Origin of the sequence: Psychrobacillus sp. AK 1817 (assembly GCF_008807035.1) — a bacterium.
Taxonomy (GTDB): Bacteria; Bacillota; Bacilli; order Bacillales_A; family Planococcaceae; genus Psychrobacillus; species Psychrobacillus faecigallinarum.
On the sequence record NZ_CP031739.1, the window covers coordinates 230,686 to 288,356 of the forward strand.

56 protein-coding genes, 3 pseudogenes and 1 other annotated feature (2 of these 60 only partly in view) are annotated in these 57,671 nt (G+C 35.3%); of the genes and pseudogenes, 47 read left to right on the forward strand and 12 right to left on the reverse strand.

Annotated elements, in window-relative coordinates:
• From accC to D0S48_RS01230, 15 genes are all read left to right on the forward strand, one after another.
• On the forward strand, positions 1-978 hold the 3' portion of the coding sequence (gene accC / locus D0S48_RS01160; RefSeq protein WP_191696879.1) for an acetyl-CoA carboxylase biotin carboxylase subunit. Its footprint begins 372 nt before the window's first position; only the last 978 of its 1,350 coding nucleotides appear in the window; the start codon falls outside the window, past its left edge; its stop codon occupies positions 976-978.
• 15 nt (positions 979-993) lie between these two features.
• On the forward strand, positions 994-1,386 hold the full coding sequence (locus D0S48_RS01165; protein WP_144536016.1) for an Asp23/Gls24 family envelope stress response protein: 393 nt from the start codon (positions 994-996) through the stop codon (positions 1,384-1,386).
• A gap of 112 nt (positions 1,387-1,498) precedes the next feature.
• Positions 1,499-1,876: a transcription antitermination factor NusB gene (nusB, locus tag D0S48_RS01170; RefSeq protein ID WP_144536018.1), complete on the forward strand. Its 378-nt coding sequence runs from the start codon at positions 1,499-1,501 to the stop codon at positions 1,874-1,876.
• A 25-nt stretch (positions 1,877-1,901) separates the two neighbouring features.
• Positions 1,902-2,756 carry a bifunctional methylenetetrahydrofolate dehydrogenase/methenyltetrahydrofolate cyclohydrolase FolD gene (folD, locus tag D0S48_RS01175; protein WP_151109499.1) on the forward strand — a complete coding sequence of 285 codons (855 nt, stop codon included), beginning with the start codon at positions 1,902-1,904 and terminating at the stop codon, positions 2,754-2,756.
• 60 nt (positions 2,757-2,816) lie between these two features.
• Positions 2,817-4,169 carry an exodeoxyribonuclease VII large subunit gene (xseA, locus tag D0S48_RS01180; RefSeq protein WP_151109501.1) on the forward strand — a complete coding sequence of 451 codons (1,353 nt, stop codon included), beginning with the start codon at positions 2,817-2,819 and terminating at the stop codon, positions 4,167-4,169.
• 1 nt (position 4,170) lies between these two features.
• The gene (gene xseB / locus D0S48_RS01185; protein WP_151109503.1) at positions 4,171-4,392 is read left to right on the forward strand and encodes an exodeoxyribonuclease VII small subunit; all 222 of its coding nucleotides are present in this window, start codon (positions 4,171-4,173) and stop codon (positions 4,390-4,392) included.
• Positions 4,385-5,266 (forward strand): polyprenyl synthetase family protein, encoded by an 882-nt coding sequence (locus D0S48_RS01190; protein ID WP_151109505.1) that lies wholly within the window; start codon positions 4,385-4,387, stop codon positions 5,264-5,266. The genes xseB and D0S48_RS01190 overlap by 8 nt, the downstream gene beginning before the upstream one ends.
• Before the next feature lie 89 nt (positions 5,267-5,355).
• Complete coding sequence (gene dxs / locus D0S48_RS01195; RefSeq protein ID WP_151109507.1) at positions 5,356-7,251, forward strand: 1-deoxy-D-xylulose-5-phosphate synthase; 1,896 nt, start codon at positions 5,356-5,358, stop codon at positions 7,249-7,251.
• The gene (locus D0S48_RS01200) at positions 7,248-8,066 is read left to right on the forward strand and encodes a TlyA family RNA methyltransferase (protein ID WP_144536040.1); all 819 of its coding nucleotides are present in this window, start codon (positions 7,248-7,250) and stop codon (positions 8,064-8,066) included. The genes dxs and D0S48_RS01200 overlap by 4 nt, the downstream gene beginning before the upstream one ends.
• Before the next feature lie 98 nt (positions 8,067-8,164).
• Positions 8,165-8,614: a transcriptional regulator AhrC/ArgR gene (gene ahrC / locus D0S48_RS01205; protein ID WP_144536042.1), complete on the forward strand. Its 450-nt coding sequence runs from the start codon at positions 8,165-8,167 to the stop codon at positions 8,612-8,614.
• A gap of 80 nt (positions 8,615-8,694) precedes the next feature.
• Positions 8,695-10,398 carry a DNA repair protein RecN gene (gene recN, locus D0S48_RS01210; protein ID WP_151109509.1) on the forward strand — a complete coding sequence of 568 codons (1,704 nt, stop codon included), beginning with the start codon at positions 8,695-8,697 and terminating at the stop codon, positions 10,396-10,398.
• A 95-nt stretch (positions 10,399-10,493) separates the two neighbouring features.
• Positions 10,494-11,450 carry a SpoIVB peptidase S55 domain-containing protein gene (locus tag D0S48_RS01215; RefSeq protein ID WP_151109511.1) on the forward strand — a complete coding sequence of 319 codons (957 nt, stop codon included), beginning with the start codon at positions 10,494-10,496 and terminating at the stop codon, positions 11,448-11,450.
• 263 nt (positions 11,451-11,713) lie between these two features.
• On the forward strand, positions 11,714-12,505 hold the full coding sequence (spo0A, locus tag D0S48_RS01220) for a sporulation transcription factor Spo0A (RefSeq protein ID WP_144536046.1): 792 nt from the start codon (positions 11,714-11,716) through the stop codon (positions 12,503-12,505).
• 520 nt (positions 12,506-13,025) lie between these two features.
• Complete coding sequence (locus D0S48_RS01225) at positions 13,026-14,597, forward strand: flagellar assembly protein A (protein WP_151109513.1); 1,572 nt, start codon at positions 13,026-13,028, stop codon at positions 14,595-14,597.
• Positions 14,590-15,309 (forward strand): glycerophosphodiester phosphodiesterase, encoded by a 720-nt coding sequence (locus tag D0S48_RS01230; RefSeq protein ID WP_151109515.1) that lies wholly within the window; start codon positions 14,590-14,592, stop codon positions 15,307-15,309. Before D0S48_RS01225 ends, D0S48_RS01230 begins: the two co-directional genes overlap by 8 nt.
• A gap of 132 nt (positions 15,310-15,441) precedes the next feature.
• Here the strand turns inward: D0S48_RS01230 and D0S48_RS01235 are convergent, their stop codons facing one another.
• On the reverse strand, positions 15,442-15,690 hold the full coding sequence (locus D0S48_RS01235; protein ID WP_144536052.1) for a DUF2627 domain-containing protein: 249 nt from the start codon (positions 15,688-15,690) through the stop codon (positions 15,442-15,444).
• 128 nt (positions 15,691-15,818) lie between these two features.
• Here D0S48_RS01235 and D0S48_RS01240 point away from each other — a divergent pair, with 128 nt between their 5' ends.
• The 9 genes from D0S48_RS01240 to D0S48_RS01280 all read left to right on the forward strand — a co-directional run bounded on the left by D0S48_RS01240 (position 15,819) and on the right by D0S48_RS01280 (position 26,614).
• A complete protein-coding gene (locus D0S48_RS01240; RefSeq protein ID WP_151109517.1) occupies positions 15,819-17,837 on the forward strand; it encodes a sigma 54-interacting transcriptional regulator in 2,019 nt (672 codons plus the stop codon).
• 85 nt (positions 17,838-17,922) lie between these two features.
• Complete coding sequence (gene bcd, locus D0S48_RS01245; RefSeq protein WP_151109519.1) at positions 17,923-19,017, forward strand: branched-chain amino acid dehydrogenase; 1,095 nt, start codon at positions 17,923-17,925, stop codon at positions 19,015-19,017.
• A gap of 85 nt (positions 19,018-19,102) precedes the next feature.
• Entirely contained in the window at positions 19,103-20,533 is a 1,431-nt protein-coding gene (gene lpdA / locus D0S48_RS01250) for a dihydrolipoyl dehydrogenase (protein ID WP_144536058.1), read from the forward strand.
• Between the two features lie 18 nt (positions 20,534-20,551).
• Entirely contained in the window at positions 20,552-21,562 is a 1,011-nt protein-coding gene (locus D0S48_RS01255) for a thiamine pyrophosphate-dependent dehydrogenase E1 component subunit alpha (RefSeq protein WP_144536060.1), read from the forward strand.
• Positions 21,562-22,545, forward strand: coding sequence for an alpha-ketoacid dehydrogenase subunit beta (locus tag D0S48_RS01260; RefSeq protein WP_144536062.1), 984 nt, complete (start codon positions 21,562-21,564; stop codon positions 22,543-22,545). Before D0S48_RS01255 ends, D0S48_RS01260 begins: the two co-directional genes overlap by 1 nt.
• A 51-nt stretch (positions 22,546-22,596) precedes the next feature.
• Complete coding sequence (locus D0S48_RS01265; protein WP_151109521.1) at positions 22,597-23,916, forward strand: dihydrolipoamide acetyltransferase family protein; 1,320 nt, start codon at positions 22,597-22,599, stop codon at positions 23,914-23,916.
• A 150-nt stretch (positions 23,917-24,066) separates the two neighbouring features.
• A complete protein-coding gene (locus D0S48_RS01270; RefSeq protein ID WP_151109523.1) occupies positions 24,067-25,059 on the forward strand; it encodes an LLM class flavin-dependent oxidoreductase in 993 nt (330 codons plus the stop codon).
• A 283-nt stretch (positions 25,060-25,342) separates the two neighbouring features.
• Positions 25,343-25,714, forward strand: a complete 372-nt coding sequence (locus D0S48_RS01275; RefSeq protein WP_186318055.1) for a YolD-like family protein — start codon at positions 25,343-25,345, stop codon at positions 25,712-25,714.
• A gap of 216 nt (positions 25,715-25,930) precedes the next feature.
• Positions 25,931-26,614 carry a VC0807 family protein gene (locus tag D0S48_RS01280; RefSeq protein ID WP_225215955.1) on the forward strand — a complete coding sequence of 228 codons (684 nt, stop codon included), beginning with the start codon at positions 25,931-25,933 and terminating at the stop codon, positions 26,612-26,614.
• Between the two features lie 46 nt (positions 26,615-26,660).
• Here the strand turns inward: D0S48_RS01280 and D0S48_RS01285 are convergent.
• Positions 26,661-27,541 (reverse strand): annotated as a pseudogene (locus D0S48_RS01285) (LysR family transcriptional regulator).
• Between the two features lie 104 nt (positions 27,542-27,645).
• Here D0S48_RS01285 and D0S48_RS01290 point away from each other — a divergent pair.
• Positions 27,646-28,716: a citrate/2-methylcitrate synthase gene (locus D0S48_RS01290; protein WP_151109525.1), complete on the forward strand. Its 1,071-nt coding sequence runs from the start codon at positions 27,646-27,648 to the stop codon at positions 28,714-28,716.
• Positions 28,717-29,019: 303 nt separating this feature from the next.
• Here D0S48_RS01290 and D0S48_RS01295 read toward each other — a convergent pair whose 3' ends face one another.
• Positions 29,020-29,349 (reverse strand): hypothetical protein, encoded by a 330-nt coding sequence (locus D0S48_RS01295; protein ID WP_151109526.1) that lies wholly within the window; start codon positions 29,347-29,349, stop codon positions 29,020-29,022.
• Between the two features lie 531 nt (positions 29,350-29,880).
• On the opposite strand from D0S48_RS01295, the gene D0S48_RS01300 reads away from it, so the two are divergent.
• The 6 genes and pseudogenes from D0S48_RS01300 (at position 29,881) to D0S48_RS01325 (ending at position 37,528) form a co-directional block, all read left to right on the forward strand.
• Positions 29,881-30,621 (forward strand): SDR family oxidoreductase, encoded by a 741-nt coding sequence (locus D0S48_RS01300; protein WP_151109528.1) that lies wholly within the window; start codon positions 29,881-29,883, stop codon positions 30,619-30,621.
• Between the two features lie 754 nt (positions 30,622-31,375).
• Positions 31,376-32,236 (forward strand): annotated as a pseudogene (locus D0S48_RS01305) (serine/threonine protein kinase).
• 420 nt (positions 32,237-32,656) lie between these two features.
• Positions 32,657-34,009 (forward strand): amidohydrolase family protein, encoded by a 1,353-nt coding sequence (locus tag D0S48_RS01310; protein ID WP_144536078.1) that lies wholly within the window; start codon positions 32,657-32,659, stop codon positions 34,007-34,009.
• A gap of 145 nt (positions 34,010-34,154) precedes the next feature.
• Positions 34,155-34,417, forward strand: a binding site (T-box leader).
• A gap of 88 nt (positions 34,418-34,505) precedes the next feature.
• Positions 34,506-36,146, forward strand: coding sequence for a methionine--tRNA ligase (metG, locus tag D0S48_RS01315; RefSeq protein WP_151109530.1), 1,641 nt, complete (start codon positions 34,506-34,508; stop codon positions 36,144-36,146).
• Between the two features lie 91 nt (positions 36,147-36,237).
• Positions 36,238-36,711 carry a DinB family protein gene (locus D0S48_RS01320; RefSeq protein ID WP_151109532.1) on the forward strand — a complete coding sequence of 158 codons (474 nt, stop codon included), beginning with the start codon at positions 36,238-36,240 and terminating at the stop codon, positions 36,709-36,711.
• Between the two features lie 370 nt (positions 36,712-37,081).
• Entirely contained in the window at positions 37,082-37,528 is a 447-nt protein-coding gene (locus D0S48_RS01325; protein ID WP_151109534.1) for a GNAT family N-acetyltransferase, read from the forward strand.
• A gap of 65 nt (positions 37,529-37,593) precedes the next feature.
• Here D0S48_RS01325 and D0S48_RS01330 read toward each other — a convergent pair whose 3' ends face one another.
• Both D0S48_RS01330 and D0S48_RS01335 read right to left on the reverse strand, forming a co-directional pair.
• Positions 37,594-38,796, reverse strand: a complete 1,203-nt coding sequence (locus D0S48_RS01330) for a hypothetical protein (protein ID WP_151109536.1) — start codon at positions 38,794-38,796, stop codon at positions 37,594-37,596.
• Positions 38,797-38,865: 69 nt separating this feature from the next.
• Positions 38,866-39,588, reverse strand: a complete 723-nt coding sequence (locus tag D0S48_RS01335) for a YiiX/YebB-like N1pC/P60 family cysteine hydrolase (protein WP_151109538.1) — start codon at positions 39,586-39,588, stop codon at positions 38,866-38,868.
• Between the two features lie 253 nt (positions 39,589-39,841).
• Between D0S48_RS01335 and D0S48_RS01340 the strand changes: the two genes are divergently transcribed.
• Together D0S48_RS01340 and D0S48_RS01345 are read left to right on the forward strand one after the other, a co-directional pair.
• On the forward strand, positions 39,842-40,675 hold the full coding sequence (locus D0S48_RS01340; protein ID WP_191696895.1) for a DUF2785 domain-containing protein: 834 nt from the start codon (positions 39,842-39,844) through the stop codon (positions 40,673-40,675).
• A gap of 163 nt (positions 40,676-40,838) precedes the next feature.
• Positions 40,839-41,333: an NUDIX domain-containing protein gene (locus D0S48_RS01345; RefSeq protein WP_151109542.1), complete on the forward strand. Its 495-nt coding sequence runs from the start codon at positions 40,839-40,841 to the stop codon at positions 41,331-41,333.
• A 105-nt stretch (positions 41,334-41,438) separates the two neighbouring features.
• Here the strand turns inward: D0S48_RS01345 and D0S48_RS01350 are convergent, their stop codons facing one another.
• Positions 41,439-41,738 (reverse strand): hypothetical protein, encoded by a 300-nt coding sequence (locus D0S48_RS01350; RefSeq protein WP_144536092.1) that lies wholly within the window; start codon positions 41,736-41,738, stop codon positions 41,439-41,441.
• A gap of 198 nt (positions 41,739-41,936) precedes the next feature.
• Between D0S48_RS01350 and D0S48_RS01355 the strand changes: the two genes are divergently transcribed.
• The gene (locus D0S48_RS01355; RefSeq protein ID WP_151109543.1) at positions 41,937-43,172 is read left to right on the forward strand and encodes a sensor histidine kinase; all 1,236 of its coding nucleotides are present in this window, start codon (positions 41,937-41,939) and stop codon (positions 43,170-43,172) included.
• A gap of 275 nt (positions 43,173-43,447) precedes the next feature.
• Here the strand turns inward: D0S48_RS01355 and D0S48_RS01360 are convergent, their stop codons facing one another.
• The 3 genes from D0S48_RS01360 to D0S48_RS01370 all read right to left on the reverse strand — a co-directional run bounded on the left by D0S48_RS01360 (position 43,448) and on the right by D0S48_RS01370 (position 45,369).
• Positions 43,448-43,828 carry a VOC family protein gene (locus D0S48_RS01360; RefSeq protein ID WP_151109545.1) on the reverse strand — a complete coding sequence of 127 codons (381 nt, stop codon included), beginning with the start codon at positions 43,826-43,828 and terminating at the stop codon, positions 43,448-43,450.
• 333 nt (positions 43,829-44,161) lie between these two features.
• Positions 44,162-44,569 carry a hypothetical protein gene (locus tag D0S48_RS01365; protein ID WP_151109547.1) on the reverse strand — a complete coding sequence of 136 codons (408 nt, stop codon included), beginning with the start codon at positions 44,567-44,569 and terminating at the stop codon, positions 44,162-44,164.
• Positions 44,566-45,369, reverse strand: coding sequence for a HipA domain-containing protein (locus D0S48_RS01370; protein WP_151109549.1), 804 nt, complete (start codon positions 45,367-45,369; stop codon positions 44,566-44,568). The genes D0S48_RS01365 and D0S48_RS01370 overlap by 4 nt, the downstream gene beginning before the upstream one ends.
• 248 nt (positions 45,370-45,617) lie before the next feature.
• Here D0S48_RS01370 and D0S48_RS01375 point away from each other — a divergent pair, with 248 nt between their 5' ends.
• From D0S48_RS01375 to D0S48_RS01385, 3 genes are all read left to right on the forward strand, one after another.
• Positions 45,618-46,487 carry a GNAT family N-acetyltransferase gene (locus D0S48_RS01375; RefSeq protein WP_151109551.1) on the forward strand — a complete coding sequence of 290 codons (870 nt, stop codon included), beginning with the start codon at positions 45,618-45,620 and terminating at the stop codon, positions 46,485-46,487.
• A 70-nt stretch (positions 46,488-46,557) separates the two neighbouring features.
• Entirely contained in the window at positions 46,558-47,028 is a 471-nt protein-coding gene (locus D0S48_RS01380; RefSeq protein WP_191963850.1) for a hypothetical protein, read from the forward strand.
• 235 nt (positions 47,029-47,263) lie between these two features.
• Complete coding sequence (locus tag D0S48_RS01385) at positions 47,264-47,857, forward strand: hypothetical protein (protein ID WP_151109553.1); 594 nt, start codon at positions 47,264-47,266, stop codon at positions 47,855-47,857.
• 210 nt (positions 47,858-48,067) lie between these two features.
• Here the strand turns inward: D0S48_RS01385 and D0S48_RS01390 are convergent.
• Positions 48,068-48,463 (reverse strand): annotated as a pseudogene (locus D0S48_RS01390) (tyrosine-type recombinase/integrase); the annotation flags it as partial.
• A 541-nt stretch (positions 48,464-49,004) separates the two neighbouring features.
• Between D0S48_RS01390 and D0S48_RS01395 the strand changes: the two are divergent.
• From D0S48_RS01395 to D0S48_RS01435, 8 genes are all read left to right on the forward strand, one after another.
• Positions 49,005-49,499: a hypothetical protein gene (locus D0S48_RS01395; RefSeq protein WP_151109557.1), complete on the forward strand. Its 495-nt coding sequence runs from the start codon at positions 49,005-49,007 to the stop codon at positions 49,497-49,499.
• A gap of 486 nt (positions 49,500-49,985) precedes the next feature.
• Complete coding sequence (locus D0S48_RS01405) at positions 49,986-50,456, forward strand: hypothetical protein (protein WP_225215957.1); 471 nt, start codon at positions 49,986-49,988, stop codon at positions 50,454-50,456.
• 133 nt (positions 50,457-50,589) lie between these two features.
• Positions 50,590-50,835: a cold-shock protein gene (locus D0S48_RS01410; protein ID WP_151109561.1), complete on the forward strand. Its 246-nt coding sequence runs from the start codon at positions 50,590-50,592 to the stop codon at positions 50,833-50,835.
• 61 nt (positions 50,836-50,896) lie between these two features.
• On the forward strand, positions 50,897-51,397 hold the full coding sequence (locus tag D0S48_RS01415; protein ID WP_151109563.1) for a hypothetical protein: 501 nt from the start codon (positions 50,897-50,899) through the stop codon (positions 51,395-51,397).
• 56 nt (positions 51,398-51,453) lie between these two features.
• The gene (locus tag D0S48_RS01420; RefSeq protein WP_151109565.1) at positions 51,454-51,714 is read left to right on the forward strand and encodes a hypothetical protein; all 261 of its coding nucleotides are present in this window, start codon (positions 51,454-51,456) and stop codon (positions 51,712-51,714) included.
• Positions 51,715-52,228: 514 nt separating this feature from the next.
• Complete coding sequence (gene ltrA / locus D0S48_RS01425; RefSeq protein WP_151109567.1) at positions 52,229-53,557, forward strand: group II intron reverse transcriptase/maturase; 1,329 nt, start codon at positions 52,229-52,231, stop codon at positions 53,555-53,557.
• Between the two features lie 186 nt (positions 53,558-53,743).
• Positions 53,744-54,019, forward strand: coding sequence for a hypothetical protein (locus D0S48_RS01430; protein WP_151109569.1), 276 nt, complete (start codon positions 53,744-53,746; stop codon positions 54,017-54,019).
• Between the two features lie 276 nt (positions 54,020-54,295).
• Positions 54,296-55,498, forward strand: coding sequence for an IS110 family RNA-guided transposase (locus D0S48_RS01435; protein ID WP_151109571.1), 1,203 nt, complete (start codon positions 54,296-54,298; stop codon positions 55,496-55,498).
• A 240-nt stretch (positions 55,499-55,738) separates the two neighbouring features.
• Here the strand turns inward: D0S48_RS01435 and D0S48_RS01440 are convergent, their stop codons facing one another.
• Both D0S48_RS01440 and D0S48_RS01445 read right to left on the reverse strand, forming a co-directional pair.
• Complete coding sequence (locus tag D0S48_RS01440) at positions 55,739-56,212, reverse strand: hypothetical protein (protein WP_151109573.1); 474 nt, start codon at positions 56,210-56,212, stop codon at positions 55,739-55,741.
• A 352-nt stretch (positions 56,213-56,564) separates the two neighbouring features.
• A complete protein-coding gene (locus tag D0S48_RS01445) occupies positions 56,565-56,720 on the reverse strand; it encodes a hypothetical protein (RefSeq protein WP_191696913.1) in 156 nt (51 codons plus the stop codon).
• A gap of 28 nt (positions 56,721-56,748) precedes the next feature.
• Between D0S48_RS01445 and D0S48_RS01450 the strand changes: the two genes are divergently transcribed.
• Positions 56,749-56,916, forward strand: a complete 168-nt coding sequence (locus tag D0S48_RS01450; protein WP_255475377.1) for a histidine phosphatase family protein — start codon at positions 56,749-56,751, stop codon at positions 56,914-56,916.
• 13 nt (positions 56,917-56,929) lie between these two features.
• Positions 56,930-57,671, forward strand: the 5' portion of a protein-coding gene (locus tag D0S48_RS01455) for a class I SAM-dependent methyltransferase (RefSeq protein ID WP_151109577.1). Its footprint extends 38 nt past the window's final position; only the first 742 of its 780 coding nucleotides appear in the window; it begins with the start codon at positions 56,930-56,932; its stop codon lies off the right edge, out of view.

Below are 57,671 nucleotides of genomic sequence, written 5' to 3' on the forward strand. Positions count from 1 at the left end.
GCAGGAGTACCGACTGTTCCTGGATCTAAGGGAATCGTTGAAACCGAAGAGGACGCACTAAAAGTAGCAAATGAAATAGGTTTTCCAGTCATCATCAAAGCGACCGCTGGTGGTGGTGGTAAAGGAATACGAGTAGCAAAAGATGAAGCAGACTTGATCAAAGGGATTAAAATAACACAAAAAGAAGCGGCAGCAGCATTCGGTAACCCTGGCGTTTACTTAGAAAAATATATAGAGGTATTTCGTCATGTAGAGATTCAAGTGCTAGCAGATTCTTATGGAAATGCAGTGCATTTAGGAGAGAGAGATTGCTCCGTGCAAAGACGTATGCAAAAGCTTGTAGAGGAAGCTCCATCCCCAGCACTATCTGAGGAACTGCGCGCTGAAATGGGTAATGCAGCAGTTAAAGCTGCCCTAGCTGTTGGTTATGAAAGCGCTGGGACGGTTGAGTTTATCTTTGACCATATCAACCAAAAGTTTTACTTTATGGAGATGAATACCCGAATTCAAGTGGAGCATCCTGTTACGGAAATGATAACTGGCATAGATCTAATAAAACAAATGTTAAAAGTTGCAGCAGGAGAAAAATTGCCTTTCGCACAAAAAGATATTAAACTTAATGGATGGGCTATAGAATGTCGTATCAATGCAGAAAACCCAGATAAAAACTTCATGCCATCTCCAGGACTTGTTGAATTTTATTTACCGCCAGGTGGACTGGGGGTAAGAGTGGATTCAGCAGTATACCCAGGCTATACGATTCCACCGTTTTATGATTCTATGGTGGCTAAACTTATCACGTATGGTGAAACGAGAGAAGAGGCAATTGCTAAGATGAAGCGCGCACTTGGAGAATTTGCAATCGAAGGTGTGGAAACAACAATTGCCTTTCATGAAAAGCTCATGAATCACGAGGTATTTGTATCTGGAGATTTTGATACAAAGTTTTTAGAGAAATACGATGTGATGAATTCATAAAAAGGAGTGAGCCATATGACAGAAACAACCGAACAAAAATTTGTTCAAATGACTCCTGAAGGCAAAGAGTACTTAGGAACAATTGAAATTGCTCCTGAAGTAATCACAGTAATTGCTGGAATTGCTACAAATGAAGTAGAGGGTATCGCGGGAACGCGAGGAAACTTTGCTGCAGGAGTAGTAGAAAGATTAGGAAAAAAGGTGCATGGTAAAGGCATTAAAACAGAAATAACAAATGATGGTTTGTATATTGACGTATATTGTCTAGTAAAATACGGTGCTTCCGTACCAACTGTTGCAAGAGAAGTCCAATCCCAAATACGCCAAGCAATTGAGAATATGACTAGTTTAGTTCCAAAAGAAGTAAATGTTCATATTACTGGTGTGCAATTTGAAGCTACAGAATAATAGAAAAGGGCTCCCTAGGGGCTCTTTTTCTTATTTTCTTCTTTCTAATAAGCACTTTCTAAAAAAATATGCTATTATGGGTTAGATAGCTACATTTAAAGGAGAACAAATAATGAAACGTAGAAAAGCAAGGGAGCTAGCACTGCAGGCAATATTCCAGCTAGACAATCATGAAATTACAATAGAAGAAGCTATAGGGCATGTTACTGAAGAAAATGACCCTTTTTTAACAGATTTAGTAAAGGGTACAATTGAACATAAAGAAGAAATCGATGCCTCTTTATCAGACAAGCTAGAAAACTGGTCTTTATCCAGATTGCCAAAAATCGAAAGAACAGTTCTTCGTATAGCTGTTTATGAATTATTATATGCAAACGAAGCTCCAGCAAAAGTAGTTATAAATGAGGCATTAGAAATATGCAAAGTTTATGGAGACGAAAAATCAAGTAGATTTGTTAATGGAGTATTATCCAAATATACAGAGCAATAATCTTCAACATTAAGGAGCGTTTATAGTGGCAGATAATCTAATTAATGGAAAAGAAATAGCTGGAAAAGTTACAGAAAAAGTAAAAGAACGTGTAGATAATCTAAAAGCAAAAGGTATTACACCAGGATTAGCTGTTGTATTAGTTGGTAGTGATCCAGCTTCTCAAACCTATGTGAACAGTAAAACTAGAACATGTGAAAGACTTGGTATGTACTCGGTTATGATTGAGCTGGAAGAAACTATATCTGAAGAAGAACTTTTAAATAGTGTTGAAAAGCTAAATCAGGACGAAAAGATACATGGCATTCTAGTTCAGTTGCCCCTCCCTAAACAAATCAATGAGGATCGTGTAATTGCAGCTATATCTCCATTGAAAGATGTAGATGGATTTCATCCAGTAAGCGTAGGAAAGATGATGATTGGTCAGCCGACCTTCCTATCTTGTACACCTTTTGGGGTGATGAAGCTATTAGAATATAGCGACATTGAAATAGAAGGAAAACACGCTGTGGTTATTGGGCGAAGTAATATCGTTGGAAAACCAATGGGTCAGCTCCTTTTACAAAAGAATGCTACGGTAACTTACTGCCACTCAAAAACGAAGAACTTACATAATATTACAAAGCAAGCTGATATTTTAATAGTGGCTACAGGTCAGCCGAAAATGATTGACTCTAGCTACTTAAAAGAAGGCGTAGTTGTAATTGATGTTGGAATACATCGAAATGAAGACAACAAGTTATGCGGTGACGTAGATTTTGCTTCTGCAAAAGAAGTAGCATCTAAAATTACTCCAGTTCCTGGAGGAGTAGGACCAATGACTATTGCTATGTTAATGGAAAATACATGCTTGGCTGCTGAGAATACACTAGATAAATAAGCTAAAAGCTGTTCTACAGTAGAACAGCTTTTAGCTTGTCATCAAGTAGTAGGAGTTGATATTATGTCTCATACATATTTAACTGTAAAAGCTTTAACTAAATACATAAAAAGAAAATTTGATGCAGATACCCATTTGCGTGATGTGTACGTTAAAGGAGAACTTTCCAATGTGAAGGTACATTCTAGTGGTCACATCTATTTCACTCTAAAAGATGAGTCAGCTCGTTTAACATCTGTCATGTTTGCTATGAATGCTCGAGGTCTTAAATTTGTACCTGAGAGTGGCATGAATGTGTTGGTGCGTGGGGATATAAATGTATTTGAGGCAGCAGGTCAATATCAGCTATATGCATCTTCTATACAGCCGGACGGAATAGGTGAACTTTTTCTTGCTTTTGAGCAGTTAAAGAAAAAGCTTGAACAAGAAGGTCTTTTCCATCCTAGCAGAAAAAAACAGCTGCCAGCTTTCCCTAAAAAGATTGGTGTTGTTACTTCAAAGACAGGAGCAGCGATACGAGATATTTTGACTACTTTGGAAAGACGTTATCCAATTAGTGAGGTCCTCGTGTTCCCAAGTATCGTTCAAGGTCCACAGGCAGCGCCTTCAATAGTGGAGTCTATTAGGGAGGCAAACGCCTTAGGTGATATTGATGTGATGATAGTGGGAAGAGGAGGAGGCTCCATTGAGGATCTTTGGGCATTTAATGAGGAAATAGTTGCTCGTGCTATTGCAGAGAGCAAAATTCCCATTATTAGTGCTGTTGGCCATGAAACAGATACGACTATCGCTGACTTTGTATCTGATTTGAGGGCACCTACTCCTACGGCAGCAGCAGAAATGGCAGTACCTAGTAAAGAGAACTTAATGAAGAATATTTTGTCTTACCAATCGGCTAGTCTTCATTTTGTTACGAAAAGACTTGCCGATGAAAAAAATAGATACCGTAGGGCTATTACTTCGCCTGTAATGGCAACTCCAGAAAAACTGTATCGTCCTTTTATAGAAAGGTATATTCGGGCAGAACAACAACTTCATAAAGAAGTTAAACGGATATCACAAGAAAAAAACAGGGACTTTTTTCAGTTAGAAAATAGATTTAAACAACTTTCCCCACAAAAGCTTATAACGATACAGTCAAAAACATTACAAACAAGTACCAATCAACTCACACAAGCAATGATTGCATCTTTTGAAAAAAATCGACAACAGTTTACTGGGTCGTTAAGAACTCTGCAGGCGTTAAATCCTTTGAAAATTATGGATCGGGGATATAGTATTACTTACAAAGAAGGCATATTAGTTAAGTCTGTAGAGGATGTCCAACAGGGCGATTCTATTTTTGTAACATTATCAGATGGTCAAATAGAGGCTACAGTTCAACAAGCAGTTAGTAAAGAGGGGGTAAAATAGCATGGCAAAAAAAGAAATTCCATTCGATGAGGCAATGCTACAATTAGAACAAATTGTACGACAGCTAGAACAAGGGGATGTTCCTCTTGAAAATGCGATTGAACTTTATCAAAAAGGAATGGAACTATCTAAATTGTGCAGTGACAAATTACAAAGCGCTGAGAAACAATTAGTATCTTTCATGGGCGAAAATAAAGAAGAAGCAGGGAAAACTGATGAGTAACTTAAATGCATTTATCCAAGCCAACCAACCGCTTATTGAACAACAGCTGGAATCGATGATTAATGAAATTCAAGCACCTTCTCAACTAAAAGAAGCAATGCTATATTCCCTTAAAGCTGGTGGAAAGAGAATACGTCCCTTATATACGCTAGCGGTTTTACAGGAACTAAACGTGAAAAACGAAGATGCCATAAAAGTTGCTAGCACAATAGAGATGATTCATACTTATTCTTTAATACATGATGATTTACCTAGCATGGATAATGACGATCTTCGTAGAGGAAAGCCAACTAACCATAAAGTTTTTGGAGAGGCTTTGGCGATTCTTGCTGGAGATGCTTTAGTAACATTGGCTTTTGGAATTATTGCGAGACTAAAAAATCTGGATGCTGAACAAAAAGTCTTCTTAATCGACCGTCTTAGTTTTGCTTCAGGAGCTGAAGGGATGGTTGGTGGCCAAGTATTAGACATTCTTGGTGAGGGCAAAACTTTATCCTTAGAGGAATTAGAAGAGGTCCATATTAACAAAACCGGTGCACTCTTGTTATTCAGTATTATAGCAGGAGGAATTATTGCAAAAGCTAACGAGGAAGTCATGGATGCCTTGCGTCAATATGCTTTCCACATTGGTCTGGCATTTCAAATTCAAGATGATATTCTTGATATTGAGGGTACCTCCGAGCAATTAGGAAAAACTGCAGGAAAAGATATATTAAGTGAAAAGAATACGTATCCTTCTATACTTACAATGGCTGGTGCCAAAGAACAACTAAAAAGACAGTATGATTTAGCAACTGAGGCACTTAACCAAGTAAATCTTAACGATGGACTTTTAATAGAACTTGCTAATTACATAACAAAAAGGTCAAAATAAATAGCGTATAATTTTGTTTTATGAGTAAATATTGATATGATTATACCTAGCTGTATTTAAGGAAATCTAAAAGAAGGTGTGTGATGGCAATGGATTTAACTTCAATTTCTGGTCCATCCTTTTTAAAAAGTTTAGACAATGAACAATTAAAGGACTTAAGTGAAGATATTCGTTCGTTTTTAATAGAAAAATTATCAGTAACAGGTGGACATATTGGACCGAATCTAGGTGTAGTAGAGCTAACGGTTGCACTGCACAAGGCGTTTAATAGTCCAGATGACAAATTTCTTTGGGATGTTGGACACCAAGCTTATGTTCACAAGATTCTCACGGGTCGTGCAGATCAATTCGATACTCTTCGCCAATTCAAGGGTCTTTGTGGATTTCCAAAAATGATTGAAAGTGAGCACGATGTTTGGGAGGCAGGGCATAGTTCAACCTCGCTATCTGCAGCAATGGGAATGGCTAAGGCTAGGGATATACAGAAAAAGAAAAACTATGTTATTCCTATTATTGGAGATGGTGCTCTTACTGGTGGTATGGCATTAGAGGCATTGAACCATATTGGACACGAAAAAACCGATATGATTGTCATTTTGAATGACAACGAAATGTCTATTGCACCTAATGTGGGAGCTTTGCATAATGTCCTTGGAAAATTACGTACTCATGGCACATATAACAAAGCTAAGGATGAAATTGAGTCACTTCTGAAAAAAATTCCAGCAGTTGGCGGCAAATTAGCTGGCACAGCTGAACGTCTTAAAGACACTATGAAATACCTACTTGTATCAGGCGCATTTTTTGAAGAATTAGGTTTTACTTATCTAGGACCAATTGATGGCCACAGCTTTGAAGACTTAGAAGAAAACCTGAAGAATGCCAAAAAGATGAAAGGTCCTGTTCTTATCCATGTTATCACTAAAAAGGGTAAAGGTTTTAAACCTGCTGAACAAGACAAAATTGGAACATGGCATGGTACAGGTCCCTATAAAATGGAGACTGGAGATTTCGTTAAGTCTTCTTCAAAAGCACCTTCCTGGAGTGCGCTAGTAGCTGAGACAGCAAGGAAACTAGCTCGTGATGATCGCCGTATTGTTGCTATCACACCTGCAATGCCAGTAGGTTCGAAATTGGAAGGGTTTGCATCAGAGTTTCCAGATAGAATGTTCGATGTAGGTATTGCAGAACAACATGCCACTACAATGGCAGCAGGAATGGCAGCGGAAGGTATGAAACCTTTATTAGTTATTTATTCAACATTCCTTCAACGTGCATATGATCAGGTGCTTCATGATATTTGTCGTCAAAACTTAAATGTGGTAATCGGAATAGATCGTGCTGGATTAGTTGGGGCAGATGGAGAAACACATCAAGGAGTATTTGATATTTCCTTCCTTAGACATATGCCTAATATGGTTATCATGATGCCAAAAGATGAAAATGAAGGACAACATATGGTCAAAACAGCATTTGACTACTCTGATGGCCCAATTGCTCTTCGTTATCCGCGTGGTAATGGTCTTGGTGTTATGATGGACGAAGAATTACATCCAATTCCAATCGGCACTTGGGAAGTCTTAAAAGAAGGCAGTCAAGCAGTGATTCTTACTTTTGGTACAACTATTTCAATGGCACTACAAGCAGCGGACGAATTAAGTAAACTAAATATCTCTGTAGAAGTTGTAAATGCTCGATTTATTAAACCTTTAGACGAAGAAATGCTTAAAGATATTCAAAAACGCAACATCCCTATTATTACTGTGGAAGAAAGTGCATTACAAGGTGGATTTGGCAGTGCTGTCCTAGAGTTTTATAATGAACAAAACCTACAAGCAAATGTTAAGCGTATCGGTATTCCGGATATCTTCATTGAACATGGTGAAGTAAATCAGTTGCTGCAAGAGATTAATATTACAACTGAAAGCATTGTGGAACTTGTAAAAACTTCCGTAAATGAAAGCCCAAGGTATATCTCCTTATGAGCAAGATTCCAAAGGAGAGAGTAGACATACTCTTAGTAGAACAAGGTTTGTTTGAAACAAGAGAAAAAGCTAAACGTGCTATTATGGCAGGTCTCATCTACAAGAACGAAGAGAGAATAGACAAACCGGGAGAGAAGATTGAAACCACTTCTATTTTAACTGTTAAGGGTCAGGTGCTGAAATATGTCAGCCGTGGCGGTTTGAAACTCGAAAAAGCAATAGAGCAGTTTGACATAGAGATTGAGAATAAGATCATGCTCGATATTGGCTCTTCAACTGGGGGATTTACAGATTGTGGACTCCAAAATGGCGTTTCACATGCGTATGCACTGGATGTCGGTAGTAATCAATTGGCATGGAAAATAAGGCAGGATTCACGTGTAACTGTAATGGAAAAGACAAACTTCCGTTACTCCACACCTGCTGATTTTCAAGAAGGATTACCATCCTTTGCCTCTATAGATGTTTCTTTTATCTCGCTTAAGCTTATCTTTCCAACATTAAAAACGATCTTGCTTCCTGGTGGAGACGTTATTGCATTAGTTAAGCCGCAGTTTGAGGCTGGAAAAGATCGAGTAGGCAAAAAAGGTGTAGTTAGAGAAAAAGTTGTTCATATAGAAGTCTTGAAGGAGATAGCAGATTTTGCTGAAAGCCAAAACTTCCAATTAAAAAATGCTTCCTTTTCGCCTATAACCGGGGGAGAGGGAAATATAGAATTTCTATTTCATCTGGTTAGTGTAAACGAGGGAGAAGTTACCTCACATGACATAGACTTTGAAAAACTAGTTAATGAGGCACATAATTCGTTAAAATAACCCGCGACTCATCATGAGTCGCGTTTTTTCTTGTTACTTTTGCAATGAAATGCTAAGGTATAATTAAAATAGAATATTTATACAGCAAGGAGATAATTATGAACAAAGGACAACGGCATATTCGTATAAGAGATATTATCGCGAATTATGAAATCGAGACTCAAGACGACTTAGTAGATCATCTTAAGAACGCAGGTGTTAACGTAACTCAAGCGACTGTCTCTAGAGATATTAAGGAATTACATTTAGTGAAAGTTCCATTGCCAAATGGAAACTACAAGTATAGCCTCCCGGCAGACCAAAGATTCAATCCTATGCAAAAACTGCATAGAGCGTTAACAGATGCCTTTGTTAGCATTGATGGAGCTAGCCATTTCTTAGTGATGAAGACACTGCCAGGAAATGCTCACGCAATAGGTTCTTTAATTGATTATTTGGATTGGGAAGAAATATTGGGCACAATTTGTGGCGATGATACGTGTCTGATCCTTTGCAGAGCCGAAAGTGATTGTGAGGCAGTTAAAAGCCGATTGCTTGAAATGTTATAGGAATATCACTTAAATGTATAAGTGAAATCTACTTCACTTATACATTCAAGCTGTTCTATCTTTAAATAGAGGTGATAGGTTTGTTAAAAGAACTTTCCATTAAAAATTTTGCGATAATAGATGAACTTACTGTAAGCTTTGAAGAAGGTTTAACTGTGCTAACTGGTGAAACTGGAGCTGGAAAATCAATCATTATTGATGCGGTTCATCTGCTTTGCGGAGGTAGAGGATCACAGGAATTTATTCGACATGGCGCAAAAAAGGCAGAGCTAGAGGGACTATTTATCATTTCAGATCCAAAGCATAGCGTTTTTAAGAAAATGCTAGATGTTGGTATTGATAAAGATGAGGAAACAATCATTTTGAGAAGAGATATAAATGAGTCTGGAAAAAGTGTCTGTAGAGTAAATGGGAAACTTGTAACAATTGGTATTTTAAGAGAAATTGGTGCCAGTTTAATAGATATCCATGGTCAGCATGAAAGCCAAGAGCTAATGGATGACAAGGCACATATTCACTTGCTTGACCAATTTGCTGGAGACGACCTGAAGGCAGTAAAAGAAGCGTATAGGGAATTATTTAGTAAATACAAAAAATGGAAAAAAGAATTGGCTACATTGACGGAAAATGAGCAGCAAATTGCCCATAAAATTGACCTGTACACATTTCAAGTAGAAGAAATTGATGAAGCTCAATTAAAAAGAGGAGAAGAAGAATCTCTTCAGAATGAAAAGAAAAAGCTATTAAACTTTCATAAAATGTTTGATAAAATCAGCAGCTCATATGATGCCATTTTAGGAGAATCTAAAGGATTAGACTATATAGGTTCTGCTATGTCTGATTTACAAGATATTTCGGATGTAGACGAGAATATGAAGGATTTAAGCGAAAGCGTTTCTTCGGCATTTTATATATTGCAGGACGCAGCACATCAACTTAAAAATGATTTAGATGAAATGGAGTATGACAGCAATCAACTTCAAATTGTAGAAGATCGATTGGCTTTAATACAGACTTTAAAAAGAAAATATGGAGCCTCGATTGAAGAAATTCTTGAATACAAAGAACAGATTCAACATAGCTTGGACCAATTAGTCAATCGAGATGAACAAATTCAAAAAATGGCAGAAAAAATACGTCAAATTGAAATAGATCTTCAGCTAGAGGCTAACGAGTTAACCGATAAACGGAAGGCCGCATCTTCCTTGTTGAGTAACGCTATTATGGAGCAGCTTCAGGAGCTTTATATGGAAAAAGCAACTTTTGCTGTTATGTTCCATGATCATCCTAATCCTATCTATAATGAAGATGGTATAGACGATTTATCCTTTTATATATCTACAAACGTTGGTGAACCGTTAAAGGCTTTAACTAAAATTGCTTCAGGTGGCGAATTATCTAGAATGATGCTTGCTTTAAAAAGTATTTTTTCGAAGCATCAAGGCATTACCTCTATTATTTTTGATGAGGTAGATACTGGTGTGAGCGGCCGAGTTGCCCAAGCGATTGCTGAAAAAATTGCGGGCATTGCGACAAATTCACAAGTTTTGTGTATATCTCATCTTTCCCAAGTTGCAGCGATGGCTGACCAGCATTTATTGATTAGAAAAGAAGTTTCTGGAAATCGTACCTATACGTTGCTGGAAGAAATAACGGATGACCAACGGGCCGAGGAATTAAGCAGAATGATGTCAGGCACGGAAATCACAACTACTACTTTAAAGCACTCCAAAGAATTACTAAAAATTGCATATGAACGAAAAAAAGTGTTAAGAAACTCTTGAGGACCCATTACTTTTGGGTCTTCTTTTTTTATCAATTATTTACCTCACATAGAGTTCTTAGCGAAGGACATAGTAAAGTGTATGGGAGGTGAAATATGAAAAAAAGCTATCGAATTTGGTCGCTTTTGCCAATTATTTTCTTGACTTTATTCTTTCTAAGCACCACTGCATTTGCTTCTAAAGTTTCCGTTGTCCCACTTGGGCAATCTATTCAGATCGACCTCCAATACGGATCTGTATTTCTTAGTCATGATGTCTTGATAACAGATGATTATTGGCTAAAATCTGGTGATACAATTCATCAAATAAACGACCAAACGATATCGAGTATTGATGACTTAAAAAGACAATTGAAAGACAAGAAACAAATTATTATTCAGTATGAGCGCAACAAAACAATGTATACGAAAGATATGAGTGCTGATCAAATGATTAAACTCTTTCCTTTCTTGCGTGATGCAACTGAAGGAATTGGAACTTTAACCTATTTCGATCCTTCAACCAATGAATTTGGCGCATTAGGGCACCAAATTGTCGATCATACATCTGGTGTTACGCCAAAATTTTCAGAGGGCTCTATTTATTTGTCCTCTATTGAGCAAATTAAAAAAAGCATTCCTGGCAAACCTGGATATAAAATTACTTCACACGGAAACAATAGTCCTCCCATTGGAGGAGTAAATGAAAATAACGTTTATGGAGTTTTCGGTAAGTTAGAAAACAAAGCATTAGCCAATATTCCAATGCATCAGGTAGCAGTAGCAGAAAAAGAAGAAATTACGACTGGCAAAGCTATCATGCGTACTTCAATCGATGGTGAAAAAGTACAAGACTTTACAATTAACATCTCTTCTGTCGATGGACATTTATTTCAATTCACTGTGACCGATCATCAGCTTATCAAAAAGACAGGTGGAATTCTCCAAGGAATGAGCGGTAGCCCAATCATCCAGGCAGACAAAATTATTGGTGTCGTAACTCATATGTATGTCGACAAACCCAAAAACGGTGCAGCTTTAGCAATAACTGAGATGATGAAAAAAAATCCATGAAGTATAGATGAAAAGGCTACATCCTATTTTGGATGTAGCCTTTTTGGTGTCTTAAGGTGGATATAAGGTCTTGCGTTTATACGATACATAGGTTTAAAATGTTAATGAATAAAATTCGACAAAGCATAAGAAAAGATTTACAATTTGTCGTAATACCACGTAATCATAATAGGAAAGAATCATTTTTATTTTATAAAAAGGAAGTGGGAAAAAGATAGCGAATAATATCTATGTAAAAAATTACAAAAGGTGGATGAACTTATATGGAGAAAATAAAAATTGCAATAGTCGACGATAACAAAGATTTAATACGCACAATGGATTCTTATTTTGAGCAGCATCCTGAAATAGAGGTTATCGGTACTGCTTATAATGGAAAATTATGTTTGGAATTGTTAGAATCAATCAAACCAGACGTTTTGCTGTTGGATATTATCATGCCGCATCTTGATGGAATTGCTGTTTTAGACTCTTTACAGAAAAATAACAAGCTGAAGGACTTACAAGTCATCATGTTAACTGCATTTGGTCAGGAAGATGTGATGAAACAGGCTGTAGATCTTGGGGCCTCTTATTTCATGCTGAAGCCTTTTGAATTTGACCGTTTAGTGACACAAATTATTCAGGTTGCTGGAAGAAAGGGCTCTATTCAGGAAGCACCTGCAAAGTCCAATCCTGAAAAAGAAGCATTACAAAATAAGCGCATGATTGATAATACTATTACTAATGTTATTAAAGAAATGGGAGTACCTGCGCATATTAAAGGTTATTCTTATCTTCGTGAAGCAATTCAAATGGTATATGCTGATATTGAACTGTTAGGCTCCATTACGAAAGTATTATATCCAGAAATAGCAAAAAAATTTCAAACAACTCCTTCTCGTGTTGAGCGTGCCATTCGTCATGCAATTGAAGTAGCATGGAATCGTGGAAACTATGAAACTATCTCGAAAATGTTCGGCTACACAGTTCATCACTTAAAGTCTAAACCTACAAATAGTGAATTTATTGCGATGATCGCAGACAAAATTCGTATGGAGAATATGGCTAGTTGAAAGTGAAAGAATCAAGCTTCCAGATATAAAATAATAGTGAACGGTGCAACGAATTTTTAACACCATTCCAATGAACTTTACTTTTGACGTAGCAACTAAATATCGTTGCCCGACCTACTATTAAGAGTGGGTCTTTTTTTATTTTTAGAATGGTAAATAACTTAGTATAGTTATTCAGTAGATTTAGAAATTAAGAAAAAGTAAAATCATTATATTATTTTTTTCTTATAGATATTTGTTTGAAGTATTATGGTAAAATATATTTATACTGAAAATTGGCAGAAAATTCATGGTATTGCTCCAGGTTTTATCATACATTAGATCAGTAAAACTTTATTACTTATCTAATGGGTGAAAAGATCTGAAAAAATATTTTTTAATGTAGTATCAATGTCATGTTGGAACATGTATTGTTTAATAGATTAATAAATATCCCTCCTCAAAAATGAATTTTTAAAGTAGTTTTGCAAGTTTTCAAGGTTGAAGAAGATAATATATCTTTAGAAGGGTTGAGAAGAAATTGGTTATTGAAGATAATGATAATTTAACCATAACTGAAAAGAATGGACAGGTCTTTTTGTTTACAAAAAAAGATGGTTTTAGTTTAAAAAAGTTCGAAGAATATATTAGAAAATACCCACGCTTCAAAATCACAAGTTTTACAGCTTTAAAAAAAGCACTCTCGACTAAATCTACAGAACCTCAAGAAATAGGAAATTGGCTAGATTTAATTGAAATAGACATTAGTGCAGATTATATGGAAGTACTTTTGACTATAAACGAATCACCTACATATATTCAGGATAATATCATAGAAGTACAGACCCACATACATAAGCTACTCGAAGAACATAACATTAAATTTGGCAAAAAAACATTAGATATATTATCTTTAAAAACTGGGAAGCCTTTTATAATTGCACAAGGAAAGTCTCCTCAAAAAGGAGAAAATGCGCATGTTAGTTATTTAGAGCAAGCCGAAAAAAAGCCTGTGATAAACGAAGATGGTAAGGCAGATTATTTTGATATGAATTTTATCAAAGAGATAGAAGAGGGATCATGGCTAGGAGAAAAAGTTCCTGCTAAAGAAGGTATAGACGGTATAAATGTCTATGGGGAATATGTGCCGGCAAGTCCTGGAGATGACGTCCAACTTAAATACGATGCAAAATCTGCATATGAAATTGAAGAGGATGGTAAAATCGTACTTCGCTCTAAAACAAAGGGTGTCATTGGTGAAGTAAATGGAGTGTTATCCGTACTAAAACATTTAATTGTAGATGGGGATGTTGGAATAGAAACAGGAAATTTAAAGTTTGATGGTTCTATTCAAGTTAAAGGTACTGTGATGGCTGGGTACTCCGTTATTGCTTCAGGTGATATTTCAATCGAAGGTAAAGAAGGAGTTAATTCCGCCGAGCTAATAAAATCAGCTGAAGGAGATGTCTTTATTAAAGGAGGCATTTTTGGTCGTGGAATAACCAAGGTAGAGGCACATAATAATATATATATTAAACATGCCAACGAATGTACACTACAGGCAAAAGAACAGGTGCATATCGGCTTTTATGCACTTGGTGCAACTATTTTTGCTCATGAAATTATATTAGATGATCGAAAAGGGAAAATTATTGGAGGAAAGGCTGTAGCAGTCAATTCAATTACAACAGCATTTAGCGGAAATAGCATGGAAAGAAAAACAGAACTTGTCGTGCAAGGTATAGACCGCAAAATCTTAACCGAAAATGCTAAAACTTTGGCAGAAAAGATGGTAAAGCTACAAGAGGAAGCAACTAAATTAAACTATCAAATCTATCAGCTTGGCGAATTGAAAGACAATATGACTACTCAGCAGAACGGGATATATGAGAAAACTAAACAAAAATACAATCTTTTACAGCAGGATGTGAAAGAAACAGATAGAGAAATACAACGTATTTTAAAATTGCTAAGAAGTAACGTAGAATACTATGTTAATGTTACAAAAGAGGCAAATCCGGGTACCATTATACAAATTGGAAATAAATCTTCCTTATTAACAACTACTACAAAAGGAAAATTTAAGTTAGAAAATGGGGAGTTAAATGTCTAATCTACCGGTATACGCGCATCGTGGTGGCGCTACAAAGTATGTCGAAAATTCACTTAGGTCTTTTGAGTATGCAAAGAAAATAGGCGTGGACGGAATTGAAATGGATTTGCAACTTTCAGCGGATGGAGTGGCTTTTGTTACCCATGATTTGGACTTTTTTAGATTAGCGGGTATAAACAGAAGAATAACTGATATGGCTGCTGAGGAGATTCTTCAGCTAAAACTAGGGAAAACGTTTCTACGTAGATTTTTATATTCAAGAGTACTTAGTTTTGACGACTTTCTATCTTTTTTTGAACAAACAAATTTGAAGCTAAACGTGGAATTTAAGGAATCTTTTCTTGGAAAAACAGAAAAAATTGAAGAAGTAGTGTACAAGACAAAAAATATTAAGGATGTTCATTTCTCTTCTTTTGAAGAAAGCATTCTAGAAACTATACAAAGAATGCCTATAAAAACAAAAACTGCTTTTATCGGAAAGAAAAATTCCAGTTGGGATGAAATTTTAGCTAATCGCTCATATGATGCCATACACCTTAACAAAAAATTCTTTGGTACTGAACTAATGGATAGGATATGGGAGGCAGGATTTCCTATGCGATTTTATAATATAAAAGGAACGGAGAAATATTTGAAAAATCCGCCCAAATCGGTTATTGGGTGGATTACTGATTTTCCACTGAAAGTAATTGAGCAACAAAATCGTTTATAAAATTACATCTTTTACAAAATAAAATTTCCACCTCAATGAAAAATTTCTTACTATGTATTCTAAATAACAAAAAGACTATAGACATGTTCAAATTTCTTTGAGTTTGTCTATAGTATAAAGACACAGGCTTTTCTAGTCTGTGTCTTTTTTCTTTTGAAATCGTGGTGCAACTTTTCCGTTTTTTCTATCTCTATTTAATAAAAAACCTGCAAAGAAGCCTAGACCTAGAACTGTAAAGATTAATCCGCAAATAAACTGAACGGCTAGTCCTCCAATAGGAAGTATTTGTAATCCAAAAAATGTATCTCTCATTAATTTGATTCCAAAAGCTGCCAATATTCCCGGTATTAATAACACGATTAAAGCTAATAAACGAGCCACTTTCTTCACTCCTGTTCCTTCTATTTTAATTTTACATTCAAGTTTATGATTGTCAATGATTGAAACTTACGTTATGATATAGAAGAAATGCAATAAGTTGCAGAAAAAAAGTGGGGGTGTGCATATTTTTGCAAAACATACTCATTGTAGGTGCAGGTAACGGTGGATATGCACTTCTCAAGTTAATAGAGCAGGCGGATTACCTTCAGGTTACCGCTATTGTAGATATTAACGATGAGGCTCCTGGAATAATCTACGCTAAACAACATAACATACCAACTTATAATGAGTGGAGGAGTTTGTTAAGCAAGGATATTCAAATCATTATTGATGTGACTGGTCAGAAGGAAGTGTTCTATGAATTACTTCAGAATAGACCTGCCACCGCTGTATTGATACCTGGTGAGATAGCCAACTTAATCGTTACATTGTTGGAAGAAAAAAATAGCTATATTCAAATTATCAACCAAAGAAAGGCCTTACAGGATCTCATTTTTAACTCCATAGAAGAAGGGATGATTGGCATTAACAGCCAAGGCATCGTCAACTTTTTTAATAAGAGCGCTGAAAGAATGACCTTAATTCCTGTAGAAGAGGCCATGGGTAAACATGTGGTTGATGTTATCTCCTTAAGTGAATTACCAAGAATATACGAAACAGGTAAGGTCGAACTGAACAAAGAACTTACTCTTGAAAGCGGTACCAAAATAGTTACCTCTAGGTATCCTATGGTCAATAATGAGGGTAAACGTATCGGAGCCTTCGCAGTATTTCAGGATATTTCGGAAGTAGTTCGTCTTGCCGAAGAAATTACAAATTTAACAGAAATACAAAAAATGCTTGAAGCAATCATTTATTCAAGTGAAGATGCCATATCTGTAGTAGACGAAGATGGCAAGGGAATTCTTATTAACCCTGCCTATACCCGAATCACGGGGTTTAGTGAAGAGGAAGTTATTGGGAAACCTGCTACTGCCGATATATCTGAAGGTGAAAGTATTCATCTAAAGGTACTTCAAACTAAAAAGCCTATTAGAGGTGTAAATCTTCGAGTCGGTAAGGAAGAGAAGGACGTCATTGTTAACGTAGCACCTATTTTAGTAAACAATCAGTTAAAAGGTAGTGTCGGTGTAATTCATGACATGACTGAAATGCGAGGTCTTATGAAGGAATTGGATCGAGCCAGGACTATTATTCGAACGCTTGAATCATCTTATTCCTTTGAAGACATAGTTGGTATTTCTGATGAAATCAACTTAGCAATAGAACAAGCAAAGCTGGCAGCGAATGTTCCAATAACCGTTCTTTTAAGGGGAGAGGTCGGTGCAGGAAAGGATTTGTTTGCGCATGCTATTCACGGAGAGAGCAGTCGCTCTATGTATCCTTTTGTACGAGTTAACTGTAGCTCACTAGAAGAGCACCTTTTAGAAAGAGAATTGTTTGGTTACCAAGAAGAAGGTATTACGTATCCAGGTAAACTGGAGGAAGCATTCAAGGGAACTATTTTCTTAGACGAGGTTGGGGAACTGACTAAGAAAACTCAGGCGAAGCTCTTACAGGTATTAAGAGAAAATGTTTTTGTACCTGTCGGGGGTACCGCACCTAAGCATGTGGATGTCCGAATTATTGCAGCAAGTAGTCTTAATTTGGAAAAAGCAATGAGAGAGGGTACATTTAGAGAGGACTTCTATTTTCAACTAAATCGAATGCCTATCTATATTCCTTCTTTACGCCAAAGAAAAAAAGATATTCCGCTACTTGCGGAACGATTGTTAGTTAAACTGAACCAAGAGTTTGGTCGCAATATCGAGGGATTTACCAATCAGGCACTCGAAATCTTATGTCTTTATGATTGGCCAGGTAATGTGCGAGAATTAGAGAATATTATAAGTCGCTCTATGATCTTTCTCCAACCGAATGATCGTTTAGTAGACGAACGGCATTTACCAAAATTAATGCTTCAGTTATCAACGGAAGAAGATGAAGATTCGATTGCTCCTTTATCGGAGCAAATGGATGAAATGGAGAAAAGAGTACTTGCCCAAGCACTTAATATATGTGAGGGCAATAAATCTAAAACAGCTAAAAGACTTAATATTTCATTACGTTCTCTGTATTATAAGCTGGAAAAATATAATCTCGTTTAATGGGGAAAATGTTCAAGTAAATAGGGGTATTTACTATAAATGATCTTAAACATGCATCAATTTAACTACTAGGAGGAACTTACAAATGGAAATCTTCAAATATATGGAAACTTATGATTACGAGCAATTAGTATTTTGCCAAGACAAAACTTCAGGACTTAAGGCGATTATCGCAATTCATGACACTACATTAGGGCCAGCACTTGGTGGGACTCGTATGTGGAATTATGCTTCAGAAGAAGAAGCAATTGAAGATGCTCTTCGTCTTGCTAAAGGGATGACATACAAAAATGCTGCTGCTGGACTCAACCTTGGTGGAGGAAAAACAGTAATTATCGGTGATCCATTAAAAGATAAAAACGAAGAAATGTTCCGTGCATTTGGACGTTTTATCCAAGGATTAAATGGTCGTTACATTACAGCAGAAGATGTGGGTACAACAGTAGCGGATATGGACCTGATACATGAGGAGACAAATTATGTAACTGGTATTTCAGAAGCATTTGGTTCTTCAGGTAACCCTTCACCAGTAACAGCTTATGGTGTATACGTAGGAATGAAAGCTGCTGCTAAAGAAGCATTTGGTTCTGATTCTTTAGAGGGGAAAACAGTTGCAGTGCAAGGTGTTGGGAACGTAGCTTATACTCTATGTGAATTCCTACATAAAGAAGGAGCAAAATTAGTAGTTGCTGATATTAACCAAAAATCAGTGGATCGTGCAGTCGAAGCATTTGGAGCTGTTCAAGTAGGGGTAGATGAGATCTACTCACAAGACGTAGATATTTTTGCACCATGTGCTCTTGGAGCAATTGTAAACGATAATACTATTCCACAATTTAAAGCTAAGGTTATTGCAGGATCTGCAAACAACCAACTGAAAGATACAACACATGGTGACTTAATCCATGAAATGGGTATCGTTTATGCACCAGACTACGTGATCAATTCTGGAGGAGTTATTAACGTTGCAGACGAATTATATGGATATAACCATGATCGTGCGATGAAACGTGTGGCAGGTATCTACAATAAAATCGAACGTATCTTTGAAATTTCTAAACGTGACGGTATACCAACTTATGTAGCTGCTGATCGTTTAGCAGAAGAGCGTATTGCTCGTGTAAGTAAATCTCGCAGCCAATTTTTACAAAACGGAAAACATATTTTAAATGGCCGTTAATCGATAATTTCATCTTAGTTGTAAATAGGCCGACTTTATAGATTTTTTGTAAAGCGGTCTTCTTATTTGGAAGGAGAGGACTTACTTGGCAAAAGAATATGACGTAGTCATTATTGGAGGAGGGACTGGTGGTTATGTAGCTGCCATTCGCTCGGCACAGTTAGGGTTAAAAACAGCAATCGTTGAGAAGAGTAAATTAGGTGGTACTTGCTTACATAAAGGCTGTATACCAAGTAAAGCCTTACTTCGTAGTGCAGAAGTTTTCTCCACTACCAAAAATCACGCAGCCGATTTTGGCGTAAATACTAGTGAAGTAACACTAGATTTTAGCAGAGTGCAAGCACGTAAGGAATCCATTGTAAACCAATTGTTTCAAGGGGTTCAGGGATTGATGAAAAAAGGGAAAATTGATGTTTATGAAGGAACTGGCAGAATGCTTGGTCCATCTATATTCTCACCTTCACCTGGTGGTACAATCTCTGTGGAGATGAATAACGGTGAAGAAAATGAAATGCTTATTCCTAAAAATGTTGTAATTGCAACAGGATCTCGTCCTCGCTCCTTACCTGGTTTAGTTATAGATGGTTCCTTAGTGATGACTTCAGATGAGGCATTATCAATGACAGAGCTTCCAAAATCTATTCTTATTGTCGGCGGAGGAGTAATCGGTATTGAATGGGCTTCGATGTTAAATGATTTTGGTGTGGAAGTTACCGTGATTGAATATGCAGATAGAATTATACCTACCGAGGATAAAGATATTTCTAAAGAAATGCAAAAACTTTTAAGCAAAAAAGGAATTACATTTGCAACAAACGCAAAAGTGCTTCCTGATACTTTAAATACTGTAGACAATGTTGTCAAAATCTCAGCTGAGGTTAACGGTGAAACACAATCTTTTAGTGCTGAAAAGATGCTTGTATCAGTTGGTAGACAGGCAAATACAGAAGGTATTGGTATCGAGAATACAGATATTGTTATAGAAAATGGATTCATAAAGGTTTCTGAAACATTTCAAACGAAAGAATCACATATATATGCAATTGGTGATGTAATCGGAGGTCTACAATTAGCCCATGTAGCTAGTCATGAAGGGATAACTGCAATAGAGCACATCGCAGGAGAAGACATAATTCCTATAAATTATGATCTTGTATCTCGCTGTATTTATGCAAGTCCGGAAAGTTCGAGTGTAGGAATAACAGAGCAACAAGCAAAGGAACAAGGGTTTGATGTAAAAATAGGCAAGTTCTCTTTCAAAGCAATTGGAAAGGCTCTTGTATACGGTGAATCGGATGGCTTTGTGAAAATTGTTGCCGATAAGAAAACAAATGACATATTAGGCGTTCATATGATTGGACCTCACGTAACGGATATGATTTCAGAGGCTGGTTTGGCAATGGTTCTAGATGCTACTCCTTGGGAAATGGCACATACAATTCATCCACATCCTACCTTGAGTGAAATCATGGGAGAAGCAGCGTTAGCTGTAGATGGTAAAGCTATTCATATGTAAAAAAAGGGGGATTTCTATATGACAAACAATCGTCATGAGGAGCTTGGGTTAACAAATGAAGATGTATTAAAAATGTTTGAGACGATGCTAATGGCACGCCGTATTGATGAGCGTATGTGGTTATTGAACCGTGCGGGTAAAATTCCATTTGTTATCTCTTGTCAAGGACAAGAGGCAGCACAAGTGGGAGCGGCATTTGCTCTAGATAACACAAAGGATTATATTGCACCATATTATCGCGATATGGGAGTAGTACTGCATTTTGGTATGACACCTAAAGATTTAATGCTATCTGCATTTGCTAAAGCAGAGGATCCGAACTCTGGCGGACGTCAAATGCCGGGGCATTTTGGACAAAAGAAGAATCGTATTTTAACTGGTTCCTCTCCAGTTACAACACAGCTTCCCCATGCAGTTGGAGTCGCTCTAGCTGCTAAGATTGAAAAGAAGGACTTTATCACTTTTGTAACGCTAGGCGAAGGTTCATCTAACCAAGGTGATTTCCATGAAGGATTGAACTTTGCAGGGGTGCATCAATTACCTTGTATCACAATGGTAGAAAACAACAAATATGCAATATCTGTTCCTTTTGAGCGCCAAGTTGCTAGCAAAAATGTCGCAGATCGTGCCAGCAGCTATGGAATGCCAGGTGTTACAGTAGATGGAAAAGACCCAATCGAGGTTTATAAAGTAGTGAAAGAAGCAGCTGATCGTGCAAGAAATGGGGAAGGTCCTAGTCTTATTGAGGCAGTGACTTACCGATTAACTGCCCACTCATCAGATGACGATGATAGACAATACCGTACTGCAGAAGACATTGCAGAAGGGAAAGCATTAGATCCTATTATTACATTTGCAAAATATTTAAGAGATTTAGACATTCTGTCAACAGATCTTGAAAAAGAAATAAATGATCGCATTATGAAGGAAGTAAATGAGGCGACTGATTATGCAGAAGCTGCACCATATGCTGCTCCGGAAGATGCATTAAAACATGTCTATGCTGAAAAAGACGGGGGGAACGCATAATGGCAATCATGTCTTATATCGATGCAATAACACTTGCAATGAAGGAAGAAATGACTCGTGATGAGCGCGTTTTCGTTCTTGGTGAAGATGTTGGACGTAAGGGTGGAGTGTTCAAGGCAACCAACGGACTTTATGATGAGTTTGGAGAATACAGAGTTCTAGATACTCCTCTTGCAGAATCTGCTATTGCGGGAGTAGGGATTGGGGCTGCAATGTACGGTCTTCGTCCTATTGCTGAAATGCAGTTTGCAGACTTTATCATGCCTGCTGTTAACCAAATTATCTCAGAGGCTTCACGTATTCGTTACCGTTCTAATAATGATTGGACTTGTCCTATAGTAATTCGTGCGCCTTTTGGTGGCGGAATTCACGGTGCGCTTTATCATTCTCAATCTGTAGAGGCTATTTTTGCTAACCAACCTGGACTAAAAATCGTTATTCCTTCTACTCCATACGATGCCAAAGGATTATTAAAAGCGGCTATTCGTGATGAAGACCCGGTTATGTTCTTTGAGCACAAGCGTGCTTATCGCCTTATTAAAGGAGAGGTTCCGGACGAAGATTACACGATTGAAATTGGAAAAGCAGATGTAAAGCGTGAAGGGGAAGATATAACAGTTATTACTTATGGTCTGGCTGTTCATTTTGCTCTTCAAGCAGCAGAACGTTTAGAAAAAGATGGCATTTCTGCGCATATTTTAGATTTACGTACCATTTATCCTTTAGACAAAGATGCAATTATCGAGGCTGCTTCCAAAACCGGTAAAGTGTTACTTGTAACAGAGGATAACAAAGAAGGTAGCATAATTAGTGAGGTGGCAGCGATTATCGCCGAGAATTGCTTGTTTGATTTGGATGCTCCGATCATGCGCCTTGCTGGTCCTGATGTTCCAGCTATGCCATATGCCCCTACAATGGAAAAATTCTTTATGATTAATCCAGACAAAGTAGAAAAAGCAATGCGTGAGCTAGCTGAATATTAAGTTATTGGAAATATGCTTAGGTGAATTTGATCTATTAAAGGAGGAACCCATATGGCACTAGAACAAATTAAAATGCCTCAGCTTGGGGAAAGTGTAACCGAGGGAACAATCGAAAAATGGTTAGTTAAACCAGGCGATCATGTAAACAAATATGATGCACTTGCAGAGGTCAATACGGACAAAGTTACTGCAGAAGTACCTTCTTCCTTTACAGGAGTCATTAAAGAACTTGTTGCAAATGAAGGAGATACGCTTGCAGTTGGAGAAATCGTCTGTACAATTGAAACAGAAGGCGGCTCTTCCGAGGAAAAAATTGTAGAAGTGAAGGAAGCAGCTCCAGAAGAACCAACTGCAGAAACAGTTAAACCAGCTGAAGTGAATAAACATATCCAATCAGCACCGGCAGAACGGGATAAAGGAATAAAAGCTCGTTACTCTCCTGCAGTTCTTAAACTTTCTCAGGAGCATGACATAGACCTTTCTTTAGTAACAGGTACTGGTAATGAAGGCAGGATTACTCGTAAGGATCTACTAAAAATCATAGATAGTGGAGAGATTCCAAAGGCTGCTCCTGCTGCAAAATCTGCCGTAGAAGAAGCGCCGGCTGTATCTTCTGCTACTGCGAATTCCCAACCAAAGTCTGCTCCTGTTAATGTTCCAGTCGGAGCAGGTGATATTGAAATTCCTGTTACAGGCGTTCGAAAAGCAATTGCAGCTAATATGCTACGTAGTAAGCATGAAGCGCCTCACGCTTGGACAATGATAGAAGTGGATGTAACTAATCTTGTTCAATACCGTGACTCTATTAAAAATGAGTTTAAACAAAAAGAAGGCTTTAACGTTACATACTTTGCCTTCTTCGTTAAAGCAGTAGCACAAGCATTAAAAGAGTTCCCGATGATGAACTCTATGTGGGCTGGTGACAAAATAGTCCAAAAGAAAGACATCAATATTTCGATTGCGGTTGCAACAGATGATGCATTGTTTGTTCCAGTGATTAAACAAGCAGATGAAAAGACTATTAAAGGGATTGCACGTGAAGTGAATGAGCTTGCAGGAAAAGTTCGCTCTGGTAAGCTTAAATCAGATGAAATGCAAGGTGGTACTTTCACAGTCAACAATACTGGTTCATTTGGTTCTGTTCAATCAATGGGTATCATCAACTACCCACAAGCAGCAATTCTTCAGGTGGAATCTATTGTTAAGCGTCCAGTTATTATGGAAGGCGGCATGATTGCTGCAAGAGATATGGTGAACCTATGTCTATCTCTAGACCACCGCGTGCTAGATGGCCTTGTTTGTGGTCGCTTCTTAGCTCGTGTGAAAGAAATATTAGAGAATATTTCGAAGGAAAATACATCTGTATATTAATATTCAGGCGAGAAGTCCCTCAGTAAGGGCTCTCGCCTTTTTTTATTTATAAAACTTAAGTCCCTTTCGTTTACTTTTTTAAACTATTTCTATAGCATTTAAAAGGAAAGAGATACACATGAATTTTCTATGAAGGGACGATTATATATTATGAAATTAAGTGTTTTAGATCAAGCACCGATCACGGCTGGAAATACTGCAGCAGATGCATTAAAAAAAGCAGAAGAATTAGCCCTTTTAGCTGACGAATTAGGCTATCACCGTATGTGGATGGCTGAGCATCATGGAACCGGGGCTTTTGCGAGCTCAGCTCCTGAAGTCATTGCAGCCCATCTTGCTGCTAAAACTCAAAAGCTCCGTATTGGTACTGGCGGTGTTATGATGATGCATTATTCAGCTCTTAAGCTTGCAGAGGTCTTTAAGACGTTAAGTGCTTTTTCTCCAGGAAGAATAGACTTCGGAGTGGGGCGTGCTCCTGGCGGGGATAACTATGCGATGCATGCTCTTTCTGAGGGCCGTCCACCAATGGTGAACAATATGTATGAAAAACTAGGAACTGCATTACAGCTTTTAAATGACGAAGTTCCCGAGGACAGTGTGTACAATAAAACGATTGCTACTCCATCTAATATCGTGCTTCCCGAAGCTTGGTTGCTTGGCTCGACAGGGAACAGTGCGATTCAGGCAGGAAAGATGGGCTTGGGATATTCCTTTGCACAATTCTTTCAGGGAGGAATGACTCCTGCTATTTTAAATGCATACCGTACAAATTTTAAACCTTCAGCATTAATGGAAATGCCTGAGATTAACGTAACGTATTTAGTGACAGTTGCTGAAACAAAAGAAGAGGCAGAATTTGAAGCACTTCCACAGGATATATCTAGACTTTCTCTGATGAAGGGACAAATTCGCCAGCTTATGACACCTGAAGAAGCACAAAACTATCCTTTATCTGAAATGGATCGCATGATGATCCAGGAAAATCGTAAAATCCATTTAGTTGGTTCTGCAAAAGAAGTAGCTACTACTCTTCAAGAAGAACAGGCGCATTATGGGTTCGATGAGGCGATGATTTGTAGTATACCGCATTCTCAGCAAAAGCGTTTAGATGTATATCGATTGTTAGCAAAAGAATTGTTGTAGTGTCTTGATTCTCTTTTATATTAATACTGACTGAGCTTCTTGGTATCTTTAGCGAGTAAGTGAACGATTCGTCGTTCACTTACTCGCTTTTTGAATTGACTTCGTTCGTACTATTACAATTCTCAACTCAAAAAACATACTTTTGCCTTGCTTGCTTTCTAGTATAGATTGTTTGCTAACAGGAAAAACACAGAATAATACTTTATAACATGAATTGCTTTAAATTGGCGGTTGATAACAGAACAAACGTTCTGTATAATGATAAAAAAGAAAGGTGATGGAGATGGCTAATTTCGAGGAAGACTGGAACGCGTTGGATTTATCTAAAATCCGTGATAGAGGTTCAAAAAAGTGGGTGGCGATGATGTTGCCTGAACACGTGAAGATGTTGAGAGACTATCATGAGGAGATAAAAAAAGTTCCGCGCCCAGATCTAAATGAGTTCGACTATGAAGCAATTCAAGAACAAATTGAACTTGCGATGAAAAGAAATGTAGACATAAAAATTAAACGTTGGAAAGATGGAGAATTTTTATATCATCGAGGGACAATTCAATGGATTGATTTAACTAGGCGCATTATCGAATTAGAAGATCCATTTCAATTTTTTGAAGTGAAATTGGATGAAATTGTGGACGTGACGATATTAGAATAAAAACATTCTGAGAGACCTCCTTATAGAGGTCTTTATTGTTTGGAAGTGCTAAGTCTAAATAGATTCAAACATAAAATAATTATAGACAAGATAACTGATGAATCACTTGGGATATATTCAACGTTAGATTTGCTAAATACCTTAATGATAATGAATTCCTTTTACTATAAAAGAGGATTATAGGTATCCATAGGGAATATATTACAGAAGGGTATGATGAGTGGGATAACAGCAAAGGATGATAAAGGGGCAATGAAGAAATACTATATCTTTTTAGAAATCTTGTTTTATGTAGTAGTACCATACTTAATTTGGACTAATGGTAGAGAAGGTTTAGGTGATTATTGGGCACTTTTGTTATCCACTGCGCCTGGATTTGCCTATACTATAGTACGTTTTATTGTAGATCGAGAATTTAATGTGACTGGCATTTTTATCTTGTTCAGTTTATTGGTAGGAACTGTGATTGATATATTATCAGGATCTGCAGAAAGGATGCTATGGAACCAAGTATATTTAGGGGTTGCTTTTAGCTTCGTCTATTTGCTCTCCATGCTCATTAAAAAGCCTCTCCCATTATTTTTCTTTATAGATGTGGCATTCTTGCAGGGATATGACCGTGAAAGCAGTAGAAAGCAGTTCTATCGTAAAGAATTATTTAAATGGTTTCAGCTATTGACGCTAATGTTTGTCATAAGAGGGCTTACCCTAGCAGGCATTAAGGCATGGCTTTTGGACAGGTATGGTGTGGATAGCTATGGCACAATGTTGATTTACTTGAGAATAACTGGTTGGGTCTTTGCAGCAGTTTTCATATGGTTCTATCTAAATATTTACAAGGAAATCAAAAGATTAACGCAGCCACAGCCTCTGCAAGCGATAACAAAAGAAAATCCTTAAAACATATTAGAGAAAAAGCGTTAGCCCATTAGCTAACGCGTCTAACTTATCCAAAATAATATTTGGAAATTTGTGCGATAAATTCTTCTTCTAGCACGCTCTTTTTTTTAACAATGATAAATGTTGAGACAGTAGGCAGGTCGAACAAATCAAAATGTGGCTGCATCATCTTTCCTTCTATTAATTCTCGTCTAACAATAGAGTGAGGAAGAAAGGATACACCGAGCCCCTCCTGGATAAAGCGTTTAGTTATATGGGCTTGTGTGACTTTCATGGTTCTTAATCCAACTACATGCTTATTTAGCTTCAGTAGTAGCTCATCCCAAAAACAGGATGATGGTGAGTAAAAAGATAATTTTTCTGAAGTATCTCTTTCACATCTATTGGTGGTCCATTTTCTTCATCAAATCCATCAAAAGGCATTAAAAACAAAATTGGGTCCTCGTAAATAGAGATTGATTCTATATTTTTCTTTTGAGAATCAATCGCAGATATTCCAACGTTTACTTCCCCTGTATCAACCAATTCCTCTATAAGATAGGATTCCTCTACCCTTATATTTATTTCTAAATCCGTATGCCGCTTTAAGAATGTTTTTAAAAAGTAAGGAAGAATGGTTTCCGCCATAAGGGGAGAAATGGCAATTGTCCATTTACGCCGATACCCTTGTGCAAATGATCGTATTTTATTGACGCTTGACTCCGACTGATGAACTAGCTGCTTAGCCTCTGGAAGAAAAAATTTACCAGCCTCCGAAAGGGTTACACGATTGTTTATTCGATCGAAAAGAGGGGTACCTAAATACTCTTCCAGTAATTTAATATGGACGGTCACACTTGGCTGAGAGACCATTAATTTTTCAGATGCCTTTCGAAAGTTTAAGGTATCTGCAGCTACACAAAATGTTTTTAACCAGTGATATTCCATTATATTCACCTACTTGATTAACTTTTTTAATTAAGTTAATTATATATATTTAATTTTTATTATCAATGTTTTTAAATATAATAAAGAAAAAGGAGGCGTTTCATATGTTTCAAAAAGGATTAAAAGATGTAGTTGCTGTTCATACAAAAATCGCATCGGTGGATGGAGATATAGGAGAGCTTAGATACCGTGGGATAAAAGTAGATGAGCTAGTAAATGAAGGGTCATTTGAAGATATCGCCAATTTTTTGTGGACAGGGGAACGAACAAACACTAGTTTTCCATCTTTAAATGAATTTAGAGAACTACCAAATCACATAATTGCAATTATTGATGCTCTTCCAATGGAAGTGTCCTTGATGGATGCAATGAGAACGGCGATATCAGGCTATGCTCATGCAGAATTTAAAGAAAAATTACTAGAAGAGCAGGCGATAATTTTAACAGCAGCACTGCCGGTCATAGTTGCTAGACATTATCGAAACCAAAAAGGATTAGCAATAGTAGAGCCTAAAAAAGAACTTAGCCATACTGCCAATTATTTATGGATGCTAAATGGTGAAGTACCAACAGATGTACAAGTTGAAGCGCTTGAAACCTATTTAAAGCTAACGATGGAGCACGGTTTAAATGCCTCGACCTTTGCTGCTAGAGTAACGATTTCGACAGAGTCAGATCTTACAGCTGCAGTAACTTCAGCGTTAGGAACAATGAAGGGACCGTTGCACGGAGGAGCGCCTTCAGGGGTAATTTCACTACTCAATGAGTTTAAAAATCCTACAATGATCAGAGACATTGTAAGAGATAAAATTATAAATGGCGAAAAGATAATGGGCTTTGGTCACCGAATATATAAGACAGAGGACCCTCGTTCCATTTTACTTCGAGACAAATGCTTAAACCTCCAAGGAAAGGATCCTTGGTTAGATATCGCAACTATAGCAGAAAAAGAAATTATTGATTTACTTGCAGAGCATAAGCCTGGACGCAAGCTATACACAAATGTTGAGTATTATGCTGCTGCAATCATGCGCTCGATAGATATGCCAGCAGAACTATTCACACCTACATTTAGTGTAGCTAGAATGGTAGGCTGGACTGCACATGCTATTGAACAAATAAGAGACAACACCATTTTCCGCCCACAATCCATTTATGTAGGGGAATTAAAGTAATAGAGGTAATAATGCAGAAGCATCCGGCAAATGTTTATTTTCTATATATACTTAAATAAATTGAACTAAGTATTGTAGATTTCCGTTTTGGTGTACTCTTTGCGAGAGGAGCGATAAGCCATCTCTGCTGCTATTGTTGTTACACAAAACATGTTGTTAGCTGCCCACCCACATTGTCTGCGTGACGCATAATGGGATTGTTCTCAGGCATCTGGTATTGGTTATATCGCTATATAGTCGAAACTGTTATGTGTTTAGTTTGCTAAATATAAAAAGTCATGTGTTATAAAACACATGACTTTTTTATGATTTTTGTTTATTTTTGATGAATGTGTAAATATTTAAAACAACTCCTATGACAAACATAATAATTGCATTCAATGCAAGAACTAAAACCATAAATCCTCCTGCAAAAGCAATTCCTTCTCTTGTGTCATCTGGATCAAAGTTTTTATTAGCATAATAAATTCCGAAAGCGATAAAACAATAGACTATCACCGGAACTAAAAGGGCCATAACAATTGAAGAAACCCATAAAGGAATTTTCCTTTTTTGGTATAAATACACTGCTAAACCATCACAGATTACAAGAGACAATAATAAAACAATCCAAACAATAGCATCACCGTTCATATTAATTACACCCCTTCTATAAAAGGTTAACCTAATGTGGATATTTTTACAATTAAAGGTAATTTTCTGGCATCCGAAGAGTGCTTATACCGAAAAATTGAATAAACTGATGTGGAGAAAACCGAACTTTGGAAAGGACAGTTAGACCGTAATCTAACCTACCCCGCCAACATACCCCTAATTGGTTTCCTGCAACTTTACTAGGAAATCAGTGGATATACATTACTGTAAATACGCAAAGGGGAGTATGGCATAATACAAAGACTTCTAATCAGCAATTAAATAGAAGATAATATTTCGTGTATTTTCAAATTATTCTGTTATATAATGGTATTTATAGATGTTATTGGAGTGGTGAACTTCAATTATTTTAGATTTCAGACCAATACAATTATGCAGAGTCTAAAAAAATCTTAATACGGAATGTAGAATAACAGATTTTCATTTACATATATATTGAAATTATTACTTTTTGAATCTCCAATTATATATTTTTATCATCGAGTTTCAAAGTAGAATAGGAGAAAAACTATGAACAATAAAATAGCAATAATCACTGGAGCAAGTCATCCCAGGGATATTGGAACTGCAATTTGTAGAAAATTAGCTTCTAAAGGAATAGATATATTCTTTACTAACTGGCAGGCGGACAATGAGTGGATCAATAGGTTACAGCAAGAGATAGAAAATTTAGGGGTCCGTTGTGTAGGAATGGAAATCGATTTATCACCGAGTGATGCTTACAAAGTGGTGCTAGATTCAGTGGAACTGGAGTTGGGAACGCCTTCTATACTAGTTAACAATGCAGCGCATTCGACAAGAGATGGTTATTTGGAATTAGACGGCAATACAATGGATGCCCATTATGCAGTAAACATGAGAACAACATTTTTGCTGAGTGTCGAATTTGTCCGTCGCTTTAAGAGAGAGAGAGTGAACGGAAGAATTATAAATATGACATCAGGACAGGATTTAGGAGCAATGCCAGGAGAACTTGCTTATGCTGCCACCAAGGGTGCTATAACAGCTTTTACAAAATCATTATCTGCGGAAGTAGCACCCCTCGGAATTACAGTAAATGCAATAAACCCTGGCCCCACCGATTCAACTTGGATGACCGATGAAATAAGAGAACACCTTTTACCGAATTTTCCAATGGGACGAATAGGTCAGCCTAGCGATGTGGCAGAGGTCGTATCCTTTATTGCTAGCGATGAGGCAGCTTGGATTACTGGACAAGTTATTCATTCAGAGGGTGGTTTTAATCGTTGATGAGGAAAATTGGCAAATGAAAAAAATCAAAAGACAATTCCAAGATTGACATACTTTGTGTTTTAACCATTCTTTTAGTTTTTACAATGTTAACTTATTTCCATTGGAACGGTTATCAGTAAGTTACAATGAAGAAAATTCTACTCTGCTAATTGAAGAGAGATTAATAGGCAAGGAAACCTATAAAGTATAAAGTTGATTCTTCTACTAATTTAAAATAGATGATTTTCATCAACCAAGTAAATGGAAGTTAAACTTGTATGTTTTACCCTTTTACTGCCACGCCTATTTGGTTAAGGCGATATTCTACAAGAAACAATCCTAAATAAAATGGTTGTAAGCTTTTTTGATAGTGGTAGAAGTATTTATTGCCGAGAATATATTAGTGCATAATAATCTACTACAAAATATTTCTGCCCATTAATAGTAGTAGCATAGTTACTTATGAATCTGAGGGAAAGCTATGAATAATTTGATGAAGCTTGTTATTTTAATATGTATGTTTGTAATATTTTCTGGATGCACAGAGGAAACAGTAAAACCAATACTAGCTAAAAGTAAGTATGTAGATTAGTTTATGAAATTCCTCTGTCTAACGTACTCTAACAAACAAAAGAAAAATAAGGGTAATACTTTTTGCTAGACAATTGTTTCATAAGAGGATATTTTTTGAGCTTTTAGAAAATCGGTATTCTTCTTGTTATGCACTCGACTTTTTATAAAGATTGCTGAGAGAGGAGTTACCAAATTTAATATGAGAAATGGGCAAACGGTAATATTAGACGGAGTATCTTTTCCATTAAAAGATATCCATGATTTTCGATGGATACATGATTATGGAGAGGTTTTTTGTGTGTTTGACCGACAGGATTCAGGAAATCTCTCTTTTTTGGTGATAAAAGATGGTTTAAAGAACTTCGTTAAATATGCTGGCGCCGCTCCTGTAAATTACAAGGGAAAACCAGGGTAAGCAATTAATAAACTTAAAAATGCAAAAGTTGTGTACGAAGCATTAGATCATCCACATTTAGTTAAACTAGTAGAACACCGAGAGATGGAAGAAGGATATGCACTTGTGTATGAATGGTTTGATGGCCTAAATATACAAAAGAATATGGCTCATTGTCCAGCTTGTCAGAGGTTTAAGGTGCTGCCTTTAGAAGTACGAATAAAGTCTCTTTCTACTATTTTTGAGTTTCATGTACATGTAGAAAAAAGTAATTATGCAGCAATAGACTTTTATGATGGAAGTATTTTATACGATTTTCAACAGCATAAGACAAAAATATGTGATGTAGATTTGTACCATTCTAAACCATTCTATAATGAAAAAGGTAGGCTTTGGGGTTCGTCAAGGTTTATGTCACCAGAAGAGTTTAAGATGTGTGCAGAAATTGATGCACGTTCGAATGTTTTTAATATGGGTGCCATCGCTTTTTATATTTTAGGTGGTGCTCTTGACCGTTCATATAACCAGTGGGAAGCAGGAAAAGAATTATATAGTGTTGCTAGAAGGGCAGTAGAGATTGAAAAAGACAATCGTTATTCTTCAATTGTAGATTTCTTCACAGAATGGAAGTTAGTTTTAGATAAAGAGTTTTCTTTCAAGGATTAATTATATTTTATGTTTTTAATTTATTTAAAGGAAAATAAATATGTAAGCTAGAATAGTAATAAATAGTTAATTTCAAGCCCAAAATAATATTGTTATACAAACAAAATATGCTAAGAATATTGCTGTTTTGTTATTAAATTTATTGAAAAAGAATTGATGAATGGCCTATGATAGCCAAATTTTATAACAAGAAAAAATTCAGATATTGTTTATAAACACTCATACAAGGGGAAAAGAAATAGAAGCTTCTTTTTAGGATGTACTATCTGAGATTTTAAGAAGAAGGCATTTTATTATATAGGAACAAATATTCAAATATAATGAAATGCCCATCAATCAGTTTGCCTTTGAAACCAAAGATATAAATCTTTTAATTAGATTAGAAGCTACACATATTCTGGGAGAAAAGGAAAGTGTGCCATGGAGAATTCTGTATTGTTATTAAAAAATGCAAATGTGATCGATGTTGTAACTGGTAAAACAATTTATTCTCATCTTCTTATTCAAAATGGTTTTATTACAAAGATTGTTTCTGCACATAAGCCTATTGGCTATATTCATAAAAAAGCAGTTATTTATGATTTGAAAAGAAGATTTGTTATTCCTGGTTTGATTGATATGCATGTACATATGAAAGGGGACTATGCCCCTATTTTCACTGCCTCTGGTGTTACAACAGTTAGAAACACAGGAGGTAACATCGGAGAGTTAAAAAAAATAATTAACGCATCCAGCGGGGCACCTACCCCAAGAATTATCTCAGCAGATAGAATTATTGATGGACCACCGGGGTTATGGGGAGAGAATAGTCCTTGGAACATAAATATTAATGATGCTTGTAGTGCAAGAGCTGAGGTTAAAAGACAGGTTGAAGCGGGAGCAGATTTTATCAAAGTGTATGGTTGGTTGAAAAAAGAAATGATGAAAATAGTCGTGGAGGAAGCAAAACTTCTTCATAAGGAAGTTAGCTGTGATTTAGTACATTCAATAGAGGTTACTGCCACAGAGGCAGCAAAAATGGGTATTAAATGGAACGAGCATGCTTCAGGTATTATAAAAAATATTTTTCCTAACTGGACTATGCAAGCAGACGAAAATATATGGGAGACAATTGATTGGAAAAATCCTGACATGCAAAAAATTATAGAGGTATGTAAAATACTTGTGGAAAATAAAGTAGTGCTTTGTCCGACAATGGTTTTGTATGATCAAGTAAATTTAATGAGGAATTACTGGTATCCAGAAGAAAAAATAATGAACAAACTAAAAGAGAATGCTGTGTTGATGCAACATTGGAGAAGATTTATAGAAAATACTAGCTCATTAAATTCGTTAGGCATACAACATACTTATAACAAGGCAATTACAAAGGCTTATTTCGAATTAGGTGGGACAGTGGTTGCTGGATCTGATACCCCTGCTGGTATATTTACATTTCCTGGTATGGCATTACACCGAGAGCTAGAATTATTTGTAGAAATTGGTTTATCTGAAATAGATGCATTACGAACTGCCACGATTAAAGCAGCTGAAGCACTAGATAGGCAAGATATAGGGGTTATTCAAGAAGGCACAATCGCGGATATGGTAGTACTTGAAAAAAATCCATTAAAAGACATACGTAATACGAAAGAAATTCATTTTATTATCAAAGGTGGTACCGTATATTCACAGGACGACTTGCTTGATAAGGTTCCAACAGAGGAAAACATAAAAAAATCCGTTGAGGAATTTATGAATAGTTTTCTAGATACAAATTATAAATCTAGCTAATATTAATTAAACTAAAAAGTTTTAGGAAATTGTAAATAAAATTAGTTAGACCTTTCTACGTTTCTACATACTTTAAACTTAAAACTAGAAAAATGGAAAGTAAGTGTTGATTTTTTCAAAGAAAGTCAATATAATTCTCTTAATATGAAAAGCGTTGAAGAGGAAAAGTAAAATAATGATGTTATAAAGAGAGCTTCTGACGGTGGAAATGAGGCAAACTAATTATTTGAACATGATCTCGGAGCTTCGTACTGAACGTTTTGCGACTAGTAGGATACGACAAGAGTTGACACTTGTTATCAATGTCAAAGTATAAAGGCATTCTTGCTATGTACTTATGGAGTCAAGTAGTGTGAGCTATTTGAGCATTAAGGTGGTACCACGGGATATTTAACCCTCGTCCTTATCGATTATTCGATAGGGGGGAGGTTTTTTTTATGGAATGATTTAAACGTTAGATTTTATAAAAGAGTATCTTAAATAAGGAGAGATAAAAATGAGTATTTTAATAGGGGGAGCGTGGCCGTATGCCAATGGTTCGTTACATTTGGGGCACATAGCTGCATTGTTACCAGGCGATATATTAGCTAGGTATTTTAGGTTAAAAGGAGAAGATGTATTATACGTTTCTGGGAGTGATTGTAATGGTACGCCAATTTCCATTCGCGCTAACTCTGAAGGTAGTACAACAAAAGTAATAGCAGATCGCTACCATAATGAGTTTGTTGATACCTTTAAACGTTTGGGCTTTACGTTTGATATGTTTACCAGAACAGATAGCCCCAATCATCACGCTGTCGTACAAGATATTTTTTTAAAGCTATGGAAGAATGGTTATATTTACAAGAAAGAAATAGAACAAACGTATTGTGAAGTGGATAGGCAGTTTTTACCGGATCGATATGTAGAAGGAACTTGTCCGAACTGTGGAAGCAAGGCTAGAGGAGATCAATGTGACAGCTGTTCTTTAATTTTAGACCCTTTAGATTTAACAAACAGAAGCTGTAAACTCTGTGGTAATGAACCGAGTATACGAAAAACAGAACATTTTTATTTTGAACTAGGCAGCTTTCAGGAGCAACTGGAGAACTATGTGAAGGTTTCTAAGAAAAGCAATGCATGGCGAGACAATGCCGTTCAACTGACAGAGCGATATTTGAGTGAGGGCCTTAAAGATCGGGCGGCTTCAAGAGATCTTCCAAACGGAGTAAGTATTCCTATAAAAGGCTATGAAGAAAAGAAAATTTACGTGTGGATTGAAGCTGTTTCTGGATATTATTCAGCGAGTAAGGAGTGGGGATTACAAAATAATAAGGATGTACAAAGCTTTTGGGATGAAGCGACGATATCTTACTACGTTCATGGAAAGGATAACATACCTTTTCATACACTTATCTGGCCAGCGATACTAAAGGGAATCGGTCATAAAGCTCTTCCAACACATATCGTATCTAATGAATATCTAACATTGGAAAAGAAAAAAATATCTACTAGCCAAAACTGGGCAGTTTGGGCTCCTTATATTTTGGAAAAATATCATCCTGATTCTATAAGGTATTTCTTAACAATTAATGCTCCGGAAAATAGAGATACAGATTTTTCCTGGAGAGAATTTATTCATAGTCATAATGGGGAGCTATTAGGTGCATATGGCAACTTTATCAATCGTACATTAAAGTTTATAGAAAAATCATATGCAGGTCAGATACCCGAAGAAGAAATTAATGATTTAATCATAAAACAAACCGAAAGCTTGTATATTAGAATCGGCAAATTAATAGAAGAGGCTCATTTTAAAACAGCCTTAGAAACTATTTTTACCTATATTCGGGATGCTAACAAATACTTTGACGAGCAAAAACCTTGGCTACAAATTAAAGAAGAAAGGGATACAAGTAAAAATACTATAACAACTTGCGTTTATATAATTGGAAATGTCGCTCAATTGTTATTCCCGTTTTTGCCCTTTTCTAGTGAAGAAGTACGGAAGATATTGAGAATGGACAATTTCCAATGGGAGCCAGTTCATGTCAAAGGGAAAACGATAGAGAACATTACTCCTCTATTTGAAAGAATTGACACCTTGGTTATTCAAGATGAATTTGATCAATTGAATAAGAATGTTAACAATGCCTAACAAGCATATATGTTGTTTCAAGTCCTTTTCCTTGAATAAGCAATTATTTTATTTAAAATTAAAAAGGAAACTATGAAGGAGGCGTATATTAATGTATCGTAAAGTAGAGGATTTTATACAGGAATGGACAATGTCGGCGGAAGGAACAGCAAATGTTTTTAAGGCTATGACAGACGATAAGCTAGATCAAGCAATAGTAGAAAATCATAACACACTTGGTTGGTTAGCTTGGCATTTAACAACAGCACCGATTTTCTTAGCAAAGTTTGCTAAGCTTGAATTACCTACAGTGGGTAATCCTAAAGAAATACCAGCATCAGCAAAAGCAATTGTGACAGCTTATGATAATATGGCAAAATCACTTGTAAATGCAGCCTCTTCTTTAACAGACAAAGATTTAGTGGAGGGAGTTCCAGCTTTCGGTACAACGTTAGAGCGTGGGCAAATTTTACGTAAAATCGTTGACCACCAAACTCATCACCGTGGTCAAATGACCGTGTTACTTCGTCAAGCTGGTTTAGAAGTTCCAGGAGTAATGGGACCAACAAAAGAACAACAAATGTAATGTAGAACCACCTTTATTAAAATAAAGGTGGTTTTTTTATGAGCATGGGGTTAATAAAGCAATCTAGGTACGATTACAATAAAGAACTTCATTTTATCTTAACGGCCAGACTTTATTAGTGAAATCGACCTAACTTGTTTACGCAGACGAAAAAGCTACTAAATTTCAAGAGTCTGAAAATTTATAATGGATAGAAAAATTATAATCTAGCTTATGTTATAATCGGAAAGTATAATCAATTTAATTTTTAACAGGGGGGCGTTCAATATGATAAATAAACTAATTAGTTTGGGATTACAAAACAAAAAAGGTGAAAGTCCTATTTAAATTAGTTAAATTTAGCGTTCAACCATCAAAAAGGGGAAACTTTGTGGAAATAAGATTACAAGAATTAAGTTCAGAAAACTGGTATGAATGCTGCCAACTAGAAATTTCTGAGGAACAGAAAGAATATATAGATACAAATGCAATCTCAATCGCACAGTCCAAGTTTGAAGTTACCTTAAAGCCATATGCGATTATTTGTGATGGAGCTATAGTTGGATTTCTAATGTATAATTCGGTTAAAGAAGAGCTTGATGGCTACTGGATATATAGAATAATGATTGATAAGAAATTTCAAGGGAAGGGCATTGGAAGGATTGCTTCAGAACTGATGCTTTTCGAAATGTCTAAACTACCTGATGTGAAAAAAATGGTAGTTGGTTATCACCCGGACAATCTAGGAGCACATAATCTATATTCAAAACTTGGGTTCATCAATAATGGTGATAGGTTTGGAAAAGAGATGGCCGTTGTCAAATATATAAATGAATAAATTAGTAAAAGGAAGAACCAATTTGGTGCTTCCTTTTTGTTTTCTTTAGATGGAGCGGTCTTTAACTATTCTAAAACTTTTAGATCGTAAGAATAAATACTTTTCTTTTGAACACTTGATAATAAATCGTGGAAACCAGTAATATCTAAAGTATTTACACGGCTACCATTGTCTAAATTATATTCCTCTAAATAGTATTTTTCTTTTTTTTCATCGCTATATCTTAGCACATAAAGTGAGTTATCTTTAAAATAAGTTTCCTCGTTGTGTCTGATTTTTGATTTACTAGCATTTTCTATGGAAAATTTCTTTTGAATTTCTTCGTTTTTTGTATCGAATGTATATACATCTCCTAGACCATTGATAAAATACAAAACGTCTTGGTGAATATGAGCAGAGTTTTTAAAATTATAAGGAATAGTGGACACCAAATCCTTCATGTCTTTATATTCTATAAAATCATAAACCTCCTGCTCATAAGTATCCTTTGCAATTCGGTAAAGGGAAGTTTTTTCGTTAAAATCATCAATTACAGATGAAAGTATCAAATAATAATTTTTTTTATCTGAAAGCAAAGGAGCCAATGAATTAAAAAATTCATTCTTTGGTGTGTCTAACATAGTCAAATGATCGACCTCTAATGAACTATCAAAAGTAACTTGCCTTAAATCGAATTGGTTTTTATCAACATCCTGTGTAAGTATATTAACTTTGTCGCCTTCTATCCCAGAGGAAGCAATATAAAAGGGAATGCTATCTGTTTGAAATTTTTCTTTGTTTCCAAAACGGACATCAGAAAGATAGCCGCTTCCGTCTTGAGTGAATCCACTATTATAAATACTAAAAAATATATTTTTGTTCTCGATAAAACCAGTACGCTCACCAGTGTATTGGTCCGTTTTCATTGGAAATTCTTTATAATCCTCCCCAACTATCCGTACCTTGTTTTTTTCCTCTAGAAAAACACTGTTTTCATAAACAGCCGTGCTACCTAACTCCAAGCCTTCCATTTTTAGCGCTTGTGCCTTACCTTTCTGATCGATAAAAACCGCAAAGCTAAATCCTTCTCCGTCAATATCCTGATCAGCGGTAGTAGACAGGTAGATAATAGCTTTTTTATTATGTAAAAAATTTTCCTTCTCCAAATCAGCTATAGATAGAAGCAAATTACTATCTGCGCTTGTAGGGTTGAAAAATAAAGTGTAAGTAAAATAAAAGAAAACCCCTAGGCCAAACATTCCAATAATAGTTATAATATTTCTTTTCATTTATATAACCCTCCTAAAGGTTAAATGACAATAGGCAGCAATGCTATTTGTGCCTATTGCCATTTTGTTTTAAATATTTCTAACTAATTTTGTACTAGGAGCATCTCTAACGTCTCTTGGATATACACCAAGGCCTCCATCATCATCTAAATCTAAATTACCATTAAGTTTATAAGCCGACCAGATAAGTTTAGAGCAGTTTTTAGCTCCATTGTGACCAGTAGAACGATTGGTAGCGAAATTGTATGAATAACTCTGTCCTACCTGTGAGTATGCCCAGTTCGCTGCATTATTTCTATTAGTTGTAGTAGTACTTACTGATTTGACTAATGCGCCTGAACTATCCACTTTACGAGCTGTAGTGGAAATAGTACGTACTCCAGCTGATGGCACGGATTCTACTATAGTTGTGGAAGTGTAATATAAGCCTACGTGCCCATGATCAAGGTATGCAGTTTGTGAAGGCGTGTAGTAGAAGTTACCTTTTGTACTGTTGCCTACGCTTACAGTCCCGCCACTATCACCGCTTGTTTGATTGGATTTTGCTTCTGCCAATCCCTGAGCTTGATCGTTCTTTAACTCTTTGTAGATTTGTTCTAAAATTTGTTGCTCTGCTTCTCCAGTGTTTTTTGCAATTTCTTCTACGCTGGACATTAATTCATTGCTAGAAACGTCTGGCTGGAGTGTCAAAATTTCGTCAAGGTACGAGTAACTGTTGGCAGAGGCACCACTAAAGGAAGTTGAAGCTAATAACATTGCCGTGAATGATAAAGCTGCGAATGATTTTTTCATAATACAACTCCTTTTTCATATTTTTACTTCATCTATAATATTAATTTAATTGTATAATTTTACAATTGGGAAAAATATTAGGTAATAAAAGAGTTGTTAATAATTTTTTAAGTAATAATGATGATATTCTGATAAATGTACAGAAAAGATATATCGTTTAGTGGGAAAAATATTTTCCTCTAGAACAACAAGCAGGAAAAGTATCCCTTTGTCTTGAATTTAATAAAAGAGAATGTTATTAAGGAGAATGATAATGGAGATAAAATCTGTATTAAGAAAATGGCAAAGTAAAAAAGGAGAGATAGATAACTTAGAAGAACTAGTAACAGAAATGCTTAAAAATATAGGAACAATCGATGCTGAGCTAAGAGACAGTTTAATTTACTCTTCATTTTATCTTTTAATAAAGGACAATAAATTATCGAATGAACTCATGGAAAAAGTCCTGATTAGTTGTTTATCGAAGGAGTATTTGTTTAAAGGTATAGGTGAAGTAGAAACCGACACTGTGTTTACAAGGTCGTTTTCGTCATTAGTAATAGCTTTGATAGTAGAAAAGGATAAAACAAAAGGATTTTTGGAAAAACAGCTGTTAGAAGAAGTGTTTGAAAAAACGATTATATACTTACAATCAGAAAAAGATGTAAGAGGTTATGTAGAAGGGAAAGGATGGGCGCATAGTATTGCCCATGGAGCAGATCTGTTAGAAACTCTTATTAGCCACCCATCCTTCAATTTGTTAAATAGTGAGAAATGCCTTACAACAATAACTGCATGTATTTGGAAGGATTATGTTTTCCAGGACGATGAGGATGAGCGGCTACTCTTTGCAGTAGAGGCACTTTTAGAAAAAGGATTATCGGAGGAGATACTTATAGATTGGGTGCACAACTTTGAAAAATTATTAGACCCAACAGTAAGTCGTGAAGAGAATTCTTTAACCTTTTATAAATATAGGTCTAATGTCATGAACTTCTTAAAGTCACTGTATTTTCGTTTATCGTATCGTGGAGAAAGTATAAATACACAGCTTCAAATTAAAAAATCCTTAAAAAACTTACATAACGCTATGTATAAAAGGGAGTAATGTTTCTAATCTCAAGCGTAGGATGAAGTGGATGCTTCAGTATTTATTTTTTATGTACTAATATATTTTAGTAATTAGAACAAAAGTAATTATATACATACATTCTACATAAAAATGTCCTCAATTAAATGAAGGATTCTTTGTTAGAAAAAAGGAGCCCGTAATGACTAATGAAATAACAGTAGTGTGGGGAGGGCATCCAGTCAAGCTAATATGGCAGCCTTCAAAGGTAGTCCTGAAAGAAGATATTGTGACTAGTGTTCACGGTTGTTGTTTTCATGCAGGAAAAGTGTTATTAGTTCGAGTGAAAAATAGAGGATTTAATATGCCAGGCGGACATGTAGAAGCTAATGAAACTCCTGAAGAAACTCTCCATAGAGAAATTTACGAAGAAGGCTATGTCAAAGGAGATGCAACTTATATTGGAGCGATTGAGGTTAACCACAAAGACAATCCTTTTTATATAGTAAATGGTAAATACCCTCTCATCGGCTATCAATTATTCTATCGTTTAGATATTGAAGATTGCTTTCCCTTTTTAAGAGAGAATGAAGCAACTACACGTATTTGGGTCGAACCAGAGGAAGTACCATACGTAATTGATGATCATGAACTAATTATAACTATATTAAAAGAAGCAGAAATCATTAATAATTAATAGAACGAATGAAATGAATTTACAATAAAAATGATTTTTAATAGTAATTAGTTTATAAAGAAAAATAAAACGCTCCAAACCATTAAGGTTTGGAGCGTTTGGTTATTATTTAGCTTCAGTTGAACTATCTGGAACAGCCTCTGTTTCAGTGCCTTCTGTTTCACTATTTTCTGCGCCAGTGGTGTCGTCCGTTCCATCAGTACCTGTTGTACTATCTTGGTCGTCCTGCGTATCTACTTCTCCTTCATTTTCTGAATCCAAACCAGAATCGTTTTGTCCGTCATCTTCAAGAGTTGGGTCTTCTACTTCAATATCATTGATATCTGCATCATCATCATCTCCACAAGCTCCTAACAATAATGCTGAACTTAAAACTATTGGTAAAGCGAATATTCTTTTCTTCATCTTAAATTCCTCCATTCAAATTGTTCTTTTATTTACTTAATGTGTTAGGCCTACTTTATGTCTACCTCATTATAATAACTTTAAACTTTTTTCTTCAAGAATCTTATTATTAGAAAAAATGTAATATAAAAACATGGATAATATATATGATATAATTTAGTCTTATGAGAATTTTTGATGCTGAAAGGAGGCATTCGGTTGCTACAAACTTTTCTGATTAATATATTATTTATTACTTTACCTGTTCTACTTTTTGTCGTCTTTTTAGATAACAAAAAGAGAAAAGAATATATATACTTTTTCATACTATCTTCATCAATATCAATGATTTTATGCATGATTTATCCAATTAGATTAGAATTAGGTTTTACAGTTGATTTAAGATACATACCGTTTTTCACTTTGGCTCTTTACGGTGGCTATAAGAAATTGTTTCCACTTTATATTATTTTAAATATAGTACGTTTTTTTGTAGGGGGAGAAGGAGTTATACAATCCTTTATTTTCTCAACTGTAGCTTTTGCTATTGTTCCACTAATGCACAAAAGGTTTATTAATTATTCCCCTAAGAAGAGAATATTCACTGGTATTTTAATGGTATTAATCAACGATTTGACTTATTTAATTTCTCTTACTACTTTTTTTGACAAACTAACTACTGAATATTGGACTGTTGCTGCTTATATTATTGTTACATATGTCATAGTTATGTTGTTTAACTTGAGTATGGTCGAGAAAATTTTATCTAATATTAAACAGCGAGATAATTTTCTTCGAGCGGAGAGGTTGCATGTGATGAGCGAATTATCTGCGAGTGTCTCTCATGAAATAAGAAATCCTCTAACTGTAACAAATGGCTTTTTACAATTATTAAGCGTCTCAAAAGATATTACTCCAAATGATAAAGTTTATATTGATTATTCTTTGAAGGAGTTAAATAGAGCTGAAAACATACTAAATGATTTTTTAGCATTTGCTAAGCCTCAATCGGTTCATATGGTTCAATCTACATTAGAAGAGGAATTAGTATACGTTAAAAATGTTATGATGCCTTATGCTAAATTCCATGAAGTCGAAATCTTGCTATTATTTCAGAACACAGTGAAGATTAAATTTGATCAAAATCAAATGAAACAGTGCATAATTAATCTACTAAAAAATGGTGTAGAATCAATGAAAGGCAAGGGGGGACTTCTTCTTGTACGGGCCGAACAGCAAGGAAAAAATCTAATCATTACGATAGAGGATGAAGGAATAGGCATGACTTCCGAAGAAATAAGCCAGTTGGGGAAACCTTATTATTCTAATAAAAAAGAGGGTACAGGATTAGGTATGCTAATGGTATATGGGACAATTTCCACATTAAAAGGAAATGTAGAAGTAAAAAGTCAAAAAGGAAAAGGGACTATATTTACTATAACTATACCAGTTTAAAAAAGAGTTAAAAGTAACTGGTTCTATTAAAAATACGTTTTTGAAATTATAATAATATGTTTAATAAAAGCACCGCAATTGATACAACCTTTAATAAGGTATGTGTCAGTTGTGGTGTTTTTTTATGTAGTCAATCGACTTTAGATAGAATAATGTAACTCGTTGTTCGTAGAAAGATCGTAGCAATAGTCACAATAGACGAAAGGTAAAACTATCATCCTTAAAGAAAGGTTAAATCATTTTAAAATATAATAAAAGTAAATAAAACAGAGTGATCAGTTAGGGGGTGAAGAGATTCTTAAATAATATCCATTTGGATCGACCAAACGAAAATCTTTCAGGCCCCATTCTTGTTGTTTTAGTTGGGATTCTAATTCAATTTTCATCTCACTTACACGTTGATGAAAACTTTGAATATCAGGAACAATAATGATTATCTCTACACCAACTCCTTTTCGGGAGGTGCTAATATTACTGAAATAATGGTCCTTTGAAAGAATATTTTGTTGCGTTAAAAGTATATTGAGATTTTTGGATCTAAATCTAGCACTAGTTTCATTTTGAGAATATAAATCTAATTGAATTACGTTTTTATAAAAGTCAACAGACCTTTTCAAATTTTGTACGAACAATTCTAAACGCATATAAACATCCATTTTCAAACCTCCATAGATAAAAAATAGTTACATCAAAGTGATAACGAGTGAATATAATTCGTGTTTCCAATGTTAATAATACTAAATTTAATTGTTTTATTATTCATTCAAAGGGCTGAATATATTCTACATTTTAAATTTAGGGGGTTTTAAGTTACTTCACATTCCGTAAATAATGTGTAATAACCAAAATCGGAGTTTAGTAGAACACGAAAAAATATTAATAAGTTGGTGATTTAATGTTATTAACATATTTGTAATGATACTATATACTCGATTGTAGATGATTAGTCAACAAAAAGACCGCTGCTCATTGAAGCAGCGGCTTTTAAATTAGATAATTATTTGGGTATTTTCACCGGATGAATCAGGATAATAAAGGTCTTTACGGAGGCAAACATCCTTATGTGTTAAGGTTTCGCCTTTAAAACGAAGCCAAATCTCATCATCTGCCATTACACCATGTGTTTTCCGAACAATGCCCCAACGATTATACGCTTGCAAACCAAGACTCTTGAGTAACTCATCGGCATTGGCACGTGTTGGTGGAAACGTACGCCATTTAAGCCACTTCTCCAGTTCTTCTAGCGTAATATGACCTTCCATAATCGGTGAAAATTGTTTATTAAAGTCTACTATATAGTTCACGACATAAGGTGTGCCACCATTTGCGGGTTTTAAATCAACTGTAGCAATTACATCGTCCATCCACATGACCTCGAACTTCATATAATCAATCAATTTGATTCACTTCCTTCAATGAAAAGATGTTTGAAGATAGGGTCGTTTAACTGTGATAGTAACACTTGTTGTGCTCGACCAAAATCAATTGAATTTATTTTTAGTGTTTCTAATAATTTAGCTTTATAGATGAATGCTGAACCGGTATAGAGTGCGAGCTGTTTAGTAAAGCTTGAGTTAAATGGTTTTGCTTTCACTTTTCTTTTTAAAATTGATAATGGTTTACCTAGTGGATAGTCCTTTTCATCGGATAGCAAACTTAGTCCATTATCAAAAATCGGTGCGAGTCTCCATACTTTGGTAACAGGATTGTATAAGAATAAAATGTTATTCGTATGACGATCTTCGTTTAAAATGAGTGCATCAAACGCTACTAATTTAGCAATATCTTCTCGTACATTCAGTCCGGTAAAGTCCTGCACTTGTTGCATAATTTGCTCAAACTTTTCTTGTGTAGAAAGAGATTTATCGTTAAGGACATGGTCGGTCGTCGTAAAGTTTGCCTCAAATAAACGCTCAAGCGTGACTTCTTGTAGCTTACCTCTGAAATCCTGCGAATAACAGCCCATGGAAATTTCACCATTTGGTAAAATAATTTTACAAGGATAGTAGTTTACATAATCTTTTTCTTGTAATGTAGAGCATGCTAACACAAGTGATGCTAATACTTCGGCTTGTCCCTCGTAGCCACGAGTATTTTGTTTAACCCACTTATCTCCGACACACCATTTTGATTGGTCACCTTTACTTGAAGTACTAATAATACGAATATTATCTGCTGGTATATGAATTTCTTCCATGCATCTCACGTCCAATTTACTTGAGTTTCTTATATTATATAGTTAAAAATAAGGTTTTTCATCATTTAACCCATTTGTTTTATTTTAAAACTTCTCCACAAGTTTCTCTCTCCTCAGCCCAGTTGCAATTAGTTCTCCAATAAGTTTGATAAAACCTTTTTTCTTCTTAAACTAACGGTGCAGTTTAGTTGAATAAGGCTAGATAGGAAATTATGATAAGAATAGAAATAAAACTAGGGGGATTTCTAATGCATACAGACAATAAAACAGTATTAGAATTAGTGGAATTTGATAAATATGATGTCTTAGGTTTAATAGAACTTTCTGCCTCAGTTGGTTGGGATTATGATGAGCATGAAATTAGAACTGTTATGTCATCTGGTAAAATATACGGACATAAAAATGCTGATGGGAAAATTGTTTCGAGTGCTGCAATAATACCTTATGATACTGATTTAGCTTCAATTGGTATGGTTATTGTTAATGAAAAATATAGAGGTTTAGCCTTAGGAAAAAAGGCTACTCAAAAATGTATAGACAGTGTTTCTCAAAATACTTCAATAATGTTAATTTCAACTGAAGATGGGAAACCCTTATATGAAAAATTGGGTTTTAATACTGTCGACCATGTACATAAGTTTTTAAGTGATAACTATATTCCAACTAACTTGTTTAATAATCGAGAAATTACCTTAGAGAAATACAGTGAGAATGATATTAATGAAATTATTGAATTAGATTCGGCTGCATTTGGTGATAAGAGAAGAAAATTACTTCTTAACAGGATAAATCAATCAAAACAATGTTTAGTTGTTAGAAATCTAAAGGGGAAGATTATTGGATTCGGATTATCCATATTAGGACCAATAAATCTATTAATAGGACCTATTGTAGCACCAGATTCACAAACAGCTGCTTTAATAATCGATGGGTTAATTCTTAATCATCAAGGAAAGTTAAGGATTGACGTGCCATCCAATAATGACAAGTTAATGTTATTCTTGGAGAAAAGTGGATTTGTAAAAGTTAGTAATCCTCCGATAATGATAAAGAACTCTATTAATATGCCATATAGGAATAAAGAGTTATTTGCTATTACTGCACAAATCTTTGGTTAAGTTTGAAGGTATAGTTCAATAAGAAATGGTAAAATAGAGTTAATAAAAGCTGTTTTGATAGGGAGACAATATGGATAAAAATGAATTCTTTCAAGACCTTGAAGAAATTGTGGTTGACCCTTTGTTTATTGGAAATAGTAAAGAGGACATAGACCAAGAAATATCAAACAACACTTGGTCAATTTCTGTTAGTAACGAAATGAATATTAAGTTGAGTGTTAAGGATTTTAAAGATTTTTTTAGAGAGGTTATTTCCAACAGAAGTAAACAAATTAAAATGTCTAATAAGGGTATGCTTTTTTATGTATGGTTCGATTGGCAAGCTGCACAATTAAGATTTAATTTAATATCGGATTATGATTCTAAGCTACCGTTCAGTTGTGAAATTGAAACTATTGATAACCTCGAACCTGTCATTGAAGAATTTCTTAGTTTTCCTTATCACGATGGCTTTCCCGTTGAAGATATTCGTGAGGAAGATGAAGGGGTAGAAGAAAACAATAACCCCTTAAAAATTTTCCTATGCAAAATAAATGGATAATTCTTATTCAGCTAACGAGGTGCTTTAGCAAATCTTGGCCATCCTTTCGATGGTCTATTTTTATGTCCAAAACATTAAGTTGATCCCAGATATGCTTTGTGAAATGTTACACTGAAACTAACGAAGCAGGTTAGTTGAAGAGTGTTGTTTAACTTGTATTCAACAATCGAGCCAGATGGTTATATAACCATCTGAATAAACAAGCGGATTAGTCTGAAGATAAAGGGGGATTTATATGAATACAAAACGTAATCGGAAGGTCTGGAGGATAGGTTCAGGAGTATTTATTGTACTTGTTATAGCTTTCATATCATGGTATTATCCATTATCGCTTTTTAGCATCCATCAAAGCTTTACATATCATCCTGGTTCGGGAACTCATAATGGCAAAACCTACCAAGAAGAGATTGGCGAGTTTAAAGCTGCCTATGAGAAGGATCTAAAAAAGGATTTAGGAAGTGATAATTACAATCCTACCGTAAATCGAACTCAATTTATTCTTCCGATTTTTGAACAAGAATGGCTGATCGGCACGGACTCCAAAACAATTGACAAAGATAAACTGGATAGAATGCTTTTCGAAGTACAACAGGCAAGAAATACCCTGTTAGACCTTGTTTCTGAAGGAGATTATTCCAGAGAAGAAAGGATATACCTGGTTGACAGCATAAATAATTTCTTGAACTTGGAAGAGCGGATTAGATTTATAAGAAACGGAAAATTTTTTTCGAGAAGTGATTTGCAAAGGATGTTAGGTAATTTACAAGGAGATTTCTGGGCAGGTTTTGATTACTATACCACCGTTTTTTATGATGTATCTCATAAATAAAAGTTTGAAGCTATCGGGCGCGATTGTTTAATAAGCGTCTCAGTTCTTCTTAAACTAAAGGGTGCTTTAATTGAATAAGGAACACTTAATAATCGAGAAAATCATGACGAAAGAAAGCAACCATTTTGAACAATCTCTTTCAAAATGGTTGCTTTTATTTTTTGCTGTATGAGGTTAGTAGAATAACTTGTAAAATTGAATCTCTTCTTATTATATATACTCTCCAAACAACTCCGGTTTCCAACTATGAACAGGATGGTTTTCTTTTGCGAATACTTTTTCTAAATAAATTTCCGTTGTTTCTAACCGTTCATGTCCTAGCGATTTCATAATGTCATATATCTCTACTTTATTTAGTCGTGAAATAATGGCAAAAGCGTGTCGAAAGTAATGTGGTGTCAGTTCTACTACTTCATCCTTCAGGTTAAGATACAACTTTGCATTTTCTTTTTTTACATATTGCGCTAGGTAGGAGGGGGTATAGGCTTTACCTGTGTTTGTAGTAAATAAAGGAGCATTCGATTCTGCTTTTTCTATAGGTGGTAATCCTCTAGAGCGGCGAAATGCTTTAATGCTATTAAGCACTTTCTCTTTCACTGGTACTTGCCTACGCTTGTTCCTTTACCTATGATTTCTAGATAATGTCCTCCCAAGATAGTATCTCTTTTCAAGTCATTTACCTGCAACTTACAAAATTCTTCATTTCTAATTCCCGTAGTAGACAATACATGCACAATTGCAAACTTCACGTGATGTTCTATTTTTTGAAGGAAGACAGCTTAAAGATTACTTCTTTGGGACCCAGGTTTCGGTTTGGACGTTCATCTTTCCGAACAGTTGCTTTTCTAAAGCCTTCATATATAGGTTCATTAATATATTTATCATTATAAAGAATGGTTAAGAAAGCTTTTATTATTGCACTCTTTAGCTTAATAGTAGCAGGAGAGTAAGAGCCTTTTATTAAAACATGAGGGCTCTTGGTGATTAACCATTCCTGGTATCGTCTCAGATGTCTTGATTAAAGTGATTTTAATTAGTCAACCTTCGATAACTTGGGCAATATCTTAAGCAGGAACTATTGATTGGTTGTCGAAACAGTAATAATCAGGAAATTTAAAGAAAAAGACTTAGTGAAAGGAATGAGTTTATGAAAAATTACCTGTTTAGCATTATAGTCGTAGCACTTCTTGGAATATCTGCGTTGGCCATATTGTTAGTCAACAAGGACACTTCTGAAAAAGTAGCCGAAGAAACAAATGAAGTTAAAATTGATGATGAATTTCTAAAGAACTGGAATAAAATTAATATTACATTGAAAGAGAAATCCCGAAATAACCATTATTTTGAAAATGAGGATTTGAACAATGGTGATATTTTCTTATTAAATGGAGAAAGCCAGGGGTTGAAATTAAAAGAAGGAGATAATGTATTGGTGGATTTAACCATAATCCCCGATGGCTTAAGTCATACTGGGGTTGGATACATATTAAATGGGAAATATACAGAGATTTTTTCAGCCCCCGTTTCTGATAAACTGACAACCTCTTTTGATGTGAAGGTGGATGGGGAATATATAATTTGTATTGTCGGTGGTAACGCAAACTTTATAACAATTACGAATGGTCTTATTTCAATTGATTAAATTTGAATAATATCTTTTTTAACTAGCGAGGTGCTTTACTTCAAGAAGGAGTAAAGTCTTTATTCTTATTTAACTAACGGCGCAGTTTAGTTTAATAAGAGGTAAATTTGACCGAGTGTCGAAATAGTAATTATAGTTGAATTGTAGAAGGGGTAGAATATGTCAAGATATATTAGTAAATTTTTCTTAACATTACTAGCTAGTGTAATTTTATTTTTTCTATTGAGTGGTTTGTTTGATAGCGGTGACCATATCGAAATTTGGATTTTTACTTTCGGTACAATAATTATTATAGTGCTATCATTTTTAATTGCACTTATGTATTATTTAATAGATTTAATTAAGAGTAAATCTTAGTTTGTCTACGTTGTGTTTTACTTCGGAAGGGGTAAAGCCTTTTTTCTTATTGAACTAACGAAGCAGTTTAGTTCAATAAGAAAAACTGATAAAATAACAATAAATCAGTATAAAAAGGTGTTGTTATATTTGGAACAAGTTAGAATTTATAGAATTTCTTGGGTACCTATATTGGGGTTTATGTCTTTTGGAATATTATTTTGTATATTGACTATTTTAGGTTTAAAAGAGGGTGGACTTTCTTACACATTAATTATTGGATTCATTTTTCCATTTCTTCTTATTGGGTACGCTATATACCTATTAAAAAAAAGAAGAGAGGGAATGGGATTTTATTGGGATGATGAAGGAATTGTAATTGATTTGAACGGTAATAAAGTTTATTGGGATGAAATAGATAGTATTGAATATTATAAAGGTAAAACTGGAACCTCTACAGTTATTTATCCACACTATACAAATCACGAAAAGATAAGAATTCGTCGTAAAAAATGGATGCCCACAACTTGCCATTCAAATGATTGGATTTTAATAGAAAGTCCAAATGAATATCACGAAAACTTAATAAAAATATGGGAAGAAAAAAGTAATAAAAAATAATAAAAGGCAAACTTGATTAATTCTTATTAAGCTAACGAGATGCTTTACTTCAAGAAGGAGTAAAGCCTTTTTTCTTAGTTAACTAGCGCGGCAGTTTAGTTGAGTAAAAAAATGAATTGGAGGTCGAACAGATATGAAACGAGAGGGAATTGTTAAATGGTTTAAAGAAGAAAAGGGTTATGGTCGTATTATGCTTGACGGTGAGGATGGAAATCATGTTTTTGTTCATTTCAGTTCGATTTTACCTGATAAAGAAAGATTTCCGAATGGGTTCATATTCCTTAAACAAGGTCAAAAAGTATCCTTTGATTTAATTGAAAACCCAAATTCTACCGACCAAGAGCAAGTTGCAGAAAATGTATTCATCATCTCTGACTAAAAAAATCTTATTCAACTAATGGGTAGCTTTACTTCAATAAGGAAATTAAAGGAGTGATTTTTTGGAAAACCAATATGTATGTCGTTTTGATATAGATTTTAGACTTGGCGATATTGAAATTAAATTAAATGGGGATGGTCAAGAAGTCCTTTTCAAATTTATGATTGCATTCTTTTCATTTCCTTCTTTATTATTTTTTCTGTTACAGCTATGGAATGGAAAAATGAACAAAACTGAAATAAGCAGTTTCGGTTTTGCGGTGAGATATTATTTTACTGTAGAGGATGAAGATTTACTTATTGAACATTCAACTTACCATGAACTTATTGAACATTCAACTTACTACGAAGGCGAATACATTACTCGCAATTATAAATTTAATTTTGAGAATTTTGTTAAAGCAATAGATAAAGGTTTTTCAGAATACCTTCAAGAACAACGCAGTAAAGGAATTCCTATAGGAGTAGAAGAAGATTCTCACCCCTTATCGAAGCAAGTAATTAAAGAATATGAAGAATTCTCGACCATCATTAATGAGAAGAAAGGTAAATACTTCAACTAACGGGTGCTTTACTTCAAGAAGGAGTAAATAGAGATATAAAACTGGGGGGAGAAAAATTGGAAGAAAACGATAGAGGCACTTTATATTTTAATATGTCTATTGGTACTCTAGGACTTCTCATTATTGTAGTAGGATTATATAAATATGTTGAAACCGTCGGTGGGGATTCTTCATATGCATTGTTAGGTTTTCCTTTAACAATGATTTATTTAAATTATCTTGAAGGGAAAGCTGGTATAAGTAAAAAAATATTATGGATTAAATCTATCATAGCGATTTCCTTACTGTTTATAATTTACATCTTCTTATTCAACTAACATGTGCTTGTGCGGCCGAGCATAGGTCGTATCATATAGCGGGTGGGATTCCCGCCGAGAAAGAACTAGCCATTCACTCGTAGCGAGTCTTGGAGGGCTAATGGTAACATTAGCCTTTAAGCGTAGACAGTTAGGTGGCGGGCCGAAAGCCAACTGGTTGAAGGGATTGAGCTCCATAATGTTAGTAAATCGAGAGGGCTGATGCTTTAAGCACGGCAGAAAGCTACATTTTATCCATCGTTAAAGGCAAGAAGGATAAAGCCTCTCTGGGGTCAGAGACCTTGGCACGTCACACATGGATATGATACGGCAACTCGGGAGACCCTAGCGGTCTCTTCTTAGTGAAGAGTATGGTGTACAAGTGATAATAAGCAAGGAAACCAAATGCCGTTTAGGGAGTCGGATAGCAGCGTAGTACCAATGAAGTTGGGTAATGCCGATGGAGGAAAGGCTGCTACCAAGTTATCACCCTTACTAGGGACACATTTACTACACTCGGAGGTAGGAATACTAAATGGAAACAAAACTATTAAGGATAGCAGAATTAGCAAAATCTGATCCGAAAATGAAATTTACATCTATTGTACATTTACTAAATAAGCAATCTCTAGTTCAATGTCATCTTGAATTACCTAATAAGAAGGCAACGGGGATTAATGGCACAACTAAAGAGCAATACGGTGAAACACTAGAGGAAAATATAGAAGATTTAGTAAGTAGGCTTAAAAGTAAAAGTTATCATCCAGTTCCCGTAAGGAGAATGTATATTCCTAAGGTTAACTCCAACAAGAAAAGACCGTTGGGGATACCGGAACATGAAGATAAGATTGTACAGAGAGGCATTACTAAAATACTAAATGCCATCTATGAAAACGATTTTCTAGACTGCTCTTTTGGGTTCCGCCCAAATCGTAACTGCCACGATGCTTTGAAAATATTAAATCATTACATTGAAAAGAAATCAGTAAATTATATAGTAGATGTAGATATTAAAGGGTTCTTTGACAACGTTGACCACATATGGATGATGGAGTTCTTAAAACTGCGAATTACTGACCCTAACTTACTAAGATTAATTGGTAGGTTTCTTAAAGGTGGATACATGGAGGAAGGAAAGAAATACAAGACAGATAAAGGCACACCGCAAGGTGGAGTCATCTCTCCGGTTCTAGCCAATCTATACCTTCATTATGTTCTGGACCTGTGGTTTGAGAAGGAAGTTAAAAAACAGTGTAAAGGACATGCATACATAGTTAGATATGCAGATGATTTTGTGTGTTGCTTCCAATATAAGAGCGAAGCTCAGGAATTCTTTCAATCATTGAAGCTGAGATTACAGAAGTTTAACTTAGAAATAGCAGAGGATAAAACCAAAATCATTCCCTTCGGGAGGTTTGCGGAGAAAGATGCAAAACTAAAGGGAAATGGAAAACCTGACACCTTTGATTTCCTAGGTTTTACACACTACTGTGGAAAGAGTAAAACTGGACACTTTCGTGTGAAACGGAAATCAAGTAGGAAAAAGCTACAAGCTAAACTAAAGGAATCTAAAGAATGGATAAAGAAGAACCGAAATAATGATATTCATATGATTATGGATAGATTTAAACGCTCACTTGTAGGTTATTACAACTACTATTGCATTACGGATAACACTCCAAGTGTTCACCAATTCAAAGACAAAATCCAATACTTACTATTTAAATGGCTCAACAGAAGAAGTCAAAGGAAATCCTTTACTTGGGATAAATTCAATCTCTTTCTTCATAAATATCCGTTACCTTCACCAAGAATTAAGGTGAATATATACGACTTAAGAAAAGAGATTAGCTATATTTTGTGAATGATGACTAGGAGGAGCCGTGTGCGTAAATAGCGCAAGCACGGTTCTGTGAGGGGGGAGGAACACAATCTACCGTAGGTAGAGAGGTTCCCTTCTACTCGACTACTTCAAGAAGGAGTAAAGCCTTTTTTTCTTATTGAATTAAAGCAGCAGGTTAGTTAAACAAGAATATAGGGAGGTATAGAGTTGAATTACATCATAATTTTACTTTCTTTACTTATCTCGACGATGGTGTCTGTTTGGATAATAAAAAAGAAAAACAACAAAAGGATTAGCATGTTTTCAGCGTTTATAACAAATTTATTGTTTTTATCAGGAACAACATGGGTCCTATATAGTATAGATGATGAAGCAAAAATATTTGGTTTTGGGCATACTGATCTTCCTGTCTTGATATTTGCGATTCCCATAATAACTTGGGTTAACTTTTTAATTCTTCAATTTGTAAAAAATCAAGGATAAAAGGAGTTTTTCTTCTTCAACTAACGGGTGCGTTCGTATTATAAGGTTAACCAGTTTTTACTGGTTGACCTTATTTTTATAGGATTTAATATATCAGTAGCCAGGATAGGACGTACGGGTGCGTGGGACAATGATCCCGTCGGCTAAACTGTCCACCCCCTACTTGTAGAAACATGTTTGAGGCTGGTTGGGACATAGATCTCGTATAACAAGCGAAGCTATGACACTACAAGGAGGAACAGGGGTACTGGTGAGTGAGTCAGAGGAGGAAGTTAAATGAACCCAGTAGTTGGACTGGATGTGGCAAAAGGAGAGAGCCAAGTTCAGGCATTTTTAGATAAATCGAAGCCGTTTGGAAAGAGTTATTCTATGAAGCATACACGAGAGGATTTAGACCGTTTTATAGGCTTCTTACATGAGATCGAAGTGATGACCGGGCAAATGCCTATAGTCATTCTAGAATCTACAGGTCATTACCACTCTCCTGTTATTCAATGCTTGGAGGAGAACGAGGTTTTATATATCTTGCTTAACCCTATTATTTCTTATCAAGCGAAGAGATCTAGTTTAAGAAAGGTAAAAACAGACGCAATTGATGCGTATCAGTTGTGTATGCTTTATTATAAAGAAGATTTTGAACCTCATAAAAAAAGAGGGATTCAACTCTTAAATCTTAGAAATCTATCGAGACAACAGGAGATTGTGACGAATATGTATGTGGAGGCTAAGCTACAGTTTCACACTATTCTAGATCAAGTGTTTCCTGAATACCGCAAGGTTTTTGGTGATCTTTATTCAAAGGTTTCTTTATTGATGTTAAAGAAATATCCCACTTCAGAAGATGTAATAACGGCTGGAGAAAGTAAGCTAGCAGAGTGTGTGATGGAGTTTTGTCCAAGACGTTCTAGTCTATGGGCATTGGAAAAGGCAAAAAAACTAATGGATTCTGCCTATCGAAATCCATTTCAAAAAGTGGTGTATCATAGTCACTTGATCAATCTTCAAATGTATATTGAAATGCTTTTTCAGTACCAAGGACACCTTTCGGAGTTGGAAGTTCGGATAGTGACCTTGGCAGATGAATTAGAAGATTATAAGATTGTCCAATCGATTCCAGGAATCGGAGAAAAGATCGCTGCCACGATAATCTCTGAGATTGGGGAAATCGAACGGTTTAATCACCCGAAAAAACTAGTTGCCTTTGCAGGAGTAGATCCCAGTGTTCATTCATCAGGAAAGTTTACTGCCACAACCAATCGTATTACTAAACGAGGCTCTAGTAGATTACGCCATGCTTTGTATCTTGCCGTATTATGCGGAATCAGAAGTTCAAGAAACAACAAGCTGAAAGAATTCTATGATAAGAAAAAATCAGAAGGCAAGCCTGCCAAAGTAGCGATAGTAGCCTGCATTAACAAACTGCTTCATTGGATTTATGCTTTATTAAATAGCAAAGAAACTTTCCAAGATATAGCATAATCACTTGTTACAAGTAATTAAGATAAAACCTTCCAAAAGTTTTTTGGAGGGCTATTTGTCATGCACAAAATAGTATAACATAAGATTAATAATAATTTTAGAGAAAAATATTGACATCCTATTAGCTGGTTTAGTTGAAGAATAATCTACCAAATTGCAGGCAATTCTTGAGCAAGAAATAAAGGGTGATACATATCGATAATGATAAGTAACACCCTTTATTTGTGTGACTTCCTATGATTAGATCCCTTTTTTATTAATCTTCTTAAAGTAATGGATAAACATTAAGTTATAAACAACTTCCACTATTATTGAAATAGTTAAATCCATTAAATTTGTTTCCTCGAGAGATTGATTAGGTAGTAAATCGTAAATGAGAAAATATCCAATTCCATTTAAAGCTATAACAAGTAATATGTATCTTAGTAAAATTGGGATCGCTAAACTAATATACGGAAGAAAAAACTCTTTTTTATTTCCTTTTTTATAGATTCGAAATAATACAAATAAACCAATCCCATTGATCATAATAAAGCAAATGAAATCAATAATATCCATTTGATTCATAGTAGAAAAATCGTAAACTATTGGTAATGATATAATAGATATAGCTGCTATAATCCAAAAGATACTTCGATAATTTTTCCTCTGTTTTTCAGTAAAGGAATCTTCCCTTAAAGCTGTAATAAGTGCATTTATATTCCAAATATACATAATAGACTCCTTTATTGTACTAAAAATAAATTATAGAGAAATAGTACTTTTATAGCAATGAACAAATTTGGAAAAAGAGGGTAATGTGGAGGTTGGGGTTAAAACAGTAAGCTTTCAACATGAAGGAGATAAATTAGAAAAGGATATAAATGAATTTTACTATAAAGCAACAATTTCAGTTATAAAACAGTCTTTTAATTTGAATTTGGATCATACTCTAATCTATGTTTCTTCAATTCCCATGAAAATTAAAATCTTCATTTTAGAGAAAAAGGCAATACGAAATCTGACGCAGCTCAATTATTTTTTAAAAAAGTGCAGCGCCTAAATAAGAATCAAATTGTGGGTTGGATTAGGAGGCATTTGGTTCAGTGATTGTAACGTTGTAACCTAAGTTTTCAAGTCTTCGAACAGAATATCGTACAATTGATTGTTCTTTTGGCTTATCAAAATAATCTTCACCTAAGTCTACATACGTTTCTTTGCGAGCAGGATTAAAGGATATCATCCAAAGCTACCCAAATAAAAAAATAATTTTGGTTGCTCACGGAGCTGTCATTAATGCTATATTAGCGCTCCTTTCAGATAGTAAAATTGGTTCAGGGAAGACAAAATTGTTAAATGCCTGTATAAGTAATCTAGAATATAAACAAGATCGTTGGAAAGTAAAGGATTATAATCAAACTACCCACTTAACAAAATAGGAGGATGTAAAATATGACATTACTTAATCCAACTTTATTTGCTGAATGGATCGCACCACATTCGTTAGAATGGTACGACCAGCTTGGGAAGTTTCAAGGGACTTATCTATACCCTTGGAATTCCACTATTATTAAGCCTAATGGAGAAACAATCTTTGATGAAGAGGTTATAAACTTGGTTTCACACAAAAAGGTTTTGGACGTCGGGTGTGGGCATGGTGAATTCGCGATCCATTGTAGCTCTATTGCAAAAGAAATAGTAGGATTTGATGTAACTAATCATTTTATCGGTTATGGGAAAATGAATAAGCCAAAAAATGTTTCTTTTGTGTTAGGAAGCACTAAACAAGGTTTACCTTTTAAAGAAAATGAGTTTGATTGTGCTTACATTCGAAAGGGACCAACTTCAGGTTATCCTGCTCTAAAGCATATTGTAAAAAAAGGCGGAATAATACTTGGGCTACACCCTGGAAATCACGAAGAGAATGAACTATCTGAATTATTTCCAAATCTTTTTACTGCCAATTTACCACTGGATTCTACTGAAAAAACGATTAAAAGTAGATTAATAGAGGCCAATTATTATGAATGGGAGATAGAAATTATTAGCAGTAATGAGTTAATCCATAGCCCAATGGATATTATAAGAAAAAGGTGCTTTGGACAGCACCCAACTGTGATGGAAAAAATTGTAAAAGAAGATTTAATAGAGATTACAGAAATCTTTGAAGCAAACAAAACAAATGGCTTGTCTG

Excerpts from the sequence above, each read along its gene's own strand:
- D0S48_RS01165 (WP_144536016.1), top strand. The coding sequence starts at position 994 with ATGACAGAAACAACCGAACAAAAATTTGTTCAAATGACTCCTGAAGGC.
- nusB (WP_144536018.1), top strand. The coding sequence starts at position 1,499 with ATGAAACGTAGAAAAGCAAGGGAGCTAGCACTGCAGGCAATATTCCAG.
- xseB (WP_151109503.1), top strand. The coding sequence starts at position 4,171 with ATGGCAAAAAAAGAAATTCCATTCGATGAGGCAATGCTACAATTAGAA.
- D0S48_RS01190 (WP_151109505.1), top strand. The coding sequence starts at position 4,385 with ATGAGTAACTTAAATGCATTTATCCAAGCCAACCAACCGCTTATTGAA.
- dxs (WP_151109507.1), top strand. The coding sequence starts at position 5,356 with ATGGATTTAACTTCAATTTCTGGTCCATCCTTTTTAAAAAGTTTAGAC.
- D0S48_RS01200 (WP_144536040.1), top strand. The coding sequence starts at position 7,248 with ATGAGCAAGATTCCAAAGGAGAGAGTAGACATACTCTTAGTAGAACAA.
- ahrC (WP_144536042.1), top strand. The coding sequence starts at position 8,165 with ATGAACAAAGGACAACGGCATATTCGTATAAGAGATATTATCGCGAAT.
- D0S48_RS01215 (WP_151109511.1), top strand. The coding sequence starts at position 10,494 with ATGAAAAAAAGCTATCGAATTTGGTCGCTTTTGCCAATTATTTTCTTG.
- spo0A (WP_144536046.1), top strand. The coding sequence starts at position 11,714 with ATGGAGAAAATAAAAATTGCAATAGTCGACGATAACAAAGATTTAATA.
- D0S48_RS01230 (WP_151109515.1), top strand. The coding sequence starts at position 14,590 with ATGTCTAATCTACCGGTATACGCGCATCGTGGTGGCGCTACAAAGTAT.
- bcd (WP_151109519.1), top strand. The coding sequence starts at position 17,923 with ATGGAAATCTTCAAATATATGGAAACTTATGATTACGAGCAATTAGTA.
- D0S48_RS01255 (WP_144536060.1), top strand. The coding sequence starts at position 20,552 with ATGACAAACAATCGTCATGAGGAGCTTGGGTTAACAAATGAAGATGTA.
- D0S48_RS01260 (WP_144536062.1), top strand. The coding sequence starts at position 21,562 with ATGGCAATCATGTCTTATATCGATGCAATAACACTTGCAATGAAGGAA.
- D0S48_RS01265 (WP_151109521.1), top strand. The coding sequence starts at position 22,597 with ATGGCACTAGAACAAATTAAAATGCCTCAGCTTGGGGAAAGTGTAACC.
- D0S48_RS01270 (WP_151109523.1), top strand. The coding sequence starts at position 24,067 with ATGAAATTAAGTGTTTTAGATCAAGCACCGATCACGGCTGGAAATACT.
- D0S48_RS01275 (WP_186318055.1), top strand. The coding sequence starts at position 25,343 with ATGGCTAATTTCGAGGAAGACTGGAACGCGTTGGATTTATCTAAAATC.
- D0S48_RS01280 (WP_225215955.1), top strand. The coding sequence starts at position 25,931 with ATGAGTGGGATAACAGCAAAGGATGATAAAGGGGCAATGAAGAAATAC.
- D0S48_RS01290 (WP_151109525.1), top strand. The coding sequence starts at position 27,646 with ATGTTTCAAAAAGGATTAAAAGATGTAGTTGCTGTTCATACAAAAATC.
- D0S48_RS01295 (WP_151109526.1), bottom strand. The coding sequence starts at position 29,349 with ATGAACGGTGATGCTATTGTTTGGATTGTTTTATTATTGTCTCTTGTA.
- D0S48_RS01300 (WP_151109528.1), top strand. The coding sequence starts at position 29,881 with ATGAACAATAAAATAGCAATAATCACTGGAGCAAGTCATCCCAGGGAT.
- D0S48_RS01310 (WP_144536078.1), top strand. The coding sequence starts at position 32,657 with ATGGAGAATTCTGTATTGTTATTAAAAAATGCAAATGTGATCGATGTT.
- metG (WP_151109530.1), top strand. The coding sequence starts at position 34,506 with ATGAGTATTTTAATAGGGGGAGCGTGGCCGTATGCCAATGGTTCGTTA.
- D0S48_RS01320 (WP_151109532.1), top strand. The coding sequence starts at position 36,238 with ATGTATCGTAAAGTAGAGGATTTTATACAGGAATGGACAATGTCGGCG.
- D0S48_RS01330 (WP_151109536.1), bottom strand. The coding sequence starts at position 38,796 with ATGAAAAGAAATATTATAACTATTATTGGAATGTTTGGCCTAGGGGTT.
- D0S48_RS01335 (WP_151109538.1), bottom strand. The coding sequence starts at position 39,588 with ATGAAAAAATCATTCGCAGCTTTATCATTCACGGCAATGTTATTAGCT.
- D0S48_RS01340 (WP_191696895.1), top strand. The coding sequence starts at position 39,842 with ATGGAGATAAAATCTGTATTAAGAAAATGGCAAAGTAAAAAAGGAGAG.
- D0S48_RS01345 (WP_151109542.1), top strand. The coding sequence starts at position 40,839 with ATGACTAATGAAATAACAGTAGTGTGGGGAGGGCATCCAGTCAAGCTA.
- D0S48_RS01350 (WP_144536092.1), bottom strand. The coding sequence starts at position 41,738 with ATGAAGAAAAGAATATTCGCTTTACCAATAGTTTTAAGTTCAGCATTA.
- D0S48_RS01360 (WP_151109545.1), bottom strand. The coding sequence starts at position 43,828 with ATGGATGTTTATATGCGTTTAGAATTGTTCGTACAAAATTTGAAAAGG.
- D0S48_RS01370 (WP_151109549.1), bottom strand. The coding sequence starts at position 45,369 with ATGGAAGAAATTCATATACCAGCAGATAATATTCGTATTATTAGTACT.
- D0S48_RS01375 (WP_151109551.1), top strand. The coding sequence starts at position 45,618 with ATGCATACAGACAATAAAACAGTATTAGAATTAGTGGAATTTGATAAA.
- D0S48_RS01380 (WP_191963850.1), top strand. The coding sequence starts at position 46,558 with ATGGATAAAAATGAATTCTTTCAAGACCTTGAAGAAATTGTGGTTGAC.
- D0S48_RS01385 (WP_151109553.1), top strand. The coding sequence starts at position 47,264 with ATGAATACAAAACGTAATCGGAAGGTCTGGAGGATAGGTTCAGGAGTA.
- D0S48_RS01395 (WP_151109557.1), top strand. The coding sequence starts at position 49,005 with ATGAAAAATTACCTGTTTAGCATTATAGTCGTAGCACTTCTTGGAATA.
- D0S48_RS01410 (WP_151109561.1), top strand. The coding sequence starts at position 50,590 with ATGAAACGAGAGGGAATTGTTAAATGGTTTAAAGAAGAAAAGGGTTAT.
- ltrA (WP_151109567.1), top strand. The coding sequence starts at position 52,229 with ATGGAAACAAAACTATTAAGGATAGCAGAATTAGCAAAATCTGATCCG.
- D0S48_RS01435 (WP_151109571.1), top strand. The coding sequence starts at position 54,296 with ATGAACCCAGTAGTTGGACTGGATGTGGCAAAAGGAGAGAGCCAAGTT.
- D0S48_RS01440 (WP_151109573.1), bottom strand. The coding sequence starts at position 56,212 with ATGTATATTTGGAATATAAATGCACTTATTACAGCTTTAAGGGAAGAT.
- D0S48_RS01445 (WP_191696913.1), bottom strand. The coding sequence starts at position 56,720 with ATGATATCCTTTAATCCTGCTCGCAAAGAAACGTATGTAGACTTAGGT.